Here is a 57,671-nt window from a genome sequence, read left to right on the forward strand (position 1 = left end):
AACCGGACCGTGTACCGGTCGGTGCCGCTGACCACCGCCGTGACCCCGCCCGCGACGTCGTCCAGCGTCTCGACCGACTCCAGGTACTTGGCGCCGCGCGCGAACGAGACGTCACCGGCCTGCCTGCGGAGTTCGTCCTCGCTGAACCACGTCACCGGCCTATTCTGCGCCTTGGCCCGGCGGCCCGAGGAACAACCCGCCGCTCGCCTCGATGACCTGCCCGGTCACCCACCGGGCGGCGTCGGAGGCGAGGAAGGCGACGACGTCCGCTATGTCCTCCGCGGTGCCGAGCCTCCGGTGCGCGGTGAGGGTTTTGATGGCTGCCTCCAGCTCCGGAGTGAAGATCCGGCCGTTGTCCGCGGTCCTGGTGGCACCCGGCGCGACGACGTTGACCGTGATCCCGCGCGGTCCGAGCTGGTGGGCGAGGGTGCGGCTCATCGTCTCGAGCGCGCCCTTGGTCGTCGCGAAGGACGTCTGGGCGGGGTTGGCCATCCTGGTCGCGACCGACGAGACGTTGACGATGCGGCCGCCGTCGTTCAGCGGGGCTCGCTGGATGAGGAAGTACGGCGCCTTCACGTTCACCGCCATCAGGTGATCGAAGCCTTCGGGCGTGTCGGTCTCGATCGGCCCTCGCGGTGCGGCCGCCGCGTTGTTGACCAGGATGTCCAGGCTGTCGATGCCCTCAAGGGCTTTGTCGATCCCCTCCATGGTCGACAAGTCGGCCTGACTGCTGTCCTGTCTCAGGACGGTTATGCCGTCTTTCTCGAGTCTCCGCGCGATCGCCGCGCCGATCCCCCGCGACGCCCCGGTCACCAATGCCGTCTTCATGCTCACCCCAGATGTTAGTGACTAACACTTTGATAGTGTCTACCACGTGAGCCTCCGAGACCGCCAGCGCGCCGAAACCCGGCTTCTTGTGCAAGAGCACGCGATCCGCCTCTTCACCGAGGCCGGCTACGACGCGACCACCGTCACCGACGTCGCCGCGGCCGCCGGCGTCTCGGCGATGACGGTCTACCGACACTTCCCGACGAAGGAGGACCTGGTCCTCTACGACGAGTACGACCCTGTGACCGCTTCCGCTGTCGCTGCCGAGCCGCCTGGCCCACTGCCTTCGCGGATCGGGCGCGCGCTGGAGGCGACCGCCACTTTGGGGTCGTCACAGGAGAAGGCGTTCCTGCTGGCGCGGCTACGGCTGATGATCTCGGTGCCCGCGCTGCGGGCGCGGCATCTGGACAACCAGTACGCGACGGCCGATGCGATCGTTGCCGCTCTCTGCGGCTCTTCGCCTTCGCCGGACGAGGAGTTTCAGGTGCGGGCTACGGCTATGGCGTGCCTTGGGGCGGCACATGTGGCGCTGGCCCGGTGGGCGGAGACGGACGGGGAGGCGGATCTGGCGGGGGTGATCCGGGAGGCGCTGACCAGCGTTTTTGGTGGCGCTCACTAGTTCGGACACCAGCGCTCACCGATACCCCCGTCAGACGGAACGCCGCGAACGCACGGCATCGGCGACACGAACCGCCGCTTCGAGAGGGTCCTCGTGCTCCCAAATTCTGATCGGAATCCAATCCGCCTCGATCAACGCGCGATCGGTCTCCCCGTCACGTTCCCGGTTACGGGCGACCTTCTCGGCCCAGTAGCCAGCATTGGTAACGGCCACAGTGTGATGTACCGGACAACCGTGCCAAAAACACCCGTCCACGAAAACGGCGACTCGAGCAGGCCTGAAAACGACGTCCGCCGTCCGCCTGAGCTTCGGCAAGGGACGCGAAGAGACGCGGTAACGCAACCCCATGGCATGGAGAGCTCTCCGGAGCGCCAGCTCGGGCTTCGTATCGCGCCCCTTATTCGACTGCATGCTCTTGCGAACACCTGGACTGGATGCCGCCGTCGGTCTCTGTTCACCCATCTTCGCCTTCGATGACTCACTTACCACTGGAGAGTCAGGCGCCCTGAAGCCCGTCCGCGATGTGGAGTGCAAGCGCCTCTGCCAGCTCAACAGGCACGGCATTGCCGATCTGCCTGGCGATCTCCAGTTTCGTGCCACACCATTCGAAGGTATCCGGGAAGCCCTGAAGGCGTGCCGCTTCATGATGAGTCAACGCCCTGTGCTCTTCGGGATGAAGGTATCGCCCCTTCTCCGGCTTGAAGAACTCCGTTCGAATGGTCACGGAGGACTTCTCCCAGACCAGACGCCCCATGACGTCACCTGAGCCGGTCTTGTGCTTGATCCAACAGGGCGACTGCAACGACTCGCGCAGGTCGAACCTGTTACCACCGTAAGGGATGTCCCGGAATCGTTTGCGGGACATCGGCTCGTAACGCCTGGTGATGTGCAGTTCCTCTGCACTGTATCCACCCGGAACGACGACGCCGAAGACCTCGCGAGTTCGTTCAGCAGGCAGGTTCACCTTGCTCCAATGAACCCTCGCCGTCAGGTCGCCCATGGCGTCCTTGACCGTTCTCCAAGCTTCCGTGGCCAGCTGCGTCGTCGGCAACAACACCTGATCGAGACTCCGATGAGTACCGATCACGATCGCACGTTTTCGCAGTTGAGCCGCACCATAGTCCGTCGCGCGGAGAATCCCGTAGTCGAGCCGGTAGTCGGCCAGGAGGCCGCCTGGCATCGTCTCTTGACGAAGTGCCTCGAACTGGCGACTCTTCAGAAATCGATCGACGTTCTCCAATAAGAACGCCTTCGGCTTCACCTTGATCAAGGTGTCCACATAACGTTCCCAGAGGTCGTTGCGTTCATCGTCGTCACGCTTGGCCCCAAGGTTGGAGAAGCCCTGACATGGAGGCCCTCCGACGACCACATCGGCCTCAGGAAGGTCACCTTTGACCCAATCGGCGATGTCGCCCCAATGGACATGGTCCTCACCGAAGTTGGTCGCATAGGTCGCCGCCGCATACAGGTCCTTCTCCACAGCGGCGACCGGGGTGAACCTGCCGGACTCCCTAAATCCCAGGGAAAGACCTCCGCACCCGGCGAACAGATCGATCACCTTCAGGTGCGAACCTTCGACGCGCCGCGTCCGGCGTTCGGGCATCGAGCTCTACACCTTTCGTGAGTCATCGACCGTCATACGGCCGATCTCAGGTCGATCCAGCGATCGAACGGATGTTCCGATGCTAGCCGGCAGATGGCCAAGAAGCCAGTGACCCGCCCTGAACCGAGTCGCATGTTAGCGAGGCCACCGTGGGGGGTGCCGCTCGGATGACAGATCAACAACACCTACACGAAAGATGGGCCGACCTCGTAACACGTTGGTCCACCGGGGCGATCCCTATGGTCACCGAGCGTGCGTCGGAGCAACCGCCGTACGTCCGATCGAAGGCATACAGATCGACCGTCCTACTGATCGAGGGCACGTCGCCCTAACGTGGTGGACGGCGGGTCGAACGGTCTCGTGCCCCCTGGACAACGGGCACCGCGGGCGACATACGGAGGGGAAACCGGTGACGGACAAGTTCGAGCAGCAGTACGAGGCTTTCGTCAGCTTCATCGAGGTGATGACGCCTGAAGAAGCCGTCAAGCGCATCAGGCTGTTCGAGCGCTCGGAAGAGGTGATTCAACGCATCGTCGACCGCTTCGAACGCGAAACGATCAGCATCAGAGAGCGAGAAGAACCTCGTTCCGTGGTGTTCGGCAATAGAGTCACCTGGTACACGGGCCCGAGCCCGAAGGACAAATGCTGGCCCGGGATCACCGACATCCTTCACAAGTCGCCGTGGTCCGAAAAGGCGATCGAGGATTTGAACGTCGCGTCGACCAAGGTCGTCTCGTTGCTGAACCACCCGAAAGAGCGATCCTTCTCGACTCGAGGGCTCGTCGTCGGCTACGTGCAGTCAGGGAAGACGACGAATTTCACGGCCGTCATGGCCAAGGCCGCCGACAGTGGATACAAGTTGTTCATCGTCCTGGCCGGGATCCACAACGGCCTTCGCCGCCAGACCCAGCGGCGTCTGGTGCAGCAGCTCGTCGAGCCGAACCGATCACGTTGGATGCAGCTCACCGATCCCGACAAGGACTTCACACCACGCGCCAACGCCGCAGCCTATTTCGCGAAGAGCAACAAACAGCACGTCCTCTGCGTCATCAAGAAGAACCCTCGAGTGCTCCGTAAATTCAGCGCATGGCTGGAATCAGCGGCCGAGTACCTGGCGGACTGCCCGGCCCTGATCATCGATGACGAAGCCGACCAAGCGACAGTGGCCACCAACACGATCAACCCGCTCATCTGCGAGATTCTCGGCCGCCTGCCCAAGTCCGCATACGTCGGCTACACCGCGACGCCCTTCGCCAACCTACTGATCGACCCGGCCGCCGCAGATCTCTACCCCAAGGACTTCATCGTCAACCTTCCGCAGCCAGAGGGGCACTTCGGAACCGAAGTGCTGTTCGGACGGGACCCCCTGCCCGGTGAGGATCCCGAAGACGTACCGGACGGGTTCGACATGATCCGGGACATCTCGGACGACGAGATCTCCCAAGTCAGGCCATCGTCACGAGCCGATGCCGACGGGTTCGTACCGACGATCACCGAAAGTCTTCGAGATTCAGTGTTGTACTTCTGGCTTTCAACGGCCGCCAGAAAGGTCCGCGGTACAGGTAACGAACACTCCACGATGCTGATCCACACAAGCGTCAAGACATCTGTGCACAACAGCTTTCATCGGCCTCTGGAGATCCTTCGCCGCTCCACCGAATCCGCCTTCATGGCGAACGATCCCACACTGCTCGACGAGTTGCGCTCCCTCTGGGAGAAGGAGACGAGCCGCGTCGACGCGGAGTCGTTCAACGAGCGAAAGATCGAGTTCGACGAACTCGCCGACCGACTACCGGCCGTTCTACGAAGCTGCAAGATCATCATGGACAACTCCAGCAGCAAGGACCGGCTCGACTACGAACGTGGCCCAGTTGTTGCGATCGCAGTGGGTGGCAACACCCTGTCTCGGGGTCTCACGCTAGAAGGGTTGTCCGTCAGCTACTTCGTACGAGCGGTTTCCGCTTACGACACACTACTGCAAATGGGTCGCTGGTTCGGCTACCGCAACGGATACGCCGATCTTCCTCGCATCTGGATGACCGGCGAACTTCAGAGTTGGTTCCGCCATCTCGCGACAGTCGAAAGCGAGATGCGCCGAGACATCGATGTATATATGACCGAAGACAAAAATCCTCTGACATTCGCAGTCCGACTTCGGACACATCCTTCACTTCGAGTCACCGGGGCAGCGAAGATGACGAATGCCGTCCAGGCCGCGTCCGCCTACGGCGGGCAGCGTGTACAGACCAGGTACTTCCGCACGGATTCTTCATGGCTTTCCAAGAACCAGGAGGCCGCCCGAGCTCTTGTGGCCCGAGCGAACGACGAGGGCGCAGAGCATGTCGACCGCCTGACAGAGGGACGTTACCTCTTACGAGGCGTGACGCATGACGCCGTGCTCGACTTCCTTCGGGCCTACAACTTTCACGAGAACTCGCAAGAATGCAACAGTGAACTTCTGGCCGAATACATCGAGAAACGGGTCAAGTTCGCCGGAGCGCTCACTAAATGGAACGTGGCAATAGTCGGTAAACCAACCGACACAGACGAGGGCGACACCTTCGAATTCTCACCGAACATCCGCATCAAGCTGGTCACTCGAACCCGCTTGAAAGAGGCCACGAACCCTGAAGTTGCAGACATCAAGACTTTGATGAGCCGCCGGGACGCTGCGATCGACCTCGATACACGCGCGTATGAAGCAGAGCTCACTGAAAACGAAATCAAGCAAGAGCGCCGAAAGCAGGAGCCGGGAGTAGGTCTCCTCGTCCTATACCCCATTGACAAGAACTCCGTGCCCAGTACTAAACGGGAGAAGACACGTGCTCCACTGGCAGCGGAAGAGCACGTCATCGGCGTAGGTCTCGTCTTCCCCCATCCCAACGGAGACGACACGTCGATCGAGTGGAACTACATCAGCGCAGACCTTTCCAACGTGGACATCGAAGAAGTAGACATGGCCGACCTCGAGCTCGAGGACGCATGATGCGACCGTCTCTTCGGGACGTCTTGAACGAGCATTGGCAGCAACTCGAGTCGGCAACGCCATCGGGCGCACTCCGCCTTCGCACCTCCGAACTACCGTCCGTGTCGGAGCCGGGAAGACTCGTCGCCGCGGTGGATCATGAAGGCCTTCGTCATCTGCTCATCCCCCTCACAGCTCAGCAACGAGTACGACGAGGGGCGACCGGAGCGGTGCTGACCCTGCGGGAGCGAGCGCTAGAGGACGTCAACACCTTTGGTCGGTATGCCGACCTCAGCTGCTCACGATCGGATCTGAACGACGTGTTCACCGGCCTTTGCAGCGACGTCTTGGCGACGGTCGAGGAGAACCCGAACAGACCCCTCAAGGCCATGTATCTCGTCGTCGACCGCTGGCGGGCGCTCTTCCAGAGCACCGGCTCACCTCTTGACAATGAACAACTCGCGGGGCTTTTCGGAGAACTCATGGTGCTTCGGCGGCTTCTCGAACTGAGTTCGGCTGCCACGGAACACTGGAAAGGGCCGTCCGGGCACCGTCACGACTTCGTCTTCGCCCCTTCCGCCATCGAAGTCAAGGCGTCGACCGCGACCGAAGGACGCCGAGTCCGCGTCCATGGAGCAGATCAGCTCGAGTGCCCCACCGACGGCCGACTTGACCTCGTTTGGATACGTCTGGAACGAGTCACAGACGGTGGCGAGGGGGTGGTCGAGTTGGTCGATCATCTTCGGCGACTCTCGGATGACGAGAACGGCCTTCTACTGAAACTCGCGCAAGTCGGCTACCGCCCCACGGACGTCGAGCTCTACCGCGAAGTCAGATTCGTCGTACGCGAGGAGCTCTGGTTCGAAGTCGACCATCGCTTTCCAAGGCTCACGCCGACGGATCTACCCGTGGATGTGTTAGACGTCCAATACTCGATCGATATCGCGTCCGAACCTCCCCATCCGATCAAGGAAGCCGATCTCGAAGAACACCTCAGCGATATCACCCGGGAGGTCGCGTGACGGACGTGTCCTGGTCGTCACAGCAGTATCCGCCAGAAGGCGCTAGTGCCGCCGAGGGCATCCGCAACCAACTCGGTCGCCCTGAGCTCGACCTGTTGACGATCCTGGTTCGGGAATCCGCCCAGAACAGTTGGGACGCTCGGCTGGGTGCTAACACCGTCAGCTACCGGATCGATCTCGAGACCCTTGGACCGGCACGCGCACCGGTCTGGCGAGAACTCCTGACCCGCGGCGCCCCGACGAAGGAACAGTTGCCGCTCAGGTCATCTCTGTCGAACGCGGCGATCCGCATTCTGACGGTGTCGGATCGCGGTACCGGCGGTCTCGGTGGACCGACACGAGCGGACAGCGCAGTGGTGGAGAACCACGACTTCGTCTCGTTCATCCGCAACATCGGTGAGCCACGCGACACCGACCTCGGTGGCGGGACCTACGGGTTCGGTAAGGGGATCTTCTACCTGATGGCGAACTCGGGAACGGTACTGATACACACCCGTTGCCGTATCGAAGACGGTTACGAGACACGTCTTATCGGCTGTGCGCTCTGGAAGAGCTACGTCGTGGGCGAAGGTGAAGCCGGGCGAAGGCACACTGGTCGACATTGGTGGGGTGACCGCACCGCCGACCTCGTCGAGCCGATCCGAGGGGAGGCTGCGGAGGATTTGGCACGGAAGCTGGGGCTTCGGCCTTTCGCTGCGGACGAAACCGGTACCTCCGTCGTGATCTTGGACCCCGACCTGGATGAGCGTGAGCCTCTGGAAGCCGCTACATATCTGGCGAACGCCATTCTTTGGAACCTTTGGCCGAAGATGCTGTCCGAAGGTGATGCGCAGGCTCCGATGACGTTCTCCGTCTACTGCGAGGGAGCGGAAGTACCGGTACCCGACCCGCGCGAGACCCGTCCGTTGGACCTCTTCGTATCAGCCTACGAGACGATGAAATCCCCATCCGGGATGGACATCGAGTCCCGACGTCCGACGCGACTATTGGGCCGTTTGGGTGTAGAGAAGCGGTTCATGCTGCCGGTTGAACCCGACTCTGCAGGCACGGCATTGGGCATCGGGACTACGTTGCACCACATCTGCCTGATGCGGACGGCGGAATTGGTGGTCTGCTACCACGCGGGCCCGAAGCCACCTGCGGAACAGGTGTCGTACGCCGGCGTGTTCCGCGTCGATCAGGAATTGGATTCGGTCTTCGCGGATGCAGAGCCTCCGACGCACGACGCCTGGCGCTGGCAGTCCCTCGAGGGTCTGTCCAGAACTTTTGTGAAGCAGACCTTCACAAAACTCAAGGAGAAGATGGATGCGCTCGTAGGTGTGAACGACGGTGTCCGCGGCGGGTCGGCCGAGGTCCCGCTCGGCGCCGCCAGCAGGACATTCGCATCATTGGTGGCAGGAGCGTGGGGCATCGGAGGGGCAACTGACTACTCGCGCGTCGCACGCCGGGGCAAGACGCATACCTCTCCGGCTCCGCCCGCTCCCGAGCCAACGGATTCCGAGGTATGGGGACCGACAGACGCCAGCACACCCTTCGCGACAGCAACTCCGCCATTGCACGCCCCTCGGGAGCAGTCCTATGAGTCACGAGACACCGGGCCTGATTCGTATCCTCCACTTCCACCTGCCGAGCCGTTCCCGAAGCGACGACGTCTACGACTGGTCTACTTGGACGAACCTTATTTCGACGTGAGGCATGGCCATGTGGTCCTCATCCAGGCTTTCCGAGCCCCTGAGCCGGGTCCTCAGCGGGTTCGAGCACGTCTGGCCGTCGCCCTGTCAGGCGCCGTCGGCCGAGAAACCGACCCACCGAAGAACGCCTCCCAGCCGGAGTTCTTCGGCTGGGAGGACGAGTCGGGAGCGCTCAATCGGAACGTCGACAACATGATCGAGGGTGGCGATCAAGTCTGGCGTCTCATCGTACTTCCCGCGCCTGACACCATGACCGAGATAAACCTGGTCGTGGACTCCGGGGACGGTTCGCGATGAGCCGCCGCGCATTCCCCTACAGAACGGCGCCGGAGGACGTGGTCAAGGCGGAGGAATGGACACTCCAGATCGATGGCGACCAGATGGCCCTACCGGAGGCTCTACCGGACTGGGACTACCAGATGCGCCTTGATCTACGTCGGGCGGTTCGTGTGGACCTGAGCACCCTCCAGTCGTCCACCGGTCTCCCGGCGACCGCGTCGCTTGCCCTCGTGACCGTTTGGGCGGCGACCGGCTCCGGCCTTCGAGCACCTGCTTCGCGGATACCTTTGACCGGCACTGGAACACTCTCGATCGACCTCGCAGTAGATCTGGACGGAAGAAATCTGGGCGGCCTGCTCACGCTCGACACGATCCTCGTCCTGGCCGACTACTGCTCGGACGGCGCGCCTGCAGCGCCTCGCCGAGCCGGCTCCGTTCTGTGGAGCGATAGGCGTGAAGTTCGACTCCAGGGTGACGCGCCGCAGTTTCCCATCGCAGTCGTCGATTTCGCGAAGACGAGCTTCCCGGAAGATGCGGCGTGGCATGTCCAGGTGGTCGGAAACCTCGAAACCGCGACAATGGGCGCGCTGCTGCTGCTCGTGAACGAGAAGAGCACTGCTGCGGTCAAGGCCTTCCAGAACGCTGCTACTCCTCGCGCGATCGACCGCGTGATCCTCTCGGCCGTGTATACCGACGTCGCGCGGACGCTGGTCGAGCACGCGTTGCTGTCCTCGGACTTCGACGATGAGAACGACTTCGACGATGAAAGTCTGGGAGCGACGCTCCAGAACCTGATCGGCCGCCTGTTCCCGAATACGACCATCGATCAGCTACGCCGGCGGCGTGAACAGTCACCGGGCCTCTTCTCCACTGAAGTCCAGGCCGCCGTCAAGATCTTCGAGGACGTCAAATGAGTCTCTTGTACCCTCGACTTCTTGCAACACCGGCTAAGGCTCTTCACCTCGAGTACCAGAGTCTCTCGATCGATGCCTTGCAATCACGCGTCGCCTTCCAGCACGAATCCGCGGTATTCGCCGCCACCGGAGGACACCGGGCAAGGCAACATGATCTCGAACGTGTTCGATCGATCATCGTCGAGTTGGCAGAACGTGCGGGTTACCCCTCTGCGTCGACACAGGCGAGTCGCGCCAGCTTCGATCTCGATGTTGCGGCCCTATTACATCGTGAAGCCGGGATGGTGCCCGCAGAGGCGGCAGCCGGGGACATCTGGGCGTTCTTCGCCCTGGTTCTGATGCCGGACATCGCCTACTGGCGCTATCCGAACCCACCAGGAGATCGAGTTCTGGCGACAGACCTCACCAGGCACGTCTTCGGCCGGCTCTGGTGGCGCGCACAACTCGTACACGAACCCGGTGAGTCTGAACCCTATGCCGCCCTCGGCATTCTCGGCGAGGCCGCGTTCGACCAGATCTACGCACGCCGGAAGGCTCTAGGTGGCAGCCCGTACCTCGTGAAAGGCATCCTGAAGGTCTGGAGGGACCTCGACAGGACTGGGATGGACGAGCGCGACCTCCTTCGAGACTTCCTCAAGCGGTTGCTGCGCCTCGCGCCGTTCATGGCCTTCGACGCCCTCGACGAGCGACAACTGAACGCCGAGCTCTGGCGAACTGCACGTGACTCGGTACGGGCTCTATCCGGCTAGATCGCCCCACTCCCCTTCAAAGGAGGATCTCCTCTGGACGTCGGTGGACCACTTCCACACCCGACCCTGCTGTAAGTGCGGCGATGCAGTCCTTCAAGTCTCCTCGGTGGTCTTCATTCGCGAGTTCCCTGATCTGTTGAGCGAGCAGCAACCCGTTTATGAGAACTATCGGATATCGATCCTCCACGATTTCCAGCTGCGCAGCCTCTGAAAAGGCACCGGTCGTCACATACACACCTATCCATCCGCGCTGCAGTCTCGCCACAACTCGTGCGACCTGATCAGCCGAGATGGTGGACTCGGGCTTCACGCATTTGGCCTGCCCCAAAACGACGAGCTTGGTGACAGCCATCCCGGTGCCCACATCGAGCCTACCGACGAAATCCGTACCGCCGTCCTGCGATGGCCGGGTCAGCCATCCTTCGCGGTATGCGATTCCATGACGACGGATGACGCGAGCCGCAATGGCTGACGCAATGTACTCGAAGTCATGTTTGCGGCCGTCGAAGTATCGATATATCGCATGGAGATCCGCGTCTTCCGTGCCACCTTTCGCCGGCCGCTGGTCTGCCACCTTGTGCACAGCCGCGCGGGCGACTCGGCGGCGCAGACGCGGCAAGGCCGTCGAACCTTCGCGCACCCATCGTCGCCAAGACTCCGGCGCCAGCTCGAGCGTTCGATCGATCGAAGACTCCGCGCCCCTTCGTTCGTTCACCCAAGCCCAGTCGAGTTGATCATCCTCCGCCGTAAGATCGAGCAGAGCCAGATCGAATACGTAGTTGACGAAAGTGGAGTCGCCGTTTCGCGACCATTGAACGACTCGTTCGGCTCGCTCGACGATACCGAATCCACAGAACTCGACATGCCCCTTCGGTCGATTGTTACGTCGGACCGATCGGAATACCATCAACGGCACGGCGAACCTGCGCGATTCAGCCGTAGGCGCATGATGGAACTCCCAAGCGGCCAAGAGCGACCTGTTACCGACAGTCTGCCCGACCGGCTCCACGATATCGGCCTTATGATCCCCGAAGTAACGCACGTGCCCGTTGTTCAGATCAAAGACATCGTGCCAAGGCGTCTGCTCTGAACCCGCCTTCCACGGACTCGATCTGATGAGGACCACAGGCCGCCTAGCACCTTCTGGAGCCGTGATCGACGCGGGCGAGTCGATGCCTCGTTCAAGCTGAACCCTCGATGCCCCTTCCAAGGCAGTGACATGGAAGAAATTTCTATATCCGTCCACTTCAGGCTCAGATGGATCCTTTGTGGACGAATACCTGAGTATTTCACCCACCTTGACCCTCGTCTGTCCACGCTCCATAGGACGACTGTGCCATGAACTGACGAAGCTTGAACACTACGGGGTGATACCAGCACAAGCTTGTGCACCCGAGTCGTCACTCTCCGCGACTATCGGGCCGCGTTGGCGTCATCAACGCCGTGCTCGACCACTCGGTCGACATTCTGGAAATACGATTGCGCTGCGGGCAGACTTGCCTCACAGTTAATGCACTCGACCAACCCCAGGAGCAGCCATGATGAACATGCACGAGCGAAAGGCGCAGCGTCGGCATTCGGCCGCCGCGTCCATCGTCGTGTGTTCGTCGCCCTGTTCCTGGCGACGTTCACGACGCTACGACCAGCGAGTTCTGGTCGACAAGGGCTCCCCGTCATGACGCCATAGCGCGTGTGATGTCAGGGAGCCGCCCATCGGGAAACCGATCCGGGCGGCTTCTCTCTTTTTGCTGCGCGAAAGCAATTCCCTATCGGCGAGCTTGGGAAGCGGAACGGTCTCCAAAACCGTGTCCAGGGGGTTCGACTCCTCCCGCCGGTGCTCGACGCTGACCATTTCAGCGCGAACCTTGAGAACTGAAGACTTGTCCCAAAGCTCGTCCCCGTCGTCGAAGAGGCGGCCAGGACGAGCGCCGGTGGAGGCGTGCACTCGCCTCCACTTCGCCCCTGTAGCTCAGGTGGACAGAGCGCCGCACTACGAATGCGGAGGTCCCAGGTTCGAGTCCTGGCAGGGGTCCTGGCCGGCGTATCCGAGGGGGATACGCCGGTCGACGGATGCGAGGGGCACTGGTGACCCGCCTGATTCGGGCTCAGGAGGCACCCGCGTCCGACGAGCAGATCCAAGGAGGATTGGCCGAGCACGGTAAGGCAACCGTCCCGAAAACGGTGGTCGGCGTGAGAACGTCACGCAGGTTCGAATCCTGCATCCTCCGCAAGCCCTCGTGGTCCAACGGATACGACGCCGGCGTCCGAAGCCGGGAACGCAGGTTCGACTCCTGCCGAGGGCACGATGGCCGAACCCGGCCCACTTCACGACGGTCGTGCGGCGGCTTGCAAAGCCGTTGGACTCCGGGTTCGACTCCCGGGTGGGTCTCTTGTCTCTACCCAGCCCCTAGGTAGAGCTCTTCTATGAGTGGTCCACGGATGACGCTGCCCACACAGCTCGTCCTGCTCGAAGTCGAGGATGAAGGATCCTTCCATCGCGGGATCGTCCGGAGCACGCCGAGCTGTACGACCTCGCGGAGTCCGCCGGACGCAGATCGTCTACGCGCTAAGGGTTCTGCCGCGAGCACCGTGGCTTCGACGCGAACTGGGCGCACCGGTTCGGGAGCGCTCATGGTGACCGGGCAACGAAGCGACTGGCTCACGCAGACGATCTCCGATAAGACGCGCACGACGAACGCATTCCGGCCGCTCGCTGGGCTTTGCCTGCCCTGGTTCTCATCGTGGCCGCGCGGCGGCGGCGCTGAGTCCACAACGGACAGACAAAAAGGCCCTCCCGCGAACGGGAGGGCCTTAGTGCTGTCTCAACCAGACGTGCGCCCGAAGGGATTCGAACCCCTGACCTTCTGATCCGTAGTCAGATGCTCTATCCAGCTGAGCTACGGGCGCTTGTTCAGTTATCAATCTAGCACCTGCCGGAACAGGTACCAGCGGAGGCTCCGGGATTTGAACCCGGGAGGGGGGGTTACCCCCAACCGCATTAGCAGTGCGGCGCCATAGACCAGACTAGGCGAAGCCTCCCAGGCCCAACGACCACTGCTCAAATAGGTTACACACCCCGCGTACCCCCTCGGAAGGCACCCCCCTTAGACGCGTTGCAGGGCCCTGAGCAGGCGATATGGGCGCCCGCCGAGTCCTTCGGCTTCGAAGACGGCGACGCCGACTCGGGGGAGGTCGCGGGCCGCGGGGTAGGCGAGGTAGCGCGGGACCCACCGCGGCTGGAACTTCGCGTTGAAGCGGTAGAGGGTCTCGATCTGGATCCAGCGTGAGAAGAATCGCAATGTCCGGGCGGACAGGCGGGCGACGGGGCCGGCGCCGATGCGCTGCCCTTGTTCCAGGACGGCCCGGAAGGCGGCGAAGTTCAGGGAGACGTGTTGGGCGGGGGTGGTCAGGAGGAGTTCGGAGATCATCAGTTCGTTGACGCCGTTGTCCGCCGTCCGGTCGCGGCGCATGACGTCCAGCGAGAGGCCCTTCTCGCCCCACGGGACGAACTGGAGGATTCCGCGCACCCGTCCGTCGTGTTCGGCGGTCACCAGGATCGAGCCGGGATCGCCCATGCGGCCGAGCGCCATCGAGAAGCCACGTTCCGTGTCCGTGCCGCGCCAGGTGGCGGCGAGGGTGCGGAGTTCGTCTAGCTCGGCGAGAGGCAGATCCTCGGCTTTTCGGATGCGCGCGGTGTAGCCGGCGCGCTTCGTGCGCGAGACGGCTTGGCGGACTCCGCGCATGACGCGGCCTTCGAGGGTGAAGGTCTCGGTGTCGACGACGGCCTCGTCGCCGATCTCCAGCACCTCGAGCCCGAAGCGTGCCCAGACGGTCGCGCCCAGTTCCGAGCAGCCCATGGCCGCCGGGGTCCAGGCGTACCTTCGGCAGACGTCCAGGTACTCCTCGATCGCGCCGGGCCACGCTTCCGGGTCACCGAGGGGGTCCGCCGAGCACAGCGCGACCCCGGCGATCACCCGATAGGTCACCGCGGCCTTCCCCGACTTCGAGAAGACCACGAACTTGTCCCGGCGCAGGGCGAAGTACCCCAGCGAGTCCCGCTCCCCCAGCAGCCCGCGGAGCCGCTCGACCTCGTCGTCGGTCAGCTCCGGCGCGGGTTCGGCCGAGCGGAGCAGGAAGTACGCCGCCAGCAGCACCGCGCCGATCCCGAACAGCAGGCCGACGGCGGCCGACAGGTCTTCCAGCCACAGCGCGGGGAACACCACCGGACCGCTCACGCCGATCAGGGCCAGCGCCGACTGCGCCAGGCGGTCGCCGACACCCGCGTCGACAGGCGCGACCGACAGCAGCACGAAGTTGATCGCGACCCCGGCGACCGTCAGTTGCAGGAAGACCCGGACCGCGCGCCACCGGCCGGTGACCGGATCGGGGAGCGCGATGAAGTGGCGCCGCGTCGCGATCAGGGCGATCAGCAGCGCGAGTGACACGAGACCGGCACCGAGGGCGTGCCGCAGCCCGAGGTGCGACACCGTCAACAGCGCGGCGGTGGCGACCGCCAGCTGCCAGGCCCGGCGCTTGCGCCGCTTGAGGCCGGTGGCGAGCAGCATCAGCAGCACACCGGTCACCAGCGCGACCGTCGCCGCGCCGACCGTGGCCTCGTGCGGCAGTTCCAGCCATTCGGCGACGCGTCCGCGCAGGGTGCGCCGCCCGGCAGGCACCAGCACCGAGACCAGGGCCAGCAGTCCGGCCAGCCGCGTCACCCAGGTGATCACCACCACCGAGGTGGCACCCGCCACCCGCCAAGCGCCCGCCAAGTTCCGCCCCCGTCAGGTCGTGTCCTGTGAGCCCGTTCGATGGGCTTCGTGATCCAGGTGGTTCCCGACGGTGCAAGCGGCTGGACCGCCCGTGCCGTCAGGGGCCGCCTGGGCGCGAAGACCGCGAACGTGACTCGCAGGACGCGGCCTAGCTCCTTGCCAGCTCCACGAACGGTACAAGGGCGTCGGGGTTCAGCAGGGCATCCCGGCTGACGGCGCGGTCAGGTGAAATACCCGAAAGGATCTTCTTGACCGGAACCTCGCATTTCTTGCCGTTGAGCGTCCGGGGCACCTCACTCACCTGGACGAACCGGTCGGGCACGTGCCGCGGCGAGAGGGCCCCGCGCAGTTCTTTGCGCAGGGCGGGCTCGACCTCGTCGAGTGACGCGCCTTCGGCCAGCACGAGGAAACACAGCAGCTGCCCGTCCTCGTTGCCCGCCGCCGACGTGTCGATCACCAGCGAGTCCGCGACCTGGTCGAACGACTCCACCACCCGGTAGAACTCGGCCGTGCCCATCCGGACGCCGCCACGATTGAGCGTCGAGTCGCTGCGCCCGTAGATGACGGCGGAGCCGCGTCCGGTGATCCGGATCCAGTCGCCGTGCCGCCAGATCCCCGGGTACATCTCGAAGTACGCCTCGCGCAGCCGCGAGCCGTCCGGGTCGTTCCAGAAGAACACCGGCATCGACGGCATCGGCTCGGTGATCACCAGTTCGCCGACCGTCTCCACCACGGGCTTCCCGGCCTCGTCGAACGCGGCGACGGCGGCGCCGAGCGCGCGGACCGAGAGTTCACCCAGCCAGACCGGGACGTCCGGGGCAGACGCGACGAACGCCGCGCAGAGATCCGTGCCACCGGACACCGAGCAGATCTGGACACGTTTGCCGACCTCGTCGACGATCCACCGGAAGCCCTCGACGCTCAGCGGCGCGCCGGTGGAGCCCAAGGCGCGCAACGCGGTGAGGTCGTACCGCTCGGCTGGTTTGATCCCGGCCTTCAGGCAGCTCTGGATGTACGGCGCCGACGTGCCAAAGAAGGTGACGCGGTGCTGCTCGGCCAAATGCCACAACACGTTCAGGTCCGGGTGGCCCGGGCTGCCGTCGAAGAGCACGATCGTGGTGCCGGTCAGCAGGCCGGAGATGAGGAAGTTCCACATCATCCAGCCGGTGGTGGTGAACCAGAAGAACCGATCGCCGGGTCCGAGATCACTTTGCAGGGCAAGGGCTTTGAGGTGTTCGAGGGTGATGCCGCCGTGGCCGTGGACGATGCCCTTCGGCAGGCCGGTGGTCCCCGAGGAGTACAGGACCCACAGCGGGTGGCCGAATTCGACGGGCTCGAAGGCCAGTTCCGTGCCCGCGTTGCCGGCGAGCAGTGTGTCCCAGTCGAGCGTGCCGTCGAGGCGGCCGCCGGCGTAGTCGACGAGCACGGTCGCTTCGAGCGTGGGGATCTCGTCCCGCAGGGCGTTCACCGTCGACCGGCTGTCGAACCATCGTCCATTGTAGACATAGCCGTTGACCGCGATCAGCACCTTCGGCTCGATCTGCGCGAAGCGGTCGGTGATCGCGCGGACGCCGAAGTCCGGCGAGCACGACGACCAGATCGCGCCGAGGCTCGCGGTGGCGAGGAAGGCGATCAGCGTCTGCGGGCAGTTCGGCGCCAGCGCGACGACCCTGTCCCCTTTGGACACTCCCAGCTTGCGCAGCCCTTCCCGCGCGGAGGCGACGGCGGACCGCAGAGCGCCGTACGTCAGCTGCGACGAGAGGCCGTCTTCACGGTGGAAGATCACGGCGACCTCGTCATCGGCCTTCGCGGCGCCCGCGACACCGGGCATGAGCGAGTGCTCGGCGTAGTTCAGCGTGCCACCTTCGAACCATCGCGCGTGCGGCATCTCGCCGGTGAGCACCGCGCCGGGCGCGTCATGCCAGCGCACGCCGAGGAAGTCGGCGACGCCGGACCAGAACTCCGGCCCGCGCTGGACGGAGAACTCCCACAACGCGTTGTAGTCGTCGGCCTCCACGCCGCGTTCGGTGCGCAGCCATTGGCGGAACGCGTCGATCTTGGTGTCGGGCAGGCGGCTCGGCTCAGGGCGCCAGAGCACTTCTGGGGCGTCGGCGGTGTGCGTCACCCCGCGATGTTAACCCTCGTTAACCGAACTGGCGAGCCCCCGTGAACAGCTCGTACGCCATCGTCTTGAGCCGCGAGGCGTCGAGCGGTGTGACGGTCAGCCACCCTCGATCGCGACGGAGCCCGTAGCGGCCGTCGGGGGTGTCCACCCAGGTCAGCGTCCCTTCGCTGCGTACCCAGCGGCCCTCCCACGACTTCCTGGCCGCGCCGAGCCGCCCGCCGCCGATCCGCTGTGTCGCGATGCGCACCATCACGATGACCTCGGGTTCCCGCAGCCCGGCGTCGCGCAGGACGTCGGAGAAGGCGGGCTGCCCGCCGCGCTCCCCCGCCTCGCACGCGGCTGTGTAGTCGTCGACGCGCAGATTGACCGAGAGGCCCCGACCCTGCTCGCACGGCGGCAGCGCCTGCAGCAGCGTCGCGGCGACGAGCGGCTCCCGCAGCTCGGTCAGCTCGACGTCGGTGCCCGCAACGCCGATCGCGACCGCCCCGCGGTCGGACACGCATCCGACGGCCCGGTACGCCGGGTCACCGTCGAGCCTCAGGTCCAGCGTGAGTTCGCTGTTCGCGACGGTGTGCAGCAGCCGCACCAGCTCGGGCGCGGGCGAGTCGACCGTGCCGAGGCCGCGTTCGGACAGCGTCGCGCTCGCCGTGGCCACCAGTTCCGCGCGGAACTCCGGTGTCCGCCCGACGTGCGGGATCTCCAGCACCGCGGGCAGTTCGTCGCGCCCGTGCGCCGACCAGAGGAGGAACAGTTCGCCGACGTGCAACCGGATCCAGTCCATCAGCGGCCGGTCCTCGGGTCTTCACCGATGACCGGCGGGGTCACGTGCCCGGTGAGACCCCAGACGTCGGAATCCTCGACGAGGTAGTCCGGAGTCTTGCGGTTTTGGCCGTCCTGCTGCCCTTGCGGCGGCATCATCCCCATCGGCATCCCGCCGGCGCCGCCGATCCCCGCGGCCGCGGCCCGGGTCCCGGCGACCTGACCCGGCTGCGGCCCGGACGGCCCGAACCCACCGGCACCGGAACGGCCACCCTGCCCGAGCTGCTCGTGGGTCCCACCGGAGGTGCCGGGTGGCGGCGGGACGTAGGCGCCGCTGCTCGCGCCGGGCTGACGCGGCGCCTCGACCGGCTCCCGCACCTGGATCGGGGCGGCGTTGTCTGCACTGTCCACGCCACTGCTGCGCGTGGAGTCGTCCGGCGGCGGCACCGGTTCCGGCGTCGGTTCGGGTTTCGGCGTCGGTTCTTCGGGTGTTTCGAGGATCTTCGGCTGCTTGCCGTACGAGGTGAAGGCCGGAACGTTCTCGTAGACCTCGCCGGAGCTCCGCTGCATCCGCGTCATCACGTCGGCCGCCTGCCGGTGCAGATCCTGCGAACTCTCGTCGGTGGGTTCGGCGACGATCCGCCCCGCCTCGGCGAAACCGCCTCCCGACGGGGGCGCGGCCGACATGGCCTGCGTCGAATCCTGATCCGCGACCGGGATCGGGCGGCGTTTCGGCGCCTCCGGCAGCTTGGGCCGCGGCGCGTATCCCGGCGGCTCGGGCATCGTGCGCCGCGCGGTGTCGGCGATGTCCGCCTGGCGGCGCACGCAGTTCGCGACGTTCTCCGCGCGCCAGCCCGTCTCTCCCGCCCAATCGACGAGCTTGATCGCGGCGTCACGGGCCCTGTCCGCGCCCTCGCCCGTCCAGCCGTCGGCGGTGGCGACGAGCGCGGCCCGGAGTTCGGAACCGACCCGGTCCAGGAACGCGCTGATCTTCGTCCACTGCGCGGCGACGGCCTCCGCGCTCGCGAGGTCCAGCTCGTCGTGGACCATCTCGTAGAGCTCCCGATGCGAGTAGCTCATCCAGTCGATGTCGGCGTTGAGGTGTTCGGGGCCCGGTTGCGGTTCGGGCTCCCGCGGCGGCCACGGCATGGGCAGGATGCGCATCAGTGCTCGTCCTTCCGCTCGTGGTCGACGATGTCCTCCATGTCGAACCGGCGGGCGACCCGTTCGAGCTGCTCCTGGCCCTCCTCGTCCGCGGCGACGTACATCTTCCGTGCCGCCATCACGGTGAGCTGGAAGTCCTTCAGCACCACGGCGAAGTCCTTGAGAACGGGGACGGCCGCTTCGGTGCCCTTGTTCGCGGCGCCCTGGAAGCGTTCGCTCATCGTGTGCCCGACGAAGTTCGCGCCCAGCTTCAACGGCGCGTTGAACTCCGTCGAGTCCTTGATCAGCGCGTTGAGCTCGTGCCGTGCCTTCAGCAGGGCGTCGACGAGCTTCTTGGCGGCGTCCTCGGAGACCTTGACGGTCCCCTTCTTGGCATCGGTCTTGGAATCCCGGATCTGACCCGCCACCGGCGCCAAGGCCGGAGCCGAAGCTCCGAACGCGGCCTGTGGCGTCGCAGGTACCTTGGGTGACTGTGCCATCGGACCCCTCCCCTGTCACATCTGCAGGGGAATGCTAGCGCGAACCGGGTCACCGCAGGTGGGCGTCGAACCAATTCAGCGTGCGCTGCCAGGCCTCCGCGGCCGCGTCCGGGTCGGCGTCGAAACGGTGATTGGCGCCCGGGTAGTGGACGACGTTCGTCGCGACGTTCGCCGTCGCCGCCGCGTCACGCAGCTGTTCGACCTCGGCGCCTCCGGCCTCGTCGCCCGCGTCGCCGTACATGCCGAGCCACGGGCTGGTGAGCCGTCCGGCGATCTCCACCAGGACCGGCAGCCCGGTGACCCCCTGCCCGCCGACGCTGACCGCCGCGCCCAGCCTGCGGTTCGACGCCACGACCAGCGCGGCCGTCCCGCCGAGGTCGAAACCGACGACACCGACGAGATCCGCCTGGATACCGCGCTCGCCGAGCCACGCGAGCGTCGCGTCGGTGGCTTCGAGGAGGTCCTGCTGCGTGAGGTCGTCCCGGTCGAGATGCGGGGTAACGGTGAGCCAGCCTTCGCCGGCGAGACCGGCCAGGAGCAGGCCCAAACCCTCTTCGACCTCTTCGGCCTCCTCGTGCAGCACCACGAGCCCGCCGCGGACGACACCATCCGGTTCGGCGAAGGTCAGGCGCAGCGTGTGGCCGTCGGCGTGCTGGTGTTCCACGGTGGTCGTCAGGGTCATTCCTCCATCAGACCACTCTTAGGTAAATATTCGGAGCTTGCGCCGACGCGGGAGGATACGGTGTCGGAGCCGTCCCCCAGACGTAGGAGCGCCGAAGATGTCACCTGTTTCGCCGCGTGCGGATCTCGAATCGTTGCCGAAGTACGTCCCTGGCCGGACAATCCAGGGCGCGATCAAGCTGGCGAGCAACGAGGTCCCCGGTGGGCCGCTGCCGAGTGTGGCGCAGGCCATAGCCGAGACGGCGCAGGGCATCAACCGGTACCCGGACATCACCGCGTCCGGGCTCGTCGAGCGGCTGGCCCGCGAGCTGAACGAGCCGGTGGAGCGGATCGCCGTCGGCTGCGGTTCGGTTTCCCTTTGCCAGCAGATGATCCAGGCCCTGTGCGGCCCGGGCGACGAGGTCGTCTTCCCGTGGCGTTCGTTCGAGGCGTACCCGATCGTCACGCAGGTGGCGAACGCCGTCAGCGTGAAGGTGCCGCTGACAGCGGGGCATGGGTTGGATTTGGACGCCATGGTGGCCGCGATCACGCCGAAGACGCGGCTGGTCTTCGTGTGCAACCCCAACAACCCGACCGGGACGGTCGTGCGGCGGGCGGAACTGGAACGTTTCCTCGACGCCGTGCCCTCGGGTGTGCTCGTCGTGCTCGACGAGGCGTACAAGGAGTTCGTGACCGACGCCGAGGTGCCGGACGGCGTCGAATTGGCGCGCGGCAGGGACAACGTCGCGGTACTGCGGACTTTCTCGAAGGCGTACGGCCTCGCCGGTCTCCGCGTGGGTTACGCGGTGGCCCCGGAAGCGATCACCGTCGCGCTGAAGCAGGTCTACGTCGCGTTCTCGGTGAACATGATCGCCCAGGCGGCGGCCATCGCCTCGCTCGACGCGGCCGACGAGCTGCTGCAACGCTGCAAGGAGATCGTCTCGGAGCGCACTCGCGTCCGGGACGCCTTGGTGGCCAAGGGTTATGAGGTGCCGGAGACGCAGGCGAACTTCGTCTGGCTGCCGCTGGGCGACCGGACGACCGAGTTCGCGGAGCACGCGCTGGAGCGCAAGCTGATCGTGCGTCCCTTCGCGGGCGAAGGCGCGCGAGTGACCATCGGGACGCCTGAGGAGAACGACCTCTTCCTCGAAGCGGCCGGGGATTTCCCGCGCTGAGCACACTTTCGGCCGGCCCGCGCTTCGTCCACCCGCATTACGTCGAGGGAGCGCGGGCCGTTCCTATTTGAGGAGCAGCTGCACCATCGCGGCGAGGCCGATCACGACGATCACGCCGCGCAGCACCTTCGGCGAAAGCTTGCGGCCGATCTTCGCGCCGATCTGGCCGCCGATCGTCGACCCGACCGCGAGCAGCGCGACCACGGGCCAGCTGACCGGCGCGATGAAGGCGTAGATCGCGCCCGCGACGATGTTCACGACCGCCGACAGGGCGTTCTTGACGCCGTTGAGCCGTTGCAGCGACTCCGACATCAGCATCCCCATCACGGCCATCATCATCACGCCCTGCGCGGCCGTGAAATATCCGCCGTAGATGCCGATCAGGAAGATCAGGAACAGCAGGAGCGGCCCGATCTTGTGGACCTTCCCGTTCGCCTCGCGGCGCTTCGCGACCCAGGCGCCCACTCGCGGCTGGACGATCACGAGCACCACCGCGAGGCCGACCAGCGCGGGTACGACGGTCTCGAAAGCGTCCTTCGGCAGCGAGAGCAGCAGGATCGTCCCGCAGATCGCGCCGAGGAACGACGCCACGGCGAGTTTGGCGACCTGGGGCCAGTAGCCCCTGAGCTCCTCCCGGTAGCCGATCGCCCCGCTGACCGTGCCGGGAGCGAGGCCGATCGCGTTGGACGTCGTCGCCGTCAGCGGCGAGTAGCCGAGGGCGACCAGAACCGGGAAGGTCACCAGCGTGCCCGAGCCGACGACCGTGTTGATGGTGCCCGCCCAGAGCCCCGCGACGAAGATCACTACCGCGTGCCACCACGTCATAAAGCGCTCACGTCCGCACCCTAAGCACCGTTACCTCCTTTCGCGCTCCGGATGTGTCTAGTCGAACATTCAACGGGCCCGTTATGTCTTGTTCGGCGGGAAGACGCAGAACTCGTTGCCTTCACGGTCTTCGCCGTCATTCAGTTCTCCTCCGGCAGATGAGCCGCGGTGATCTCCGCGGCGACCGTCCAGCCGAGCGCCAGGTACAACGCGCGGCCCTCCTCCGTGGCGACCAGGACCGCTCGTTCCGCTCCGGCGGCGACCGCCACCTCGTCGAGCCGTCGCATGACGAATCTGCCCAGCCCTCGCCGCTGATGCTCGGGCTCGGTCACGACCTGGTCGATCACCGCCGTGCCGCCGGCGATCGCGACCCGGCCGGTGGCCGCGCGTGACCCGTCCGGCGCGCGCACCACCACGTCGGTGACGACGCCGTCACCGACCAGCTCCGCCCGATACGGCTCGGGCGCGGCCAGCACGGGCCGCAGCGCCATCGGGGCGCTCATCAGGTACTCCGGCGGGCCGACCTCCCATTCCGGCGGGACCGTCTTCGCCACCTCGTCCCTCGGGCCGCTCACCTTGAGCCACGTTCCCGGCTCGGTCAGCGAACGGGCCCGGCGGGCGACCGATGAGGCGTCCGCCAGCACATATCTCACGCGATGCCCGGGACGCCCGACGTCGAGCCGGTAGCCGTCCGGTTCGGCCACCGGGACGCCGACACCGCGGGAGAGCGCCCAGCCGTGCACCCATGCCTTGATCAGCCCTGCCACCCCAGTCATCGTTCGATGATGGCATCGGCCACCGACAGTCCCGGACGAGCGGGCGAACCTGCGAGGATGACTCGGTGGCCGACGACGAGCGCGAACAGGTGTGGAGTGCGACCGTCGATCATCTGCGCACGATGATCGATTCGGGCAGGCTCCCCGCCGGATCGAGGTTGCCCGCCGAACGGGCGCTCTGCGAACAGCTCGGGATCAGCCGCGGTTCGCTGCGGCAGGCGTTGCGGGTGCTGGACTCCATCGGCTACGTGCAGGTGCGGCCGGGCTCGGGCACGTATGTCCGCGAGAAGATCGACGAGCAACCCCTGCGCGGCTGGTTCTCCGAGCACGAGCAGCTGGTCGAGAAGCTGTTCGACCTGCGGACCACCGTCGAGCCCACGCTCGCCGAGCGGCTCGCGCTCGACCACACCCCGCGGGTGCTCGCCCGGCTGGAAGGCACCGTCGAGGAGATGGACCGGGCCGCGGCCGACGGCGACATGCTGCGCGTGATCGCGGCCGACGCCGAATTCCACCGGGTGATCGCGGAGAACGCGGGCAATGACGACGTCACCGATCTGCTGCGTTCGGTGCTGTCCCTGGTCGGCGAGGAACGGCGGGCGGCACTACGGCTTCCGGGGCAGATCCGGAAGGCCGTCGACGAGCACCGCGCGATCCTCGAGGCGATCCGCGGCTCGGACGCGGCGACCGCGCGCGAGATCACCCTGCGGCATCTGCTCGACGCCAAGACCCTCGTCCACGACTACACGACCCGGGACTGACGCTTCCTCGATGGCGCTCGGGGATCCGCACGGGTAGAGTTTTCAGAAGGTTGTGAAACTTCTGACGGGGGTGTGCGGTGGAGAAGGTCCGGTTCACCGAAGAGAAGGCGACGATGCTCGCCACGCTGTACGGCCGGGCGCTCGACGCCCGCGGCGACCGGCCGATCCTCGGCGACAAGGCCGCCGACGAGGCCGTCAAGCAGATCGACTACGACTTCGCTTCGCTCGGCGTGAACCCCGACATGGGCCTGACCGTCGCGATGCGGGCCAAGCCGATGGACGACTGGGCCTCGGCGTTCCTGAGGGAACACCCGGACGCGACCGTCGTCCAGCTCGGCTGCGGGATGGACAGCCGCGTGTACCGCGTCGACCCGCCGCCTTCGGTGCGGTGGTTCGACGTCGACTACCCCGACGTCGTCGACCTGCGCGCCCGGATCTACCCCGCGCGGGACGGCTACCGGACCATCGGCTCGTCCGTGACCGACTTCGGGTGGCTCGACGAGATCCCGTCGGACAAACCCGGGCTGGTGATCGCGGAGGGGCTGACGATGTACCTGCGGCCGTCCGAAGGCGAGGAATTGCTGAGGCGGCTGATCGCGCATTTCCCGCAAGGCGGCGAAATGGTCTTCGACATCTTCAGCAGGCTGGGGATCAAACTGCAGAAGCTGAATCCCGTGGTCCGCAAGGCCAAGGCGACGCTGTACTGGGGCATCGACGAGATCTCCGAACTGGAACGGCTCGGCTTGACACTCGTGTCGAAACTCGACTCGACGGATTACGCGACGCCCGAAGTGAAGGCGCGGATCTCGGCGTCGATGCGGGCGCAGTTGTGGGTCGCGGGACTGTTCCCGGCGTTCAAGAAGATGGGGCGGATCCTGCGAATGCGGTTCTGAAAGCGGGTGCGGCTCGCGAGTGGCTAGGACGGTTGTATTCGAGGGGTAAGTCAAAGTGGCGTGTCGCCTGCCGCAGGCTCGCCCGCTGGACCTGACGCGCCCATAACCGTCCACAAAGGATGCCGATTCCGCCATTTGTGTCCGATTTGGGCGCTTTGCGCGGGGGTCGTGAGTGGTAATGATCGTTCTAACGCTCTTTGCCGCTCACGACCAGTTCAGGCCGGGGTGAGCCCGCAAGCCGGTCCGGAAGCCTGCCGTCCAGGGCGGTCATCTCATCGCGAAGTCGGCGAAGACGGCCTGCGCGCCAGGGATTCGATCGCGCCGCGTTCGACTTACCCCCTCACTGACCGTCCTGACCACTCACGAGGCGTCAGCGTGACTCCAGCACCCGCTCGACGAACCGGTGCAGCTTGTCCTCAAGCCGGAAGACACGCTCCTCCAGCGTCAGGGACTCGAACGGCTGCGGCACGTCCGACTGCAGCTCGCCGCGGATGTACTGACTGCACGCGAGGTTCGCGCACGCGTAGATGCCGAGCGTGTTCCCCTCGCGCCCGGATTTCCCGGCGCGACGGCCGGAGAACAGCGCGATGTCCGACATCGGATGTGTCGTGGTGCACAGGCCGCACATGTTGCTCAGCAGGACACGGCCCTTCGGCCGGGGAGCCGCCCGCAGGGACAGCCCGACGATTTCCCCGCGGTACGGCAGCACGAGATACGCCCTGGAGGCGGCCTTCGGATCGCGCCAGCCGAGGAATTCCCTTTTCTCCCAAGGGATCTCTTCGGGCCGGGCGGGCAGCGTGACCCCTTTGGCCTCACCTCGGGTGCAGTTCACGAAGGACGCTCTGATCTCGTCCTGGTCCAGCGGTTCCATACCCGCACGGTAACCAGCGCACCCGAGAACGGGCGAACCGTTTTCCGCCGGAGGTCATACGATCACCGGGTGCGCGGGAAGACGATGTCGAGCCGGTTCCGGCTGGTGCTCAGGACCAGTCTCGGCTTCGCCGCGCTCGGCGTCGGATCCAGCGTGTGCGGCGCCGGTGTGGTCGCGTTGCTGCTGCTCCTGCAGGGCCTGCCGAGCGAGGTCGGCGATCGCGGCTGGATCCTCGGTGTCACCGCGGCCGGCATCGTCGCGCTGTCGCTGATCGTCGGCACCTTGTGGACGGCGTGGCTCCAGCGGCGCACGGCGGTGTGGTTCGTGTTCGGCCGCCCGCCGACCAAGGCCGAGGCCGAACTGGCGCTCCGGCTCCCGGTCGACATGGGGATCGTCAGCGGCACCCTCTGGCTGATCGGCACGATCGTGCTCGGCGCGCTCGCGCGGGTGCTCGGGTCCTGGATGGACGCGCTCGGGATGGCGCTGGTGATCGGGCTCGGCGGGCTGACCACGGTCGGCCTCACCTATCTCGCCGCGGAATGGGTCGCGCGGCCGGTGATGACGATCGCGCTCAAGGTGACCCCGCCGAAGGGGACGCTCAGGGTCACCGTGCGCACCAGGGTGGTCGTCACCTGGTCGCTGGCGAGCGGCGTGCCGTTCCTCGGGGTGCTGCTGGTGGCCGCCCCGCCGGACCTCGGCCAGGGCGACCACGTCGCGAGCCTGATCATGCTTTCGGCGATCGGCCTCGGTGTCGGCGCGATCGGGACGGGCCTGCTCGCGAAGGCCGTCGCGACGCCGCTGCACCGGCTGCGGGTCGCTCTCGACGAGATCGCGCGCGGCAACAAGGAGATCGTGGTCGAAGTCGACGATTCCAGCGAGATCGGCCTGCTCCAGACCTCGGTCAACGACCTGGCCGCCGGGCTCCGCGAGCAGGAGCGGATGCGGGATCTCTTCGGCAGGCACGTCGGGGACGAGGTCGCGCGGCACGCGCTCGAGTACGGCGCCTCCCTTTCGGGTGACGTGCGCGAGGTGACGGCGCTGTTCGTCGACGTCGTCGATTCGACGGCCTTGGCGAGCCGCACCCCGCCCGAAGAGCTCGTGAAGACGCTCAACCGGTTCTTCACCAGCGTGGTGCACGCGGTCGGGGCACGCGGCGGGCTGGTCAACAAGTTCCAGGGTGACGCCGCGCTCTGCGTCTTCGGCGCCCCGACCAGGCTCGCGGACGCGCCGACGGCGGCGCTTTCGGCCGCGCGGGCCATCCGGGACGCCGTCCAGGAGACGGGCGAGCTGGACCTCGGCATCGGCGTCGCGAGCGGGCGGGTCTTCGCCGGGCAGCTGGGGACGAGCAGCCGGTTCGAGTACACCGTCATCGGCGACGCGGTGAACGAGGCCGCCCGCCTGACCGAGTACGCGAAATCCGCCGACGGCCGGATCCTGGCGAGCGAGGCGGTGCTCGAGGCGGCGTTGGAGAACGAGCGCTCGCACTGGAAGCCGTACGCGGAACTCGAGCTGCGCGGGCGACAGGAGCCGACGCACGCCTGGGAGGCGAGCGTGCTCAGCCCGGAATGACGTCCGGCCAGCGCAGCAGCGTCGAGCCCCAGGTCAGCCCGGCGCCGAAGGCACCCATCACGACGCGGTGCCCCGGCTGGAGCGCCCCCTCCTTGGCCGCGTCGGCCAGCGCGATCGGGATCGACGCCGCACTCGTGTTGCCGACCTTCTCGATGTTCGAGTACATCACGTCCTCCGCGAGCCCGAGCTGCTTCGCACAGGTCTGCAGGATGCGGATGTTCGCCTGGTGCCCGATGAACCGGTCGATGTCGCCGACCACCCAGCCCGCGGAGTCCAGCACCGTGCGCGCCGATTCGGCCATGCGGGCGCAGGCGTGCCGGAAGACGGTCTGGCCCTGCATCACCAGATAGTGGTCGCGCGGGTCGTCCGAGCGGCGGTTCTTCGCGCCGCCCGCCTCGACCCAGAGCAGTTCCGCGAGCGCGCCTTCGCTGTGCAGGTCGAACGCGCCGAGCGCGCCGAGTTCGTCAGGGTCGCCCGCGCGCAGGAGGACGGCGCCTGCTCCGTCGCCGAAGATCGGCACCGTGCCGCGGTCTTCGGGGTCGACGAGCGAGGTGAAGACGTCGGCGCCGATCACCAGCACCCGCCGCGCGATCCCGGCGGCGATCAGCCCGGCGCCGGTGGCGAGCCCGTAGACGAACCCGCTGCACACGGCGTTGACGTCGAACGCGGCGGCGCCGTTCAGCCCGAGTTCGGTCGCGACCTGGGGCGCGCTGGCCGGGCACAGCTGGTCCGCCGTCGACGTCGCGAGCACGACGGCGTCCGCCGCGGTCTCGCCCGCCGACGCCAGCGCCCGGCGCCCCGCCTCGACCGCGAGGTCCACAGTGGACGTCCCCGCGTCGACGACCCGGCGTTCGGCGATGCCGGTCCGCGAGCGGATCCACTCATCGGAGGTGTCCAGCCGCTGGGCGATCTCCTCGTTGCCCACCACGCGCGGAGGCAGCCATGAGCCGAGACCGGCGAGAACGGCGGCCTGAGATGAGGGCACCAAGGAATCCTTTCGCGGGGGAAATGAGAGGTCTGCCATTCACTTGTAAGCGCTACCATTCAGTAGACCCGCCAGTTGTGTTCCGGGTCACAATTCAAAGAATTCTCATCTTCTCCCCGGAGTGACCGGGCACACGGGCCGAGCACCCGAATGGGTGACGCACGCCGCGCCGAGGCGCGAGCGAAGAAGAGGCACCCCGGAGAGCCATCCGGTTAGCCTGACCTGGTGCACACACCCGACCTCGACCGCATGGACATCGCCATCCTCGCCTGCCTCCAGTCCGACGCCCGCACGATCGCCGAACACATCGGCGCGAAGGTGGGCCTGTCCGCGGCCGCGGTTCAGCGGCGGATCAAGCGGCTGCGCGAGACCGGGGTGATCGAACGCGAGGTGGCGGTGCTGTCGCCGCGGGCGCTCGGGCTGTCGATGACGTTCGTGGTGATGGTCGAGATGGAACGCGAGAACCTCGCGGTCCTCGACGGGTTCCGGCGTCAGGTGCTCGCGGACGACAACGTCCAGCAGTGTTACTACGTCACCGGCAACGCGGATTTCGTGCTCGTGGTGACCTGCCGGGACATGGCGGATTTCGAGACGTTCACGCGGCGGATGTTCTTCGACAATCCGAACGTGCGGCACTTCACGACATCGGTGGCGATGGACCGGGTCAAGACCGGACTGACGCTGCCACTGGAGCCCTGAGGGGGCCTGAAGGGGGCCACGCTTCCAAAGAGGACAGTCCTCAATGGACGCCAACATCGGTTCCGCGGGTTGCATCCTGCGCAACACCGGCTCGGCGACCTCGTCACCACGGGTGCCCGCCCGAACGCAAGGGGTCTGTGCCCGGCGTTACACCACTATGGACATGTGCAGCCGATAGCGTGAACGTCGCCGCAGTCGCGTCATCCGGCGTACGTCCGGCCATCTCCTCCCCGAGACGAAAAGTTCGCGCCGCGCGAACCACGAGCACCGAGGAGTGGCCGTGCACACCGACGCAATTCACCAGAGCCAGTTCGTTCTGCTGAACAACAGCAGCACGCCCGTTCTTTCCCGCCTGTCCTTCCACGCCGGCGAACCGTTCGCGGTCACCGTGTCGTTCCGGACGGAGCGCGGCCGGTGGGTCGAGTGGACCTTCGCGCGTGAGCTGCTCGTCACCGGCCTCACCGACCCCGCCGGTCTCGGTGACGTCCGCGTCCGCCCCGACCTCTCGGAGGACGAGGCGCTGCTGACGCTCGAAATCGAGTCGCCCGACGGTTACGCGTCGTTCGAGCTCGAGCGTGAGGACGTCGAGACGTTCCTCGAGTCCACGTACGAGCTCGTCCCGCTCGGCTCCGAGAGCGAGCACTTCGACGTCGAAGCGCTGATCGAGGAGATCAGCAACGTCTGAGACTTTCCCGCGGCACGAAGACGAAGGGCGGCCCGAGTGCGCTGGAGGCACTCGGTCCGCCCTTCGTCCTGTGTTCACGGTCCCCCGTCGACCGGGGCTGAGGTCAGCCGAGGACCAGGGAGGTCCCGGTCGCGGACAACGCCGGCCGCACCGGGAAGAAGTACGTCACCGAGCTGTTGCCGCCGGACAACATGCCCTGGGCCTGGTTGCCCGCGATGAACGAGCCGCCGGAGTCGCCCGCCTGCGAGCGGACGTTGGTGGCGGTCATGCCGTAGACCGTGCCTTCGGCGTAGCGGACGGTCTGGTTCTTGGCGCCGACGGTGCCGCAGGTCCAGCCGGTGGTCGACCCCGACTTGCAGACCGACGCGCCGGTGGCCGCCTCGGTCGAGCCGCTCACCCGGGTGCCGTTGTTGATGACCCCGCGCGGCACCCAGTTGCTGTTGACCCGGACGTGGCCGTAGTCGTTGCCGGGGAAGCTGGCGCGGGCGAACGAGCCCATCGCGACCCGGTTGTAGCCGGTCACCGTGCCCGGGCCGCAGTGCCCGGCGGTGAGGAAGCCGCCGTTGACCGAGAAGCCGATCGAGCAGCGCGAAGAGCCGTTGATGTAGTAGGCGTCGCCACCGCGGACGTCGTACTTCAGGGTCGGCACCGAAGTGGTCTCGACCACCGCGACGGCGGCCTTGTCCACCTTGGTCTTCTCCAGGTACGAGTCGACGACGCCGCTCTTGCCCGGCAGGACGTTCACCGTCACGCGGTTGGTCTTGGTGTCGACACCCCAGCCGGTGATCGCGCCGTCCGCCGCGCGCTCACCCGCGTTCAGTTTGTCCACAGTGGAATCCAGCTGGGCGGCCGAGAAGCGCACGAGTTCCGCTTCCGCGCCACTGGCGAGGACCTGCCCCAGCTTCGCCGCGTCCGTGACGCCGACGCGGAGCTTGCCGGTGGCCTCGTTGTAGCTGGCGCCGCCGAAGCTGCCGGCGAGCGCCGAAGCGAGCGACTGTTCGAGCTTGCCGGCGGCGGTCTCGCTCTGGATCCGGGCGAGTGCCTGACCGGCGGTCAGACCGAGGTCCCGTTGCAGGGCGGGAACCATTTCCTGATTGAGCGGAGTTTCCGAGGACGCTGCCGCGGGGGTACCCGTGACGAGCGCACCGGTGGCCAGTGCTGCCGTGGCGGCCACACCGAGGAGCTTCGTGATCTTCATGCTTCTCCCTCGTCATCACGCACGGCTCCGGTTCGCCATGCGATGTCCCTCCCCTGACGGGTGAGCGTTCTGGACTCGGACGAAGGCCGCAATCCGGGTCGGCGCGGGATAGGTATACCCATTCTTCGGAACGCGGATCCCCTGCTCCACGGGCGGACACCTAGAGCAGGCACCCGGACGGGCACGTCCGTAAGTAGGGTTTCGAAGCAAATACCTTGCGTAGTCATGGCCACCCCCTGAACGTGGGATGAATCGCTGAATCGGGTTCGTCGCCGACGTTTCGGGTGTCCAGTGATTTTCCAACCGACGATCCGTCGCCCAACCGGTGACGCTGCGTCCGCAGACGGCCTCGCGGGGTGCCCATGGTGTCCGTGTTGGGTGGTTTACGACCAGGTAGGCAGTGCTTAGGCTCCGCAGGACAACGCACAAGATCGTGTCGGGCTCAGCGGGAACTCCCCACCGAGGAGCGCATGATGTGGCTTGCCACCCCTCGCCCGACCTCGGTTTCGGTCCGCGCCGGATCGACGGCGCTCGTGGGCCGCGACGTCGAGGTCTCGGCGATCGTGAAGATCCTGCTGCGCCGTCCCGCCGCCGTGCTGATCGAAGGCGAACCCGGGATGGGCCGCAGCAGGCTGCTCGACGAGCTGGCCGGACGCCGTGAATTCGCGGCCACCCGGGTGCTCCGGGGTGCCTGCCAGCCGATGCGCGAGCCGTTCCCGTTCGGACCGGTGCTCGAAGCGCTGCGTTCGGCAGGCGACCGGCCGCTCGGTCCGCTCAGCCCGGTCGCCGGGGTGCTGAGACCCTTGCTGCCCGAACTGGCCGAAAGCCTTCCGCCCCAACCGGAACCGCTCACCGACCCGTGCGCCGAACGGCACCGCCAGTTCCGCGCCGTCCGCGAACTCCTGATCGCCTGCGGGCCCGCGCTCGTCCTGATCGACGACCTCCAGTGGGCCGACGAAGGCACCCGTGACCTCATGCGGTTCCTCGCCGCGGCCATGCCCGCCGAACTGGCCGTCGTCGCGGCGTACCGGACCGGCTCGCCGTCGGGACACGGCGGCGCGGGCATCCCCTTCCGCACCCCGCCGAACGTCCAGACCGCCCGCGTGACGCTGGGCCCGCTCGACGTCGAAGCCGTCGGGAAGCTGGCCGAAGAACTGCTGGACCTGCCGCGGGTTTCCGCACCGTTCGTCGCGAAGCTCCACGAAAGCACCGCCGGGATCCCGTTCGTGGTCGAGGAGACCCTGCGGGCGTTGCGGGACGCGGCCGGACGCCTGCCGATCGGGGAAGTGCTGAGCGACCGGCTGCTGGAAAGCCTCGAGGTCCCGATCTCCCTGCGTGAGGCCATCACCGAACGGCTCGAAGCACTGCCGGAGCCCGCCGTCCGGCTGGCCCGCGCGGCGGCGGTGCTCGCCGTCCCGTCCGAGCCGTCGGTGATCGGCGAACTCGCGTGTCTCGACGGCGACGCGCTCCGCGCGGCCCTTTTGTCCACTTTGGATGGCGGTGTCCTCGGCGAACTCGGCGGAGACCGGTACGGCTTCCGGCATCCGTTGGCCCGCAAGGCGGTCTACGACACGGTGAGCGGCCCGGAGCGCACCCTGCTGCATTCGCGCGCGATCCAGGTGCTCGCCGGTCAGCCGGTCCCGCCGCTCACCCTGCTGGCGAACCACTCGCGCGCGGCGGGGCGGACGGAACAGTGGCGCCATTACGCCGAAGCCGCCGCCGACGAGGCCATCGCCCACGGTGACACGTCGCGGGCCATCGACCTGCTCCAGTCCGTGCTCGCCGAGGCGGGGCTCGGTGAGGACGACATCGCCCGGCTGGCCACGAAGCTCAGCCAGGTCGCGCTTCGCGGGTTCCGCCCGGACGTCATCGAGACACTGGAGCGGATCCTCGAAGACCTCACCGACCTGCGCCCGAGCGTGCGCGGGACGATCCGGCTCAGCCTCGGGATGCTGCTGGTCCGCACGATCGGTCGCCTCGGCCGCGGCCGGGTCGAGGTGGAGAAGGCGATCACCGAACTGGTCGACGAGCCGGAACTGGCCGCCCGCGGGATCAACCTGCTCGCCCAGCCGATCGACGGGCTGACCCCGTTGTCCTGGCACGAGGTCTGGATGGAGCGGGCCCGCGAGGTCTTCGGCCGGATCGAAGACCCGGAACTGCGGCTCGCGCTCCTCGGCGACCGGATCTCCACCCAGGCGCATATCGGCGACGGGTCGGCCTGGACCGAGTTCACCGAACTGCCCGATCAGGGAAGCGGGGTCGCCGAGCGGGTCCAGCTGGCGCGCCTGTGGTGCAACCTCGCCGACGCGCAGTCCTGGGCAGGCCATCTGACCAGGGCGGAAAAGCTGGTCACGGAAGGGATCCGCCGGGCGACCGACGCCGGCGCGCTCTACGCCGCCGGGCTCGCGCAGGGCACCCGCGTCCGGCTCGACTGGGTGCGCGGCGACTGGTCCGGCCTCGCGGAGACCACCGAACAGCTGCGCGACGCCTATCCCGACCTGGGCCCGATCGTCATGGAGTGCTCGCTCGTCCTCGGCGGGTTGTCCGCCGTTCGCGGGGAATTCGCCGCCGCGCAACGACATCTGGCCGCGGCGAGCGTCCACGCCCCGGAACACGGGCCCATCCCCGTCGTCCTCTCGGCCGCCGGGGTCCTGATCCGGGTGCTCCTCGCGACGGACGACGTCGACGGCGCGTGCGCGGCGGCCGACAACGCCGTCGCGGCGGCCCGGCGCAAGGGCGTCTGGGTGTGGGCGGCGGCGCTGGTCCCCGCCGCGGCCGAGGCCTACACGCGGGCCGGGCGCTGGTCGGAGGCGGACGCCGTGGTCGAGGAATTCGCCCGCGGGATCGAAGGCAAGGACTCGCCGGTCTCCCGGGTCGCGCTGCTCGCCGGCCGGGCGATCCTGCTCGACGCGCGCGGCAAACATCCCGCCGCGGCAACGGTTTTCGACGAGGCGGCGGCAGGCTACGAGGCATTGCCGATGCCGTATCAGGCGATCGGCGCACGGGAGCGCGCGGCGCTGTCCCGGCTCAACGCGGGCCGTCACACCCCGGGCGACCGCAAGGCGATCGAGGAGCTCGCGGCGGCCGCGGAGGCCTACGAGCGGCTCGGCGCGACCAGGGACGCCGGCCGCTGCCGCCACCAGCTGCGGGAACACGGGGCGTGGGCCCCCTCACAGCGCGGACGGCGCGGCTACGGCCAGGAGCTTTCGCCCCGGGAACTCGAGGTCGCGCGGATGCTTTCCGACGGACGGACGAATCGGGAGATAGCGGACGGATTGTTCCTTTCGCCGCGTACGGTCGAACAGCACGTCGCCAAGGTGCTGCGGAAACTCGGGGCCCGGTCGCGGACGGACGTGGCGCGCCGGATGACGACTTACGCGCCCGCTTCCGCCGACCGCTGACTTCGGTCCCCGGGGTGCCCTGCCTCCGTCCGAGGCGTGAAGGAGGAGGGGCCTTCACGCGCAGCTGTGTGACTCCTGGTGCAGGTGGGGCGCACCTGACGGTCACCAAGGTAGCGAAGGCCAGGTTCACCCGAATCGAGCGCCGCCGCTCCGGAAAAGTCCCTTGTGGACAGTCGCCACCGTGGCAAGCCCGCCCGGAGGATGTCGCGAAAGCCACTTTCGCGGCGTCTGATGTCCCGAAAGTGGCTTTCGCGACACCCCGGCCCGGACGAGCCCACACCCGCCGGGAGACCGGCTGAGCAGGCCGTTCACGGTGCCCGCTATTCCTTTAGGGGCAAGAAAAGTGCCCGATCGGGCATGGTGATCCATTCCATCGGGTCCAGCCGTGTGCGTATGGTTCCGTAGTGTCATGCGCTGTGCTAGTTTGTTTTGGCCATTAACAAAGTCGGGGCCCGGCGCCCTCGAGGGAGTAGCGCAGAAGCATGGCTGAGCGAGCCGATTTCGCGCTGGGGACGGTAGAGGCGACCGTGGTCGGGCAGGCGCTGGGCGTCGACGTCCGGCTGTTTCCCTTGCGTGTCCGCAACACTTCGATCGACCCGGAGCGCTACGCCACGGTCATCCGGAAGGTCTACACCGACCTCGAACAGCGCCGCCTGTCGATCAACGGCGAGCTGAACAAGGCCGTCCGCACCGCGTTCGCGCTGCTGGGGAACCACCGGATCACCGTCTCGATCAACGGTATCGACGGCATCGGCCAGGACATCGCCGTTCTCGCCCTCACCGACGGCAGGCAGGCGCTCGGCATCACGCAGGCTCACGGCGAAGACCTCCTGCAGTTCGCGCTCTTCTCCGACGAAGAGCTGGTCGAGGTCCTCTCCGGCGTGCTGCCGCGGATGCGCCCCGCGTCGACCGGCCGCCGCACGATCGTGCAGAAGGAGGAGCGCGCCGTCTCCGCGATGACCGCGCGCCGTCAGGCCGAGGCCGAGTTCGACGAAGAAGAGACCAACGCGTTCGGCAACCTCCAGTTCACCGGCGTCGTCCGCGCCCGGCCGGAGGCCCCGGCCCGGCGCACCGACGAGAGCGACGTCGAGGTCTTGGAGAAGGTGCTGTCCGGGCCCCGGCTCGGCGGCGGGTACATCATCGTGAGCGGGATCGGCCGCCGCGGCGAACGGCTCCGGTCGACGCCGCTGAGCTGGCTCGACACCGAAGACGGCCGGTACCTGGTCCGGACCGAGACCGACGAAGCCTCCGGTGCCGTGATCGGTCACTACGACCCGGCGAGTCAGTCGGGCGTGGCGAACGCGATCCGGGACGCCATCGCTGACATCTACTGACCCTCCTGAACCGGGCGAGAGGATCCTCCGTTGACCGAGGAAGCACAAGCACTGGAGCCGGTGATCGCGGCGCGCAAGGTGGCATTCGCGAGTGCGCGGCTGAAGGAGATGGCCAAGCAGGGCAGCTTCGCCGTCGACGAGAGCACCGGTGAAGAGATGATCCGTTCACTCCAGGGAGTGATCGACAGTCTCGAAGAGCGCTGGAGCGCGCTGACCAAGCTGCAGAAGACGCCGCCGATGAGTTCCACCGCGACCGCGCGCTGGGTCTCCGAGCACATGCACGGCACCGCGACGGACGCGCAGGGCCTGCTCACCCAGCTCGAAGCCGCCCGAGCCGAATTCCCGACCTACGTCGAGGCGATCGAACTCGCCAAGCGGAACTACCGGGAACGCGACGACGAGAACCGGCGCACCCTGACGCGGATCGACACCGAGATCTAAGAGGAGAGACCCGTGACGGAATCCGCGGAGAAGACCGCGAAGGTCTCCGATCCCCAGTCGAAGGACTACAACCCGGACGACCCCTTCTACGACGTCACGGCCGACTCGTCGTCGGCCTATTACGTCGGGCCGCTGGCGGACAAGGCCGCGTCCGGCGACGAGATCCGGGCCGGTGCTTCGGCCGGGACGGACATCCTCTTCAACATCCTCGGCTGGGGGCAGACGCCGCTCGTCCTCGTGAAGGACCAGTTCACACAGAAGATGTACGAGGCGCAGCTGGAGAAGGCTCGCGAAGGTCTCGACAAGAACCTGGAGATCCGCCAGCCCGGCAACCCGCCGTCCACGGTCTGGGCCAACGCCACCCACGAGCAGATGCAGGCCGCGATCGCGGACAACGCGGATCCGGCCGCGGTGGGCGAGACCTCCGAAGAGTGGGTCCGGGCGGGCAACGACCTGGCCACGCACCAGCGCAACCTGGCGAAGGCGATCAACGCGAGCACGGCCAACTGGGAGGGTGAGGGCGGCGACGCGGCCCGCGAACACCTCGCCGGTGTCGGCAAATGGCTCGGCGCGACCGCGAACGGCGCGACGCTGGCCGGACGGCAGCAGCAGATCCACTCGCAGACCCTCAACGAGACGCAGAAGCTGATGGCGGCCAACCCGCCGGTGGCGTTCAGCGTGCAGGAGGCCAACGCCAACCTGCAGAAGATCACCGACCCGCACGTGTACATGGCGCAGCTCGGGAAGGATCTCTCGACCTTCAAGAAGCAGCAGGACGCGCGGGATCAGGCCGCGAAGGTGATGACCGACTTCGACAGCACGGTCGGCTCGGCGATCGCCACCCCGGCGTTCCCCGCCCCGCCGAAGCTGCCGACGGCTCAGGCGACCAGGCAGTTGCAGGGCACGCCCATCGGCGGCGGCGCGGGTTCGCCCGCCGGCACGCTTCGCGACCGGATGCCGGCCGAAGGCGCCGAGGGCACCCCCTTCAACGCCGTCTCGGAACGTACGCGCCCGGACGGCCTCGTCGCTTCGATGGACGGCACGCCGCAGGGCGGGGCCGGTGGTCCCGGCGGCGTGTCGCCGTTCAACTCGCCGACCGGCGGACCGGGCGGCGGCCCCGGCGGCTTCCCCGGCGGTGGCGGCCCTGGCGGCGGTCCCGGCGGCGGCCCCGGTGGCGGCGGCCCCGGCTCCAGCCCGGTCATGCCCAACATCGGCGTCCCGAACGGGCCGACCGGCGGCGAGACCTACAAGCCCGCGGCGTCGACGAGCCCCCACCTCCCGAACCTGCCCAAGATCGACGACACCACGCGCACCACGGGCTACACCCCGCCGTCCGTGACGCCGCCGTCGTTCACCCCGCCGAACATCCCCATCCCGGAGAGCGGCGGCCCCCGGCCCGGTGGCGGTCTTCCGTTCACGCCGCCGAACATCCCCATCCCCAACGGGCCCAACGGCGGCGGCCCCAACAGCGGCGGGCCGAGGCCGGTCATGCCGAACATCCCGCCGATGCCGCGTCCCGGCGGTATCGGCGAGCGGCTCACCGGTCCCTCGTTCCCGGACGGCAACTCCTACAAGGGCACGCCGTACAACGCGCCCAAACTCGGCATGCCGAACATCCCCGGCGGTGGCGGTACCGGCGGTACCAGCGGCTTCGGTGGTGGCGGTGCCGGTACGGGCGGTGCCGGTGGCGCGGGCGGTGGAGGTCTCGGCGGGGCCGGACGGGCGACGGGTTCGCTCGGCATGGGCGGCGCCGTCGGCGCGGGCGCGATGGACGCCGAGGCGGCCGCGGCCCGTGCGGCAGGCTCCGGCGGCAAGCCGGGTACGCCCGGCGGCATGGCACCGATGGGCGGCATGGCCCCCGGTGCCGGCAAGGGACAGGGCCAGGAGGACAAGGAGCACAAGGTCGCCGACTACGTCGAGTCCGACGACCCGTCCTTCTTCGCCCCCGACGAGGTCGTGGCGCCGCCGGTGATCGGTGACTGGAAGAACAAGGACTGGAAGTGACGGCTTCGTTCGAGGTCGATCCGGACGACCTGACCGCGCACGCGAGCCATCTCGAAGGGCTCGTCGACCGGCTGAACACCGCGCACGGCGCGACCGGCTCGGCGATGTCTTCGGACGCGTACGGCCTGCTGTGCGCGTTCCTGCCGCCGATCGTCAATCCGGCGGGTGAACGCGCGGCGGAGACGATCAAGGCGGCTGCGGAAGGCATCCAGTCAACGGCGGACAACGTCCGCACCGCGGCCAAGTCCTATGTAGACGGTGACAAGACCAACGCGGAACCGTTCAAGGCGGACTTCAAGGCCCTGGACATCGGAGGAAAGCAGTGACCGGCGGGAACGAGCTCGGCGAGCTCATGCTGGACCCCGACGAGGCCCAGCGCAAAATGGACCGATGGGCCGCGGGGCTGGAAGAGAAGGCCCAGCGCTACGCGGCCGCGCAGGAGCGGACGGAGCAGCTGCGGCTGACCGCTTCCAGCCCCGACGGCGCCGTCAAGATCACCGTCGGGGCGGACGGCGGCGTGACGGACATCGAGTTCGGGAACAAGGCCAGGACGTATCCGCTGGAGGAGCTGTCGCGGCAGATCCTCCAGACCATGCACAAGGCGCAGTCCGGGATCGCGGGCCAGGTCGCCGAGGTCATGCAGGAATCGCTCGGCGACGAGGACCAGGAGACCAGGGCGCTGATGATCGGCACCCTGCGCAGCCGCTTCCCCGAGATGGAAGAGGAAGAGTCCTCGGACCCGCCCGCTCCCCCCGCGCCGTCCGCCGACACGCCGCCCGCGCCTCGCGACAAGCGTCACGAAGCGCCGGACGACGAGGAAAACTCGCCCTGGTGAGCTCCTCGTTCCCTGAAACACGAGGAAGGTCGTCGTGGGTAATCCGCTTGTCGCCGAGGTAAAGGACTCGACGAAGGCGTACACCGGCTCGTCACTGCTGGAGTCGGCGTTCGAACTGAAATCGGCCATCGAAAGCGGCGACTGGGCCTCGGTGGCGCTGGGCGCGGTCGGGACCGCGCTCGACGCGCTGTCGATGGCGATGGATCCCTTCGGCGCGATCCTCGCGAACGGCGTCGGCTGGCTGATGGAACACGTCGGCCCGCTCAAGGAGGCACTCGACGCGCTCACCGGCAACGCCGACGAGATCGCGGCGAACGCCGAGACCTGGATGAACATCGCGACCGAACTCGGCGACGTCGGCGCGGATCTCGCCGGGATGGTCTCCGCCGATCTGCAGAGCTGGACCGGGGTCTCGGCCGACGCCTATCGCGCGCAGGCCAAAGACACGGTCACGCTGCTGGAGTCGGCGAAGGCGGGTTGCGAGGGCGCCTCCAGCGGAGTGAAGACGGCGGGCGAGGTCGTCGCCGCCGTCCGCGCGCTGGTGCGCGACATCATCGCCGAGCTGATCGGGCATCTGATCAGCTGGGCGCTGCAGGTGCTGTTCACCCTCGGGATCGGGCTGACCTGGGTGGTCCCGCAGGTGGTCAACGCCGTGGCGAAGACCGCGAGCAAGATCGCGAACCTGACGAAGAAGACCGTCAAGGCGCTTCAGGCGCTGATGCCGCTGCTGAAGCGAGCGGACGACCTGTTCGACAGCGCGGCGAAGGCGCTGAAGAAACTCCAGCCGGGCAAGGGCGCGCCCGCGCCGAAGCCGAACAAGCTGGACGAGGGCACGACACCCAAGGGCAGCCCCGACGGTGGCGGCACGACACCGTCCGGCGCGGGTCCCGGCAAGAGCGATCCGCCGCCGCCGGTGAAGTCGGATCCGCCTCCGCCGCCGAAGAACGAGACCCCGGACGGATCGACCACGCCGTCCGGCTCGCCGCCTCCGCCGCCCAAGGACCGCGGCGCCCCGAAATCCGAGACGAACAACCGGATCAAGGACAACGAAACCACCCCGGGGGACCGCGTCCCGCCCAAGGACCGCGGCGGCTGCGGCGACCCGATCGACGTCGCGACCGGCTCGATGATGCTGACGCAGGACGACGTCGTGTTCGCCGGCGTGCTCCCGCTGACCGTGTCGCGGACGCACCTCTCGTCGTACCGACTCGGCCGGTTCTTCGGCACTTCGTGGGCGTCCACTGTGGACCAGCGGATCGAGATCGAGGACGACGGCCTGCACCTCGCGCTCGCCGACGGGACGCTTCTTTCCTACCCTGTCCCGATTTCCGGCCCTGTACTCCCGGAATTCGGGCAGCGGCTTCCGTTGTCCAAAGTGGACGACGGCTATGGAGTGACCACTCCGGACGGGATGCTGTTCTTCTCCGGCCCGGGGAACACCCTTCCCCTGCGCGCGATCGTGGACGGCGACGGTCACCGGATCTCCGTGCATTACGACGACAACGGCGTCCCCCGGGAACTTGAGCACTCCGCGGGCTACCGCCTGCTCGTCGAGTCGAAGGACGGACTCGTCACGGCCCTTCGCTTGCCCGGCGCGGAAACCGCGCTGCGGAACTACCGGTACGACGAGCGGCGCCGCCTGGTCGAGATCACCGACGTCGCCGGTCAGCCCCTGCGGTTCACCTACGACGCCGAGGGCCGGATCGTGCGCTGGGAGGACGTCAACGGGCGCTGGTACGGATACGGCTTCGACTCCGAAGGCCGCGTCGTGCGGGCGCAGGGTACCGACGGCTTCCTCGACGTCGACATCGAGTACGACCGGGAAAACCTGGTCACCTCGGTCACGAACTCGCTCGGCCACGTCACCCGGTACCAGCTCGACGAACTGCACCGGATCGTCGCGGAGACCGATCCGCTGGGCAACACGACTCGGTCCGAGATCGACCGCTTCGGCAAGCTGCTCAGCCGCACCGACGCCTTGGGCCGCACCACGCGGTGGGAAATGGACGACGACGGGAACGTCGTCACCGTGCTGCAGCCCGACGGAAGCCGAGCGCTCGCCGAGTACTCCGCGCCGGGCCGGTGGACCAGCAGGACCGGGCCGGACGGCGCCGTCTGGCGCCGCGAGTACGACGAGCGCGGAAAGCTCGTGCGTGCCACGGATCCGACCGGCGCCACCACCACCTACGGCTACGACGACGCGGGCAATGTCGCGGTCGTGACCGACGCACTCGGCGGCGTCACCCTGATCGAGTCGAACGCGGCGGGCCTGCCGGTCTCCGTCACCGACCCGCTCGGCGCGGTCACGCGGTACACCTACGACGAGTTCGGGCAGACCACCTCGGTCATCGACCCGCTCGGCGGTGTCACCCGGACGAAGTGGGACGGTTTCGGCGAGATCGCCGAACAGATCGATCCCGACGGTTCCGTGTGGCGCTGGAATCGCACCACGGCGGGTTCGGCCGACGAAGCCGTGGACGCCCGCGGGCTCGCGGTGCGCACCGAATACTCGCAGTTCGACCTGCCCACCGCCGAAATCGGCCCGGACGGTGATCGACTGTCCTATGTGTACGACACCGAGCTGCGGCTGGTGTCGGTCACCAACGAGCACGGTCTCGTCTGGCGCTACACCTACGACCCTGCCGGGAACCTGGTCAGTGAGACCGATTTCAACGGGCGCACCACCCGCTACGGCTACGACGCCGCCGGACAACTGGTGTCGCGTACCAACAGTCTCGGGCAGACGGTCACCATCGACTACGACGTGCTCGGCCGCGTCGTCGGCCGCCGGGCGGCCGACGATGTCGCCACGTTCACCTACGACGGCGCCGACCGGATGACCTCGGCGCGCAACGCGCATTCCGAAGTCACCATCGCCTACGACGCGCTGGGCCGGATCGTCTCGGAGACGCTCAACGGCCGGGCCGTCCTCTCGGAATACGACGCCATCGGCCGTCGCGTCGCGCGGCGCACGCCGTCGGGAGCCGAGTCGTTCTTCGCCTACGACGCGGCGAGCCGCCCTGTCGCGCTGCGAACGGCCGGGCGCACCCTGCGTTTCGAGCACGACCCGGCAGGCCGGGAAGTGTCGCGCCGGCTCGAAGGCACGCCGATCGAGCTGCGCCAGGGCTGGGACGCCGCCGACCGGCTGACCTCCCAGACCGTGTCCACCGGCCGGGGTGTCGTGCAGCACCGCGAGTACGGCTACCTGCGGGACGGGCTCGTCTCGTCGATCTCCGATGCGCTGTCCGGGCCGCGGTCGCTGCGGGTCGACCGGGCGGGCCGCGTGGTCGACGTCCAGGGGCAGGGCTGGCGGGAGGGCTACGGCTACAACCTCGCGGGCGCGATCACGCAGGCGGGCTGGCCGGGCGCGGATCCGGCCGTCGGGCCGCGGCGCTACCACGGCACCCTGATGACCGGCGCCGGGGCGACGTCGTACCTGCACGACACCGAAGGCCGCACGATCGCGCGCCGCGAACCCGGCCGTGCCTGGACGTACCAGTGGAACTCCGACGACCGGCTGACCGGCGTCGTCACGCCCGGCGGTGAGCGCTGGCTCTACCACTACGACGCGCTCGGACGGCGGATCGCCAAGCAGCACCTCGACATCCAGGGCCGGATCCTCGAACAGATCGACTTCACCTGGGACGGCTCGAAGCTCGCCGAAGAGATCCGCGGCGGCACCGCCGTCGTCTGGGACCTGGAGCCGGGCACGGACCGGCCGATCACGCAGATCGAACGGATCCCCGGACAGGACGCCCGGTTCCACGCCATCGTCACCGATCTCGTCGGCTCACCGAGCGAACTGCTCGACGAATCGGGCGATGTCGCCTGGCATGTGCACACGTCCTTGTGGGGCAAGGTCCTCTCGCCGCCGGGGCGGGCGTACACGCCGTTGCGTTTCCCCGGCCAGTACCACGACCCGGAAACCGGGCTGCACTACAACTTCAAGCGCTACTACGACCCGGCCACCGGGCGGTACCTCTCGCACGACCCGCTCGGCCTCGAACCGGCGTCGGACTCGCTGGCCTACGTCGGCAACCCGACGGACATGATCGACCCGCTCGGCCTGGCGCCGACGAGGCCGAAGACGGGCACCTGCGGCAAGGGGACCCGCGGGGGCGGCGGCAAGACGAAATCGCCGGGCAACCGCGTCACCAAGCCGAAACCGGCGCCGGGGCCGAAGAAGCCGCGGCGCCCACCGCAGAGCTACCTCGACGGCACACACGGCGCGAAGAACCGTGAGCAGAACCGGCTCACGGCGAAGTACGACAACGAACTCAAGACCGACGGCCGGGAGAAGGTGTCCGGGCAGTCCCACGAGTCAGAGCACCCGATCCCCTACGAGGCGATCGGCCGCGGCAGTGGTGGCGCGCGGGGTTCGAGCCACGACCAGAAGGACCTGGAAAACCACGCTTGGGCGTATCAGGAGGCCAAACCCGCGCACAAGTCGCATATCGGTACCGGTAACAAGGGCGACCAGGACCTGACGGAAGGATCGGCGAACCCGAGCGGCTTCAAGAACAGCCAGGAGTACCGCGACTCCGAACGCAACGCGCTGGAAGGCGGCGATCCGAACACCGCGATCCAGCTCAACCAGCTCGACTACGCGTTCCGGGACGGGTTCAAGAACACCGACGGCACCCTCGACGGCAAGATCGCGGACGACTCGTACCACAAGATGATCGACGACGCGCACGCCAGCGGCAAGGGCCTCACCTACTCGACCGGCCCCGGTACGACCGCGACCACACCGCCGCTGTCCAGCCACGACGTCAAGGAACTGCACATGGCCCGGGACACCATCCGGGACGGTGACTGGCCCGAGGAGATGAAGCGGCAGAACCGCGAGACCTACGAGCAGGAAGTCGATCGGATCCACGACAACTACCCGGAGCCGAGCGCGGCCGACCGGGCGAAGTACCAGACCGGCGAGGGCGGCTGGGGCGACCTGGATTACGGCAAGAAGGACCCGGACGCGATGGACGTCGACTGACCCTCCGCAATTGGTCACCTACTTGCCTGAACGCCTGCTGGCGCCCGGCCGCGCTCCGGGGCAAGTAGGTGACCAATTGCGGGGGGCTCAGGCGGCGGCGAGGGCGACGACGCGGTTCCGCCCGCTGTTCTTCGCCTGGTAGAGCGCGGAGTCGGCGACGTGCAGCAGCCGTTCCAGCACGGTCCCGCCGGACGGGTAGACCGCGGCGCCGATCGACACCGAAAGCCCCCGCACGACGCTCGGCCCCGAAGCGGTCGCGACCTCGACTTCGAGCGCCATCACCGCCCGCCGCACACGCTCGGCCACGGGGAGCACGTCGGTCTCCGTCGCGCCGGGAAGCAGCACGACGAACTCCTCACCACCGAAGCGGCCGACGGAGTCGTAGTCGCGTACGTGCTCGGAGATCGCCTCCGCGACCGCCTTGAGCACGACGTCGCCGGCGAGATGCCCGTAGACGTCGTTGACCTGCTTGAAATGGTCGAGATCGAGCATCAGCACGCCGAGTTTGCTCTTCGCCCTGGCCGCCGACATGAGCTCCCGCTCGCTCAGCGCGTGCCACGCGTGCGCGTTCAGGACGCCGGTCTTGCCGTCGATGTTCGCCGCGATCTCCAGCTGCCGCACCAGCACACTGCGGTGCAGCACCAGCACCGGCAGCAGGACGAACGGGACGAGCGCCGGCGCGTGCACGATGCCCAGCGCGGTCGAGGTCCCGAGCACCAGCGTGGTGATTTCGAGCAGGTTGTCGTCGCCGGTGCCGAACAGCGCACGCGGAGCCTTCGCCCCGGTGTGCAGGTACACCGAGAGCGCCACGACGAACGCGTTGACCACGGTGAAGACGGCCGCCGCCTCGACGATCTTCAGCGAGCCGGCGAACCCGACGGGCAGGCCGTTCCACCCGGAGACGATGGCCCCCGACGCCAGGCAGGAGATCACGATCGCCGCCGCGCAGTACACCACGCGGTACGCCGGGCGATGGCTCATCCCCCGCCACACCCGAAGCCATAGATGCAGGTAGATGAGCAGTCCGAGGGCCAGCGCGAGCCCCTGCGGCAGGACGAGCACCCCCGCGAACGTCCACACCGAAGTCATGTTGATATGCGGCCGGTCACACAGCGTGCGCCGTAACCGTTCCACCGAACGCGAAAGCTCGGCCTGCAGGACGGCGAGGCCGAGCAGTGATCCAAATCGGACGAATTCCGTAGTCTCGTAGTTCGATCGGAGCAGGGCGATTACGGCTACTGCCGCCGCAAGTCCTTCCACCACAAGGAAAACCGCCGGAACCCCGCGTGGTCCGGACCATAACTCCCAGTGCCGGACCCAGGCTCTCAGACGTGTACCGGTCCCTTCTCCGGCGAGTTCCGTATCCCCCATAATCATCGTCACCGGTCCCCCTTCCGTACACATTTCAATGTATCCGAGGTAGTACTGAGGGTGGCTCGAGTCAATTCCGGAACACACAGATGGAGCAGTGGGAGGGAGGGCCATCATGAACGGTCGCGAGGACTGATCCCATCAATTCAGCCGGCCCGGCTCCCGGCCGGGAGCCATACATCGGGTCCGGTGGCGATGGCGCGTTTCCAGGCCATCGCCATCGGCCCCGCCGAGGCCACGGCCACCGTCGCGGCCACCCCGACGGCCACGAACGGGCCGGTCAGCTGGGCGAGACCGCCCGCGAGCATGATCCCGATTCCTTGTACGGTCACCAAACTCGTCGAGGTCAGGCCCATCACCTGTGCCCGGACGCCGTCGGGCACAGCGCGGGCCATCAACGCGACGGCCTGCAGGTGGTACGGCGCCGCGAAGGCCCCGCTGAGCCCGATCAACAGCAGGCACACCGGCAGCGGCGGGCGAAAGAAGAGAAAGACCAAAGGAACGACGGATGCGATGGCGAGAATGCCGACCATTCGCGTTTTCCGTCGCGCCGGAACCCATTTCGTGAAGATCCACGATCCTATTACCGAACCGACCGGATCCGCCGCGAGAATAAGCCCGACCGCGAAAGTCCCCGCCCCGAGACCGACGGCGAGCGGTGCCGCGAGCCCTTCCGGCGCGATGGCGAACCCGGCGAGCATCTTCAGCCCGAAGAGCACCCGGATTCCCTTGCCCTGCCACAGTTCTCTGACGCCTTCACCACTGAAAGCCCGTGCCACGCGGCTTTTCACCGAAGATTCCGTGGCGACGGGCGCCCGGCGACGAACCCCTGTGGACACCAGCAGTGCCGAGACCACAAAGGTCACCGCGTCGATCACCAGCCCCCAATAGGGCGTCACGAACCCGATCACCAGCCCGCCACCACCGAATCCGGCGAGCTGTGCCGTTTGGATGGTGATCGTGCGGACCGCGAGCCCGGCGATGTACCGGTCGCCTTCGAGGACGTCCGGCAGCAACGCGAGCTGCGCCGCCCGAAAGGGCCCGCCCGCCATCGTCAGGAGCACCAGCAGCCCGGCCAGCACCGCGAGCGGCATTCCCGGCACGGCCATCAGCGCCGCGAGCGCCGCGCGCAGCAGGTCGCAGACGATCATCACCGTCCGCCGCGGATACCGGTCCGCCAAACCGGCGAACAGCGTGCCCCCGATCAGCGTCGGCAGGTACGTCAGGCCGTAGGTGAGCCCGGTCAGCCCCGCCGACGCGGTTCTTTCCCAGACGAGCACCGACAACGCGACCCTGGCCAGCTGGTCACCGGCCTGCGAAAGCGCCTCCGCCGCCCACAACGCCCGGAACTCGCCGACCGCGAAGGCGGCCTTGAACGTGGTGCTCCGAGCGGAATCCCCCTTCTCCATGAGCCCCTCCCCTTGGCTCACGGTAGTCGATCACTTCCGCAGTGTCAGCGCCCATCCGGACCACGACGCCCGTCAGCGTCCACTGTGGACGGACAGTTTCGCGTGGTCCGCGGCGGCACGGGCGAAGGCCTGGACGAGCGGATGCGGCCGGGTTCCGTCGCCGGCGAGTTCCGGCTGGAACAGCGTCGCCAGGAAGAACGGATGTTCCGGCAGTTCCGCGATCCGCGCGTCGCCATCGCCGTCGAATCCACTGAAGACGACCCCGTTCGCCGCCAAGGTGTCCAGATGCCGGGCGTCGAGACCGTACGAACAGTGGTACCGCTCAACGGAACGTTCCACCCCGAGGACCCGTGCCGCGAGGGTGCCCGGCGTGACGTGGACGGCGCCCTCGTGCCCGACGAGCGAACAAGCCAGGGGGACGATCAGCCGGTCGGGCGAGTCCGGCGCGTTCTCCGCGTGCCCGATCCCGTCGAGGCCGCAGACGTTCCGCGCGAATTCCAGCAGCGCGTGCTGGAAACCGGCGCAGGTGCCGAGGAACGGGATGCCGTTCTCGCGGGCGGCGCGTACGGTCTCCACCGCGCCGGCTTCGGACCGGTACGGGCTGCCGGGCACCAGCCAGACGCCGTCGAAACCGGTGAGGTCGCCGGCGGCGTCGGTCGGGATCCAGTAGGCGTCGAGTTCGAGGTCGTCACGCTCGGCGAGACGCGCGAAGAGCGTCGGGATCCGGACGTGGGAGCGGACGCCGTCCGAACGGTCGCCGACCAGGGCGACCCGGGCTTTCTGTGTCATGCGGCCATCCTGACCCGGGAATCGAGTTCAGCGCCAACGATGATCCATGCTGGTTCGATAAGCGATACTGATGACCATGGAGACCCATCTGCTCCGCACCTTCGTGGCGGTGGCACGCGGCGGCTCGTTCTCGCGGGCGGCCCGCGACCTCGGCTACACGCAGTCCGCGATTTCCCAGCACATCGCCACGCTCGAACAGGATCTCGGCACCACACTGCTGACCCGGCGGCCCGTCGCGCCGACCCGGGCCGGGGAACGTCTCCTCGAACACGCCGGCCCGCTGCTGACCCGGCTCGACGCCGCCCGCGCGGATCTCGCCAGGCTCACCGCGGCGCCCACCGGCCGGGTCATCCTCGGGCTGACCCCGCTGTCGCTCACCGCCGAAGTCGCCTCCGCCGTGCCACGCGGCACCGAATTACGCGTCCTGGGCCGCGAAGCCGTCCTGACGGAGGTCGCGGCGGGCACGCTCGACCTCGGTCTCGTCGACGGGATGACCGCGCCGAGCGATCCTCTGCCGCTGCCCGACGCCGGGCCGCTCACCACCACCGTCGTCGGCGAACGCCCGCTCGCGGTCGCGGTACCCGCGGGCCATCCGATGACGGGACGGGCCGTCCGGCTGGCCGAACTCGCCGACGCGGGCTGGATCGACGCACCGGACACCGCGATTCCGTTGGAGCGCTTGAGGAAATCCGCCTCGACCGACGGGTTCCGCGGTCGCCTGCGCTACACCGGGACCGACGTCCGCGGTCTGCTCGGCCTGGTCGCCGCCGGTCAGGGGCTGGCGCTGCTCCCGGCGGACGTGCTCACCGGCGTGAGCACGCTTTCCCTGTCCTCGCCGCGCGTGGTGCACCGCACCGAACTCGTGCACGGCGACCCCGGCGAGGGCTCCGCGCTGGCCGCCACGCTGACGGGTCAGCGGCCGTAGCTCATCATTCCGTGCGCCATCTCCATCGCCAGCGAACTCGCCACGACGGGATCCATCAGGCTCCGGAGGCCGTCGGCAGGCTTGTCCCGCGATCCGGTGTCGGAACGCGGCTGCTCCGGCGGTTTGGTCTCGGCGGGCGGCAGGGCGACGACCTGCTCCTTGACGGGCTTCTTCTTCGTCGCGGGCGCTTGTTGTTTCACCGTGACCGGGACGTAGACGGTCACCGGGGCGGCCTGCGGCGCGGGCTGCGCGGGCGGCGCCGCCTGCTGGGTCGCCACGGCGGGCAGCGGCTGCTCGGGCAGGGCGGTGTCGTCGACCGGCTCGACGGCGAAGGTGCCGGCGAACCAGCCGATGGCGAGCAGCGCCACCCCGGCCCCGCCGACCAGCCAGGAGCGGGCACGACGGTGGATGACGACGGCCTTGGGCCGCAGATCCTTGTCCACGACCGGTTCACAGACCGGGGGGCGCACCGGCATCGGCTCGGGCTCGGGTTCGTTCTCCGGGCTGCGCCGCCGCTTCGGCAGGCTCGCCGCGATGATTCCCGTCCGGTCCAGGAGTTCGACGGTCTCGACAGGCGCGGAGAACGCGTCGGTCGACGGACGGCGCTGGGCGGCGCGCGGCATGGGGACCTCCGGAAGCGGAATCACGAACTTGAGCATTGTGGTGCATTTCCGACGCCGCCGTAAGTAACGCACCCCGATCGAGTTATCCCGAGCCATCCGGAGCACGGAGCGTTACTCCGTTCAGAGCCGCTTCATTCCCATGCGCCCCAGCAGGGCGAGTGGCCGCTGGTAAAAAGAGCCGAGCACACGGGGAATCGCGTCGATGGCATACGCGTCCGGGCCGATCAGGATGCGCGCCGTCCCCCGTTCGATACCGCGCACGATGGTCTGTGCCGCCTTCTCCGGCGTCGTCCTCGCGATCTTTTCGAATCCTTCGGCCGCTTTGTCGATGTCCCGCTCGACGCCGCCTCGCGCGTCACGGGCGATATTCGTCTTGATGCCGCCGGGATGCACGCAGCTGACCTTGACCGGATGCCGGGCGATCAGCATTTCCTGCCGCAGCGCCTCGGTGAACCCCCGCACCCCGAATTTCGCCGCGTTGTATGCACTCTGCGTGGGCACGCCGATGAAGCCGAACACACTCGAAAGGTTGACGATATGCCCGTCACCCGAGGCGATCACCTGCGGCAGAAAAGCCTTCGTGCCGTTGACCACGCCGCCGAGATTGATCCCCATCAGCCAGTCGTAGTCGTCCCAGGTCATTTCCTCGACCGTGGCCCCGAGCGCGACCCCGGCGTTGTTCACCACGACGTTGGCGCCGCCGAAATCGACGGCGACCTCCTCGGCGTGCGCGAGGACGGCGTCACGGTCGGCGACGTCGAGTGCGTACGCCTTCGCGGTCGCGCCCGCCTTCTCGCACTCCGCAACGGTGCTCGCCGCACGGACGGCGTCGACATCGGACAGCGCCAGCCTGGCGCCCCGCCCCGCCAGTTCGATCGCGAGCGCCTTGCCGATCCCCGAGCCCGCGCCCGTGATCACCACGACCTTGTCCGTGAACGACTTCATACCCGCTCCAACCCGCTCGACTGTTACCGGAGGTAACACATACTACGGCTGTGAGCTTGCTGTGCGTTGATCGATTCGGGCTGTGTTCGCGTACCACTTATGGTGATCTGGAACCCGACGGCCGTGGACGAGCGAAAGGAAGGCGATGCGCCGCGCCCTGTTGCTCGTGCTCTGTGTCGTTCTGTCCGGTTGTTCCGCTGCGCCGGATCCTGCCGCGACCGCGGGCGGCGCGACCGTGGCGGCCACCCCCGGTGCTCCTCGGACCAATCCGGCGATCGGCGCGCTCTTCCTCGACGGAACGCATTTCTGCACGGCCAGCGTCGTCCACAGCGCCCCCGGGGACCTCCTGCTCACGGCGGCGCATTGCCTCCACGACGGCGAAGGCGGCGAATACGCGACAGGGATCACGTTCGCGCCCGGCTATCACGACGGCGTCGCGCCCTACGGGTATTGGGACGTCTCGGATCCGCAGGTTCCCGACGGCTGGGCCGAGTCCTCCGATCCGGACCTCGACGTCGGCTTCGCGACCGCCCGTCAGGCGGGCACCGCGAAGACCCTCGAAAGCGTCACCGGCGCCAACACGCTGCTCACCGGCGGCGGATTCGCCCATACGATCACCCTGACCGGCTATCCCGACGAACAGGAGGCGCCGGTCGTCTGCCACGGCTCAAGCGCCCAGGCCGACACCTACCAGATGCGCGTCGCGTGCCCCGGCTTCACGACCGGCACCAGCGGCGGCCCGTGGGTGGTCGGTGCCGACCCCCAGACCGAACTCGGCACCGTCGTCGGCGTGATCGGCGGTTACCTGTACGGCGGGGACGATCCGGACACGTCCTACAGCAGCTACTTCGACACCGACGTCGCCACCTTGTACCGGAAGATGGACGCCCGGGGATGATCTCCCCATGAGCATCCACGACGTCCCGATCACCGGCGAGCCGATCCGCCTCGGCCAGTTCCTCAAACTGGCCAACCTGGCCGAAGACGGTTCGCACGCCAAAGACCTCCTCGACGCCGAAGAGGTCACGGTCAACGGCGAGGTGGAGGTCCGGCGCGGGCGTCAGCTGACGAACGGCGACGTCGTGGAGGTCGGCGGCGAAGGCGGCCGCGTCGTCTTGGCCTAGCGGTCCCGTGCCTCTCGCGTGATTGAACGGACGACACGCGTGATTGAACGGACGACACGGCCGCGGCTGGGCCGAGCACGCGAAACTAGCGGCCCTGCAACGGCGCCAGGCGCAACGCCCTCGCGAGGTCTTCGAGTTCGCGGTGCACCGGCTCGTTCAGCGGGACACCGAGCGCCTGGCACTGTTCGAGGTACTGCGCCTCACGCCAGCCCGGATAGCGGACCGGGGTGCCGCCCTCCCAGCCGAGCAGGCTGCCGAACAGCGCGCTGGCCGCCTTGTAGAACCCGTCGGCGCTGCGGAGCGTCGTCGGCGCGATGGCCATCACCATCAGCCCGGTGTCGTGATCGTGGTCGCCGACGCCCGACAGCACCCCGGCGAAGATCTCCACCAACAGCGCGAAGCCGGCGACGGCGGCGCTATCGACATCCGCGAGGGTGTCCAGGTCGAGAACGAATTCGGGGTACGCGCCCGCGGGAGCGGCCATGCCCAGTGGGTTCGCGGCCTTCCCGAGCTCACCGCCCGCCGCCATGACGAGCCCGATCATGGTGTGCGGCAACGCCCTCGCCGCATGATGCCCGGCACGGCCGAACGGACCGACACCGCGGACCGACATGAGCCCGACGCCGTACCGGCCCGCCCGGGACACCGCCCGGTCCATCGCGTCGCCCACGGCCCACAGCCCGGGCGCGCGGCGGTAGTCGATCAGGGCCGCGGCGCCGCGGTCGGCGATCATCAGCGGTTCGGCCCTCGGCCGCACCGTGCCGTCGACCAGCATCGGCAGATGCAGCCGGGTCAGTTCGGCGACACCGGACTCCGGCGTTCCGGTGAGATCGCCGTGGCACAACGCCTCGGCGGCCATCCTGGCGCGCGACCACGGCAGATCGTGGGCGGTGAAGATCTCGGTGACCAGGTCGATCAGGGCGTCGATCGGGACGCGCTGCCAGACCTGTTCCGGGATCGGGGAGGGTTCGGCCGGTTCGGGGATCGGCTCGACGGGTGCGCGGCGAAGAGAACGGGGTCTGAGGGGCACTCCGCCGAGGGTGCCCAACCGCGTTTTTCGGCGTCAACGAACCGAGGCAGCTTCTAACCGACTGTGTGATCGAAGCACTCGGAAACGTCGGTGGGCGGACGTACCATCGGGCCATGTGCCGGAACATCACGACGCTTCGAGGGCTTGAGCCGGCGGCGACGCCGGACGAGATCGAGGCCGCCGCCCGCCAGTACGTCCGCAAGGTGTCCGGGGTGCAGAGCCTGTCCGACGCCACCCGCGAGCCCTTCGAGGCCGCCGTCGCCGAGATCACCGAGATCACCCGGCGGCTGCTGACCGAACTGCCCGCACGCCGTCAGCCGCCGGCGACGGTGCCACCGTTGCGCCGTCCCGAGGTCCAGGCGCGAATCGCGGCGAAGGCCGCGAAGAGCCAAGCTTCCTGAACTCGGGCGGTTACGGTGAGCGGGTGACATACCCGCAAGACCCCTACGGTCACCAGCAGCCCTACGGCCAGCAACCTCCGTACGGGCAGCCGTACCAGCAGCCGGGCTATGGGTACGGCCCGCCGCAACCGCCGCAGGAGCAGGGCCTGGCGATCGCGGCGCTGGTCGTGTCGATCGCCAGCCTGGTCGCCTGCAGCGGCCTGCCGTCGATCGCGGGCGTCATCATGGGGCATATCGCGCATTCCAAGGCCAAACGCGGGGAAGCGGGCGGTCAGGGGATGGCGCTCGCGGCGATCATCATCGGCTACATCGGCGTCGCCATCATCGTCCTGCTCCTGGCGGGCTTCATCTTCGTGGGAATCCTGACCGACTGGGACTTCGACTAGATCCGAAGCATTACAACAAAAGCCAGTCGGATACCCTCGACAGCGGTAGCGTGTCCGAGCGGCCGAAGGAACATGTCTTGAAAACATGCGAGGGCTCTGTCCTCCGTGGGTTCGAATCCCACCGCTACCGCCAGTCTTGAAACCGAAGCTCCCCAGGCCCGCGGGCCTGGGGAGCTTCGCGTTCACGCGGGCACGAGAGCCCAGACGGTCTCATCGCTGCGGCCGCCGTGGAAGGGCCGCTGCTCCAGGATCGAGGCCGTCCCGTTGTTGACCTGCCGCACCGCCAGCAGGCTGGCCCGGTTCACCAGCCCGTAGCGCATGTCGGCGCTGCGGAGCAGCTTCCATTGCTGGTTGGTGGCCGAACCGCAGTGCGTCTGTTCCAGGAGCGCGCCCTCCGCGGTACTGCCGGAGACCGGCCGCAGGCACTGACCGCTGCGCTCGTTGGAGATCTTCCAGTACCCGCCGCCCGCGTCGGCGAGCCGCCACTTCTGGCCGTTGTCGTTCTGCCGCGCGACGTGGGTGATCTTCGCGCCCGCCGACGACGAACCGTCGACGACCGCCGCGCTGTTGCCGTTGGTGGCGACCGTCAGGTAGTACTTCGTGCCCGCCTTCGGGCCGGGGTCGGCGACGGGGTTCAGCGTCCATTGCTGATTGGCCGCCCCGGTGTAGGGCTGCTGGACCAACGGGGCCGGATACGCGCCGCCGTCGGTGATCGCGTAGCCGGTCAGGTAGTTGAAGATCGCCACCTTGCCGTTGCCGAGCGGCTGGAACGCCCACCGCATGCCGTTCTGACCGTTGCAGTTGTACTGGAGGATCTGCGTACCCGGCGCCGTCCCGCTCTGCGCGCTGTCGGCGCACAGCTGGCTGTTGGCGTTGACGAGCTGCAATCCCGTGTTGTACCCGAGGATCCACTTCTGGCTCATGGAGTCGTTGCGCGGCCGGTGGCTGAGATTGACGAGGCCGCCGGTCGACGAACCCACGACGTCGATGGCGTCACCGTTCGCGCCGGTGATGACGTAGGTCTTGCCGCCCCGCGCGTGGCCGTCGTCGTTGTCGGGGGTGTCCTTCTTGATCAGGAAGGCGCTGTTGGCGACGTTCCAGTGGGTGGCGAGCCAGCTGCCGGGGGCCGGGTTCGTGCTGAAGTAGTCGTCGTTGCCGCAGTCCAGCAGCCGATCGAAATCGCGTTCCGTGCAGTCGAAGGACTGGGTGTCGCCGTAACACATCAGGTCCCATTCCTGGGAGCAGTGGCCGCCACCCTGGTAGTGCGGGGCGCCCGGCAGGACGGCGCCGAGCATGTGGCCCAGTTCGTGGGCGGCGGCGTTGACACCCCAGCACGGGACGGCGATCTCCGTGTAGTGCCTGCCGTTGTTGAAGGCGTTGGCAGGACCGGGCTGGTCGTCGCTGTCGCCCCACGTGCCGGCACAGGTGTGCGGGTTGTCGGAGAACAGCATGTAGTCGCGGTCGGCGTTGAAGAAACCGGCCTGGATGGCGCGGTCGCGGATGGCACCGGACAGATACGTGCCGTCGGGCACCACGAGGTTCGCGACGGCGACCTGACAGCCCGCGCCCGCGGTCGTCACGTACCGGAGGTGCCTGCTGGCGCCTGTCGCCGCGGCGCTGTCGTTGAACGCGTCGTCGATCCCGGACGCGTAGGCGCGCAGAGACGGCACCACGGTCGTGTACCGGTCGGGCTGACCGGCCTCACGGACGTAGACCAGCTCGACGCGTTTGCCGGATACCCCGTCGCCCTCGCAGACCACCGGATTGGCGGCGACCTGCGCCTGAGCGACGGCGGGAGCGAGCGGCGCCACGGGGGCGGCGCCGGGTGGCAGTGGATGGCTGTGGTCCTTGGCGACGGAAACCGCGAATTTGTCGGAGGCCGCGGCCTCCCCGACGAGCAAACCACCAAGGAGACCGACTATGACCAGCAGCCGTTTCGCCTGGAACAAGGGCTCTTCCTTTCGCGAGAGAGGAACGCGACAAGAACGCTAGAGGTCGGAGGTATAGACCACCAGGCAGAAGGACCGGCAGACTGCCGTTACCCTTCCGGCATGCCCAAGTATCTGCTGCTCAAGCACTACCGCGGCGCTCCGGCGGCGGTCAACGACGTGCCGATGGACCACTGGGCCCCGGACGAGATCACGGCGCACATGAACTACATGAAGGACTTCGCCGCCCGCCTCGTCGAGACCGGCGAGTTCGTCCAGGAGCAGGCTCTCGCCCCCGAAGGCACCTTCGTCCGGTACGACGGCGAGGGCAAGCCGCCGGTCACCGACGGCCCCTTCGCCGAGACCAAGGACCTCATCGCCGGCTTCATGGTGATCGACGTCGACAGCTACGAGCGGGCACTCGAACTGGCGGGCGAGCTGTCGGCCGCACCGGGAGCGGGCGGGAAGCCGATCCATGAATGGCTCGAAGTGCGCCCGGTCCTGGGCGAGCAGCTCGTCATCACGGAGTGAGCGCCGAACCGGACGAGGCCCTGCTCCGTAGCCTCACGCCGAACGTCCTCGGAATCCTCGTCCGCCGAGGCGCCGACTTCGCGGCGGCCGAGGACGCCGTGCAGGAAGCGCTGATCGAAGCCGTCCGCGTCTGGCCCGGCGACCGGCCGAAGGACCCGAAAGGCTGGCTCGTCACCGTCGCGTGGCGCAAATTCCTCGACATGGCCCGGTCGGACGCCGCCCGTCGCCGGCGCGAGGACCTCGTCGACGACGAGCCCGCTCCCGGGCCCGTCCCCGAGGCGGACGACACGCTGCAGCTCTACTTCCTGTGCGCCCACCCGTCGCTGACGCCGTCTTCGGCGGTCGCGCTCACCCTTCGCGCCGTCGGCGGGCTGACCACCCGCCAGATCGCCGAGGCGTATCTGGTGCCCGAAGCGACCATGGCGCAGCGCATCAGCCGGGCCAAGCGCACCGTCTCAGGTGTGCGTTTCGACCAGGCGGGCGACGTCGCCACCGTGCTCCGCGTGCTCTACCTGGTGTTCAACGAGGGCTACTCCGGCGACGTCGACCTCGCCGCCGAAGCCATCCGGCTCACCCGCCGTCTCTCGGCCTCGATCGACCATCCCGAGGTCGCGGGCCTGCTCGCCCTCATGCTGCTCCACCACGCCCGGCGCGCCGCGCGGACGGCTCCCGGCGGCGAGCTGGTGCCACTCGCCGAACAGGACCGCGGAGACTGGGACACGCGCCTGATCGCCGAGGGCGTCGAGATCCTTCAGGCGGCCTTGGCCCGTGACCGGCTGGGCGAGTTCCAGGCGCAGGCCGCCATCGCGGCACTCCACGCCGACGCGCCCACCGCCGAAGAGACCGACTGGGTGCAGATCGTCGAGTGGTACGACGAACTCGTGCGGCTGACCGGCAGCCCGGTCGTCCGGCTCAACCGCGCGGTGGCCGTCGGCGAGGCGGACGGACCGCGCGCGGGCCTGGCCGCGCTCGCGGAACTGGACGACTCGCTGCCCCGGTACGCGGCGGTGGCGGCGTACCTGCACGAGCGCGACGGCGACCTGACGACGGCGGCGCGGCTGTACGGCGAGGCCGCCGCCAAGGCGGTCAACCTGGCCGAGCGCGCGCACCTGACCCGTCAGGCCGCGCGGCTCGACTCCCTCAAGAAGTGACCGGCGGCAGACGCGGAAGGCCGTCGATCTCCGACAGGTGATCCAGCACCCGCCCGAAGGCCTGACCCAGCACCTGCTGCTCTTCGGGGCTCAGCAGGTCGATCAGATGCTCCCGGACCCCCTCGACATGCGTCGGCGCGGCGCCCTCCAGCAGTTCCGCGCCACTTTCCGTCATCTCCGCGACGACACCGCGTTTGTCCGCCGGGTCGCGCGTGCGGCGGATGAGACCGTCGGCCTCCAGCCGGACCATCTGGTGCGAAAGCCTGCTCTTGGTCGAGCCGAGCATGCTCGCCAGCTCCGTCATCCGCATCCGCCGGTCGGGCTGGAGCGAAAGGCAGACCAGGACCTCGTAATCGGCGAGGGTGACTTCGTGGCGCTCGGAGAGTTCGCGATGCAGACGCTGCCGCAGCCGCATGGTGGCGACGATGTACGAGCGCCAAGCCACCATCTCGGACTCGGACAGCCAGCGCACTTCCTTCTGCTCCACCGCCATCCACGCAGCGTAGAGCGTTGATCGCACAAGGCGCATACCCGCCGGTCACTTTTCGGCCGTGAAAAACCCGGCGGGACATTCGCCCGAAGGAGGGTCACGAAAAGGTTGAGACTCGGCGCGAAAAGGCGCATTCTGCTTGTCAGCGGATGGTCGGGCAAGTAACGGGCGATCTCCTCGAAGGGTCGCCGACCTGCTCCCCAGCCGGGAAGGGTCAGGTGGTGGTATGGCGGGTGATTCTCGCGGTTGACCGCCTGCTGTGTCCCCGCGACCGGAACGGAAAGGACCGGGTCGGTCGCGACTGTGAACAGCGATGAGCGCGGGCATCTCAAGATGCGCTCGACAATTCTCGCGCATTCGGCGTCACTCCGGCCTGTTTCGGGTTCGCGGCCTCTTCGACCGCCTCGGCAGTGCCCGGCGCCGGCCCGGTGATCGCGGCCAACCGGCGATCGGAACAAGACAACCTCGGTAGTTCTGGGTGCGGCGCCCGCGGGTGG

50 protein-coding genes and 8 tRNA genes (1 of these 58 only partly in view) are annotated in these 57,671 nt (G+C 67.8%); 32 read left to right on the forward strand and 26 right to left on the reverse strand.

Annotated features, from left to right (window positions below):
• Window positions 1-155: the 5' portion of an SWIM zinc finger family protein gene (locus BLW75_RS22635; RefSeq protein ID WP_034319850.1), read on the reverse strand. Its footprint begins 739 nt before the window's first position; the window shows 155 of its 894 coding nt (coding positions 1-155); it begins with the start codon at window positions 153-155; its stop codon lies off the left edge, out of view.
• Window positions 156-159: 4 nt separating this feature from the next.
• Entirely contained in the window at window positions 160-828 is a 669-nt protein-coding gene (locus tag BLW75_RS22640; protein WP_091598123.1) for an SDR family oxidoreductase, read from the reverse strand.
• A 46-nt stretch (window positions 829-874) separates the two neighbouring features.
• Here BLW75_RS22640 and BLW75_RS22645 point away from each other — a divergent pair, with 46 nt between their 5' ends.
• A complete protein-coding gene (locus BLW75_RS22645) occupies window positions 875-1,447 on the forward strand; it encodes a TetR/AcrR family transcriptional regulator (RefSeq protein WP_034319847.1) in 573 nt (190 codons plus the stop codon).
• A gap of 30 nt (window positions 1,448-1,477) precedes the next feature.
• Here BLW75_RS22645 and BLW75_RS22650 read toward each other — a convergent pair whose 3' ends face one another.
• Together BLW75_RS22650 and BLW75_RS22655 are read right to left on the reverse strand one after the other, a co-directional pair.
• Window positions 1,478-2,011, reverse strand: coding sequence for a very short patch repair endonuclease (locus BLW75_RS22650; RefSeq protein ID WP_341865832.1), 534 nt, complete (start codon window positions 2,009-2,011; stop codon window positions 1,478-1,480).
• Entirely contained in the window at window positions 1,944-3,050 is a 1,107-nt protein-coding gene (locus BLW75_RS22655; RefSeq protein WP_091598129.1) for a DNA cytosine methyltransferase, read from the reverse strand. Before BLW75_RS22655 ends, BLW75_RS22650 begins: the two co-directional genes overlap by 68 nt.
• A gap of 409 nt (window positions 3,051-3,459) precedes the next feature.
• On the opposite strand from BLW75_RS22655, the gene BLW75_RS22660 reads away from it, so the two are divergent.
• Genes BLW75_RS22660 through BLW75_RS42365 form a run of 5 tightly spaced genes read left to right on the forward strand, consistent with a single transcriptional unit; the run spans window position 3,460 to window position 10,670 of the window.
• Entirely contained in the window at window positions 3,460-6,036 is a 2,577-nt protein-coding gene (locus tag BLW75_RS22660; RefSeq protein ID WP_034319845.1) for a Z1 domain-containing protein, read from the forward strand.
• Window positions 6,036-7,037, forward strand: coding sequence for a PD-(D/E)XK motif protein (locus BLW75_RS22665; protein WP_158005414.1), 1,002 nt, complete (start codon window positions 6,036-6,038; stop codon window positions 7,035-7,037). The genes BLW75_RS22660 and BLW75_RS22665 overlap by 1 nt, the downstream gene beginning before the upstream one ends.
• Window positions 7,034-9,025 (forward strand): hypothetical protein, encoded by a 1,992-nt coding sequence (locus BLW75_RS22670; RefSeq protein WP_091598132.1) that lies wholly within the window; start codon window positions 7,034-7,036, stop codon window positions 9,023-9,025. Before BLW75_RS22665 ends, BLW75_RS22670 begins: the two co-directional genes overlap by 4 nt.
• Entirely contained in the window at window positions 9,022-9,921 is a 900-nt protein-coding gene (locus BLW75_RS22675; RefSeq protein WP_241783959.1) for a hypothetical protein, read from the forward strand. Before BLW75_RS22670 ends, BLW75_RS22675 begins: the two co-directional genes overlap by 4 nt.
• Entirely contained in the window at window positions 9,918-10,670 is a 753-nt protein-coding gene (locus BLW75_RS42365; RefSeq protein ID WP_143055347.1) for a DUF6339 family protein, read from the forward strand. The genes BLW75_RS22675 and BLW75_RS42365 overlap by 4 nt, the downstream gene beginning before the upstream one ends.
• Window positions 10,671-10,686: 16 nt before the next feature.
• On the opposite strand, the gene BLW75_RS22685 is transcribed toward BLW75_RS42365, so the two are convergent.
• Window positions 10,687-11,796, reverse strand: coding sequence for a restriction endonuclease (locus tag BLW75_RS22685; protein WP_479682088.1), 1,110 nt, complete (start codon window positions 11,794-11,796; stop codon window positions 10,687-10,689).
• Between the two features lie 642 nt (window positions 11,797-12,438).
• Between BLW75_RS22685 and BLW75_RS42910 the strand changes: the two genes are divergently transcribed.
• The 5 genes from BLW75_RS42910 to BLW75_RS42915 all read left to right on the forward strand — a co-directional run bounded on the left by BLW75_RS42910 (window position 12,439) and on the right by BLW75_RS42915 (window position 13,059).
• Window positions 12,439-12,507, forward strand: a tRNA-Trp gene (locus tag BLW75_RS42910).
• A gap of 121 nt (window positions 12,508-12,628) precedes the next feature.
• A tRNA-Arg gene (locus tag BLW75_RS22695) sits at window positions 12,629-12,702 on the forward strand.
• 107 nt (window positions 12,703-12,809) lie between these two features.
• Window positions 12,810-12,898, forward strand: a tRNA-Ser gene (locus BLW75_RS22700).
• 3 nt (window positions 12,899-12,901) lie between these two features.
• Window positions 12,902-12,973: transfer RNA gene (locus tag BLW75_RS22705), tRNA-Arg, on the forward strand.
• 14 nt (window positions 12,974-12,987) lie between these two features.
• A tRNA-Cys gene (locus tag BLW75_RS42915) sits at window positions 12,988-13,059 on the forward strand.
• Window positions 13,060-13,503: 444 nt separating this feature from the next.
• Here BLW75_RS42915 and BLW75_RS22710 read toward each other — a convergent pair.
• The 8 genes from BLW75_RS22710 to BLW75_RS22745 all read right to left on the reverse strand — a co-directional run bounded on the left by BLW75_RS22710 (window position 13,504) and on the right by BLW75_RS22745 (window position 20,651).
• Window positions 13,504-13,577: transfer RNA gene (locus tag BLW75_RS22710), tRNA-Arg, on the reverse strand.
• A gap of 42 nt (window positions 13,578-13,619) precedes the next feature.
• Window positions 13,620-13,709, reverse strand: a tRNA-Ser gene (locus BLW75_RS22715).
• Window positions 13,710-13,774: 65 nt separating this feature from the next.
• A complete protein-coding gene (locus BLW75_RS22720) occupies window positions 13,775-15,424 on the reverse strand; it encodes a phosphatidylglycerol lysyltransferase domain-containing protein (protein WP_091598141.1) in 1,650 nt (549 codons plus the stop codon).
• A 166-nt stretch (window positions 15,425-15,590) separates the two neighbouring features.
• Entirely contained in the window at window positions 15,591-17,567 is a 1,977-nt protein-coding gene (locus tag BLW75_RS22725) for an acetoacetate--CoA ligase (protein WP_034319822.1), read from the reverse strand.
• 19 nt (window positions 17,568-17,586) lie between these two features.
• Window positions 17,587-18,348, reverse strand: a complete 762-nt coding sequence (locus BLW75_RS22730) for an ESX secretion-associated protein EspG (protein ID WP_034319820.1) — start codon at window positions 18,346-18,348, stop codon at window positions 17,587-17,589.
• Window positions 18,348-19,376: a PPE domain-containing protein gene (locus BLW75_RS22735; RefSeq protein ID WP_395766720.1), complete on the reverse strand. Its 1,029-nt coding sequence runs from the start codon at window positions 19,374-19,376 to the stop codon at window positions 18,348-18,350. Before BLW75_RS22735 ends, BLW75_RS22730 begins: the two co-directional genes overlap by 1 nt.
• Window positions 19,377-19,489: 113 nt before the next feature.
• A complete protein-coding gene (locus BLW75_RS22740; RefSeq protein ID WP_241783956.1) occupies window positions 19,490-19,969 on the reverse strand; it encodes a hypothetical protein in 480 nt (159 codons plus the stop codon).
• Window positions 19,970-20,018: 49 nt separating this feature from the next.
• Entirely contained in the window at window positions 20,019-20,651 is a 633-nt protein-coding gene (locus tag BLW75_RS22745; RefSeq protein ID WP_034319814.1) for a dienelactone hydrolase family protein, read from the reverse strand.
• 97 nt (window positions 20,652-20,748) lie between these two features.
• On the opposite strand from BLW75_RS22745, the gene hisC reads away from it, so the two are divergent.
• Window positions 20,749-21,804: a histidinol-phosphate transaminase gene (hisC, locus tag BLW75_RS22750; protein WP_034319811.1), complete on the forward strand. Its 1,056-nt coding sequence runs from the start codon at window positions 20,749-20,751 to the stop codon at window positions 21,802-21,804.
• Between the two features lie 63 nt (window positions 21,805-21,867).
• Here the strand turns inward: hisC and BLW75_RS22755 are convergent, their stop codons facing one another.
• Window positions 21,868-22,629 (reverse strand): sulfite exporter TauE/SafE family protein, encoded by a 762-nt coding sequence (locus tag BLW75_RS22755; protein ID WP_034319808.1) that lies wholly within the window; start codon window positions 22,627-22,629, stop codon window positions 21,868-21,870.
• Between the two features lie 140 nt (window positions 22,630-22,769).
• Window positions 22,770-23,396, reverse strand: coding sequence for a GNAT family N-acetyltransferase (locus BLW75_RS22760; RefSeq protein WP_034319805.1), 627 nt, complete (start codon window positions 23,394-23,396; stop codon window positions 22,770-22,772).
• A 74-nt stretch (window positions 23,397-23,470) separates the two neighbouring features.
• Here BLW75_RS22760 and BLW75_RS22765 point away from each other — a divergent pair, with 74 nt between their 5' ends.
• The gene (locus BLW75_RS22765) at window positions 23,471-24,163 is read left to right on the forward strand and encodes a FadR/GntR family transcriptional regulator (protein WP_034319802.1); all 693 of its coding nucleotides are present in this window, start codon (window positions 23,471-23,473) and stop codon (window positions 24,161-24,163) included.
• A 77-nt stretch (window positions 24,164-24,240) separates the two neighbouring features.
• The gene (locus BLW75_RS22770; RefSeq protein ID WP_034319799.1) at window positions 24,241-25,056 is read left to right on the forward strand and encodes a class I SAM-dependent methyltransferase; all 816 of its coding nucleotides are present in this window, start codon (window positions 24,241-24,243) and stop codon (window positions 25,054-25,056) included.
• Window positions 25,057-25,426: 370 nt separating this feature from the next.
• Here the strand turns inward: BLW75_RS22770 and BLW75_RS22775 are convergent, their stop codons facing one another.
• Window positions 25,427-25,927, reverse strand: coding sequence for an FBP domain-containing protein (locus BLW75_RS22775; RefSeq protein WP_034319795.1), 501 nt, complete (start codon window positions 25,925-25,927; stop codon window positions 25,427-25,429).
• An 84-nt stretch (window positions 25,928-26,011) separates the two neighbouring features.
• Here BLW75_RS22775 and BLW75_RS22780 point away from each other — a divergent pair, with 84 nt between their 5' ends.
• A complete protein-coding gene (locus BLW75_RS22780; RefSeq protein ID WP_034319792.1) occupies window positions 26,012-27,496 on the forward strand; it encodes an adenylate/guanylate cyclase domain-containing protein in 1,485 nt (494 codons plus the stop codon).
• Here the strand turns inward: BLW75_RS22780 and BLW75_RS22785 are convergent.
• Window positions 27,483-28,481: a beta-ketoacyl-ACP synthase III gene (locus BLW75_RS22785; RefSeq protein WP_091598144.1), complete on the reverse strand. Its 999-nt coding sequence runs from the start codon at window positions 28,479-28,481 to the stop codon at window positions 27,483-27,485. The genes BLW75_RS22780 and BLW75_RS22785 overlap by 14 nt on opposite strands.
• A 225-nt stretch (window positions 28,482-28,706) precedes the next feature.
• Between BLW75_RS22785 and BLW75_RS22790 the strand changes: the two genes are divergently transcribed.
• Together BLW75_RS22790 and BLW75_RS22795 are read left to right on the forward strand one after the other, a co-directional pair.
• A complete protein-coding gene (locus BLW75_RS22790; protein ID WP_034319786.1) occupies window positions 28,707-29,180 on the forward strand; it encodes an Lrp/AsnC family transcriptional regulator in 474 nt (157 codons plus the stop codon).
• Window positions 29,181-29,460: 280 nt separating this feature from the next.
• The gene (locus BLW75_RS22795) at window positions 29,461-29,865 is read left to right on the forward strand and encodes an SsgA family sporulation/cell division regulator (protein WP_034319994.1); all 405 of its coding nucleotides are present in this window, start codon (window positions 29,461-29,463) and stop codon (window positions 29,863-29,865) included.
• 103 nt (window positions 29,866-29,968) lie between these two features.
• On the opposite strand, the gene BLW75_RS22800 is transcribed toward BLW75_RS22795, so the two are convergent.
• Window positions 29,969-31,063 (reverse strand): S1 family peptidase, encoded by a 1,095-nt coding sequence (locus BLW75_RS22800; protein ID WP_034319783.1) that lies wholly within the window; start codon window positions 31,061-31,063, stop codon window positions 29,969-29,971.
• A gap of 473 nt (window positions 31,064-31,536) precedes the next feature.
• On the opposite strand from BLW75_RS22800, the gene BLW75_RS22805 reads away from it, so the two are divergent.
• From BLW75_RS22805 to BLW75_RS22835, 7 genes are all read left to right on the forward strand, one after another.
• The gene (locus tag BLW75_RS22805) at window positions 31,537-34,464 is read left to right on the forward strand and encodes a helix-turn-helix transcriptional regulator (protein WP_034319780.1); all 2,928 of its coding nucleotides are present in this window, start codon (window positions 31,537-31,539) and stop codon (window positions 34,462-34,464) included.
• 482 nt (window positions 34,465-34,946) lie between these two features.
• On the forward strand, window positions 34,947-35,798 hold the full coding sequence (locus tag BLW75_RS22810; RefSeq protein WP_034319777.1) for an ESX secretion-associated protein EspG: 852 nt from the start codon (window positions 34,947-34,949) through the stop codon (window positions 35,796-35,798).
• Window positions 35,799-35,828: 30 nt separating this feature from the next.
• Window positions 35,829-36,239: a hypothetical protein gene (locus tag BLW75_RS22815; RefSeq protein ID WP_034319774.1), complete on the forward strand. Its 411-nt coding sequence runs from the start codon at window positions 35,829-35,831 to the stop codon at window positions 36,237-36,239.
• 12 nt (window positions 36,240-36,251) lie between these two features.
• Entirely contained in the window at window positions 36,252-38,243 is a 1,992-nt protein-coding gene (locus BLW75_RS22820) for a hypothetical protein (RefSeq protein WP_091598147.1), read from the forward strand.
• Window positions 38,240-38,569, forward strand: coding sequence for a type VII secretion target (locus BLW75_RS22825; protein ID WP_034309855.1), 330 nt, complete (start codon window positions 38,240-38,242; stop codon window positions 38,567-38,569). Before BLW75_RS22820 ends, BLW75_RS22825 begins: the two co-directional genes overlap by 4 nt.
• The gene (locus BLW75_RS22830; RefSeq protein ID WP_034309852.1) at window positions 38,566-39,078 is read left to right on the forward strand and encodes a YbaB/EbfC family nucleoid-associated protein; all 513 of its coding nucleotides are present in this window, start codon (window positions 38,566-38,568) and stop codon (window positions 39,076-39,078) included. The genes BLW75_RS22825 and BLW75_RS22830 overlap by 4 nt, the downstream gene beginning before the upstream one ends.
• A 34-nt stretch (window positions 39,079-39,112) precedes the next feature.
• Window positions 39,113-44,071, forward strand: coding sequence for an RHS repeat-associated core domain-containing protein (locus tag BLW75_RS22835; protein WP_034309849.1), 4,959 nt, complete (start codon window positions 39,113-39,115; stop codon window positions 44,069-44,071).
• A gap of 87 nt (window positions 44,072-44,158) precedes the next feature.
• Here the strand turns inward: BLW75_RS22835 and BLW75_RS22840 are convergent, their stop codons facing one another.
• The 3 genes from BLW75_RS22840 to BLW75_RS22850 all read right to left on the reverse strand — a co-directional run bounded on the left by BLW75_RS22840 (window position 44,159) and on the right by BLW75_RS22850 (window position 47,640).
• Window positions 44,159-45,334: a GGDEF domain-containing protein gene (locus BLW75_RS22840; RefSeq protein ID WP_034309847.1), complete on the reverse strand. Its 1,176-nt coding sequence runs from the start codon at window positions 45,332-45,334 to the stop codon at window positions 44,159-44,161.
• Window positions 45,335-45,588: 254 nt separating this feature from the next.
• Window positions 45,589-46,851: an MFS transporter gene (locus BLW75_RS22845; protein WP_034309845.1), complete on the reverse strand. Its 1,263-nt coding sequence runs from the start codon at window positions 46,849-46,851 to the stop codon at window positions 45,589-45,591.
• 72 nt (window positions 46,852-46,923) lie between these two features.
• Window positions 46,924-47,640: a CTP synthase C-terminal region-related (seleno)protein gene (locus BLW75_RS22850; protein ID WP_034309843.1), complete on the reverse strand. Its 717-nt coding sequence runs from the start codon at window positions 47,638-47,640 to the stop codon at window positions 46,924-46,926.
• Between the two features lie 76 nt (window positions 47,641-47,716).
• Here BLW75_RS22850 and BLW75_RS22855 point away from each other — a divergent pair, with 76 nt between their 5' ends.
• Window positions 47,717-48,565 carry a LysR family transcriptional regulator gene (locus tag BLW75_RS22855; RefSeq protein WP_244175787.1) on the forward strand — a complete coding sequence of 283 codons (849 nt, stop codon included), beginning with the start codon at window positions 47,717-47,719 and terminating at the stop codon, window positions 48,563-48,565.
• Here BLW75_RS22855 and BLW75_RS22860 read toward each other — a convergent pair.
• Both BLW75_RS22860 and BLW75_RS22865 read right to left on the reverse strand, forming a co-directional pair.
• Window positions 48,553-49,212 carry a hypothetical protein gene (locus tag BLW75_RS22860; RefSeq protein ID WP_241783491.1) on the reverse strand — a complete coding sequence of 220 codons (660 nt, stop codon included), beginning with the start codon at window positions 49,210-49,212 and terminating at the stop codon, window positions 48,553-48,555. The two genes, BLW75_RS22855 and BLW75_RS22860, sit on opposite strands and share 13 nt — an antisense overlap.
• A 96-nt stretch (window positions 49,213-49,308) precedes the next feature.
• Window positions 49,309-50,133, reverse strand: coding sequence for an SDR family NAD(P)-dependent oxidoreductase (locus BLW75_RS22865; protein ID WP_034309837.1), 825 nt, complete (start codon window positions 50,131-50,133; stop codon window positions 49,309-49,311).
• Between the two features lie 145 nt (window positions 50,134-50,278).
• Here BLW75_RS22865 and BLW75_RS22870 point away from each other — a divergent pair, with 145 nt between their 5' ends.
• Both BLW75_RS22870 and BLW75_RS22875 read left to right on the forward strand, forming a co-directional pair.
• Window positions 50,279-51,031, forward strand: coding sequence for a trypsin-like serine peptidase (locus BLW75_RS22870; protein WP_034309834.1), 753 nt, complete (start codon window positions 50,279-50,281; stop codon window positions 51,029-51,031).
• Window positions 51,032-51,038: 7 nt separating this feature from the next.
• Window positions 51,039-51,257, forward strand: a complete 219-nt coding sequence (locus tag BLW75_RS22875; protein WP_005149665.1) for an RNA-binding S4 domain-containing protein — start codon at window positions 51,039-51,041, stop codon at window positions 51,255-51,257.
• An 85-nt stretch (window positions 51,258-51,342) separates the two neighbouring features.
• Here the strand turns inward: BLW75_RS22875 and BLW75_RS22880 are convergent, their stop codons facing one another.
• Window positions 51,343-52,287: an Ldh family oxidoreductase gene (locus tag BLW75_RS22880; protein WP_241783489.1), complete on the reverse strand. Its 945-nt coding sequence runs from the start codon at window positions 52,285-52,287 to the stop codon at window positions 51,343-51,345.
• 113 nt (window positions 52,288-52,400) lie between these two features.
• Here BLW75_RS22880 and BLW75_RS22885 point away from each other — a divergent pair, with 113 nt between their 5' ends.
• The 3 genes from BLW75_RS22885 to BLW75_RS22895 all read left to right on the forward strand — a co-directional run bounded on the left by BLW75_RS22885 (window position 52,401) and on the right by BLW75_RS22895 (window position 53,207).
• Complete coding sequence (locus tag BLW75_RS22885) at window positions 52,401-52,688, forward strand: DUF2277 domain-containing protein (protein ID WP_034309927.1); 288 nt, start codon at window positions 52,401-52,403, stop codon at window positions 52,686-52,688.
• 23 nt (window positions 52,689-52,711) lie between these two features.
• Window positions 52,712-53,074, forward strand: coding sequence for a DUF4190 domain-containing protein (locus BLW75_RS22890; RefSeq protein WP_034309829.1), 363 nt, complete (start codon window positions 52,712-52,714; stop codon window positions 53,072-53,074).
• A gap of 44 nt (window positions 53,075-53,118) precedes the next feature.
• Window positions 53,119-53,207 (forward strand) — tRNA-Ser (locus tag BLW75_RS22895).
• Window positions 53,208-53,256: 49 nt separating this feature from the next.
• On the opposite strand, the gene BLW75_RS22900 is transcribed toward BLW75_RS22895, so the two are convergent.
• A complete protein-coding gene (locus BLW75_RS22900; protein WP_034309827.1) occupies window positions 53,257-55,023 on the reverse strand; it encodes an RICIN domain-containing protein in 1,767 nt (588 codons plus the stop codon).
• 102 nt (window positions 55,024-55,125) lie between these two features.
• Between BLW75_RS22900 and BLW75_RS22905 the strand changes: the two genes are divergently transcribed.
• Complete coding sequence (locus BLW75_RS22905) at window positions 55,126-55,533, forward strand: YciI family protein (protein WP_034309826.1); 408 nt, start codon at window positions 55,126-55,128, stop codon at window positions 55,531-55,533.
• Window positions 55,530-56,684, forward strand: a complete 1,155-nt coding sequence (locus BLW75_RS22910) for an RNA polymerase sigma factor (RefSeq protein WP_034309824.1) — start codon at window positions 55,530-55,532, stop codon at window positions 56,682-56,684. The genes BLW75_RS22905 and BLW75_RS22910 overlap by 4 nt, the downstream gene beginning before the upstream one ends.
• Here the strand turns inward: BLW75_RS22910 and BLW75_RS22915 are convergent.
• The gene (locus BLW75_RS22915) at window positions 56,674-57,177 is read right to left on the reverse strand and encodes a MarR family winged helix-turn-helix transcriptional regulator (RefSeq protein ID WP_034309821.1); all 504 of its coding nucleotides are present in this window, start codon (window positions 57,175-57,177) and stop codon (window positions 56,674-56,676) included. The genes BLW75_RS22910 and BLW75_RS22915 overlap by 11 nt on opposite strands.
• Between the last annotated feature and the right edge of the window lie 494 nt (window positions 57,178-57,671).

The sequence above is a fragment of the Amycolatopsis lurida genome (genome assembly GCF_900105055.1).
GTDB classification, from domain to species: Bacteria; Actinomycetota; Actinomycetes; order Mycobacteriales; family Pseudonocardiaceae; genus Amycolatopsis; species Amycolatopsis lurida.

Bases quoted from the DNA above. Each gene is read 5' to 3' on its own strand.
- BLW75_RS22640 (WP_091598123.1), bottom strand. From the start codon at position 828: ATGAAGACGGCATTGGTGACCGGGGCGTCGCGGGGGATCGGCGCGGCG.
- BLW75_RS22650 (WP_341865832.1), bottom strand. From the start codon at position 2,011: ATGCCGTGCCTGTTGAGCTGGCAGAGGCGCTTGCACTCCACATCGCGG.
- BLW75_RS22655 (WP_091598129.1), bottom strand. From the start codon at position 3,050: ATGCCCGAACGCCGGACGCGGCGCGTCGAAGGTTCGCACCTGAAGGTG.
- BLW75_RS22665 (WP_158005414.1), top strand. From the start codon at position 6,036: ATGCGACCGTCTCTTCGGGACGTCTTGAACGAGCATTGGCAGCAACTC.
- BLW75_RS22675 (WP_241783959.1), top strand. From the start codon at position 9,022: ATGAGCCGCCGCGCATTCCCCTACAGAACGGCGCCGGAGGACGTGGTC.
- BLW75_RS42365 (WP_143055347.1), top strand. From the start codon at position 9,918: ATGAGTCTCTTGTACCCTCGACTTCTTGCAACACCGGCTAAGGCTCTT.
- BLW75_RS22730 (WP_034319820.1), bottom strand. From the start codon at position 18,348: ATGGACTGGATCCGGTTGCACGTCGGCGAACTGTTCCTCCTCTGGTCG.
- BLW75_RS22735 (WP_395766720.1), bottom strand. From the start codon at position 19,376: ATGGTCCACGACGAGCTGGACCTCGCGAGCGCGGAGGCCGTCGCCGCG.
- BLW75_RS22740 (WP_241783956.1), bottom strand. From the start codon at position 19,969: ATGGCACAGTCACCCAAGGTACCTGCGACGCCACAGGCCGCGTTCGGA.
- BLW75_RS22745 (WP_034319814.1), bottom strand. From the start codon at position 20,651: ATGACCCTGACGACCACCGTGGAACACCAGCACGCCGACGGCCACACG.
- hisC (WP_034319811.1), top strand. From the start codon at position 20,749: ATGTCACCTGTTTCGCCGCGTGCGGATCTCGAATCGTTGCCGAAGTAC.
- BLW75_RS22755 (WP_034319808.1), bottom strand. From the start codon at position 22,629: ATGACGTGGTGGCACGCGGTAGTGATCTTCGTCGCGGGGCTCTGGGCG.
- BLW75_RS22775 (WP_034319795.1), bottom strand. From the start codon at position 25,927: ATGGAACCGCTGGACCAGGACGAGATCAGAGCGTCCTTCGTGAACTGC.
- BLW75_RS22780 (WP_034319792.1), top strand. From the start codon at position 26,012: ATGTCGAGCCGGTTCCGGCTGGTGCTCAGGACCAGTCTCGGCTTCGCC.
- BLW75_RS22800 (WP_034319783.1), bottom strand. From the start codon at position 31,063: ATGAAGATCACGAAGCTCCTCGGTGTGGCCGCCACGGCAGCACTGGCC.
- BLW75_RS22805 (WP_034319780.1), top strand. From the start codon at position 31,537: ATGTGGCTTGCCACCCCTCGCCCGACCTCGGTTTCGGTCCGCGCCGGA.
- BLW75_RS22810 (WP_034319777.1), top strand. From the start codon at position 34,947: ATGGCTGAGCGAGCCGATTTCGCGCTGGGGACGGTAGAGGCGACCGTG.
- BLW75_RS22845 (WP_034309845.1), bottom strand. From the start codon at position 46,851: ATGGAGAAGGGGGATTCCGCTCGGAGCACCACGTTCAAGGCCGCCTTC.
- BLW75_RS22850 (WP_034309843.1), bottom strand. From the start codon at position 47,640: ATGACACAGAAAGCCCGGGTCGCCCTGGTCGGCGACCGTTCGGACGGC.
- BLW75_RS22855 (WP_244175787.1), top strand. From the start codon at position 47,717: ATGGAGACCCATCTGCTCCGCACCTTCGTGGCGGTGGCACGCGGCGGC.
- BLW75_RS22865 (WP_034309837.1), bottom strand. From the start codon at position 50,133: ATGAAGTCGTTCACGGACAAGGTCGTGGTGATCACGGGCGCGGGCTCG.
- BLW75_RS22870 (WP_034309834.1), top strand. From the start codon at position 50,279: ATGCGCCGCGCCCTGTTGCTCGTGCTCTGTGTCGTTCTGTCCGGTTGT.
- BLW75_RS22875 (WP_005149665.1), top strand. From the start codon at position 51,039: ATGAGCATCCACGACGTCCCGATCACCGGCGAGCCGATCCGCCTCGGC.
- BLW75_RS22885 (WP_034309927.1), top strand. From the start codon at position 52,401: ATGTGCCGGAACATCACGACGCTTCGAGGGCTTGAGCCGGCGGCGACG.
- BLW75_RS22905 (WP_034309826.1), top strand. From the start codon at position 55,126: ATGCCCAAGTATCTGCTGCTCAAGCACTACCGCGGCGCTCCGGCGGCG.
- BLW75_RS22915 (WP_034309821.1), bottom strand. From the start codon at position 57,177: ATGGCGGTGGAGCAGAAGGAAGTGCGCTGGCTGTCCGAGTCCGAGATG.